56 protein-coding genes, 1 tRNA gene and 1 pseudogene (1 of these 58 cut by a window edge) are annotated in these 55,897 nt (G+C 69.5%); 35 read left to right on the top strand and 23 right to left on the bottom strand.

Annotated elements, in window-relative coordinates:
• Both ACWEKR_RS30695 and ACWEKR_RS30690 read left to right on the top strand, forming a co-directional pair.
• A protein-coding gene (locus ACWEKR_RS30695) for an N-acyl-D-amino-acid deacylase family protein (protein WP_452357420.1) crosses the window boundary here: on the top strand, positions 1-684 show its 3' end. The gene continues 1,068 nt to the left of window position 1, outside the view; the window shows 684 of its 1,752 coding nt (coding positions 1,069-1,752); the start codon falls outside the window, past its left edge; it ends in the stop codon at positions 682-684.
• Positions 685-769: 85 nt separating this feature from the next.
• Positions 770-1,624 (top strand): alpha/beta fold hydrolase, encoded by an 855-nt coding sequence (locus tag ACWEKR_RS30690; RefSeq protein ID WP_452357419.1) that lies wholly within the window; start codon positions 770-772, stop codon positions 1,622-1,624.
• 7 nt (positions 1,625-1,631) lie between these two features.
• On the opposite strand, the gene ACWEKR_RS30685 is transcribed toward ACWEKR_RS30690, so the two are convergent.
• The gene (locus ACWEKR_RS30685; protein WP_452357418.1) at positions 1,632-1,916 is read right to left on the bottom strand and encodes a hypothetical protein; all 285 of its coding nucleotides are present in this window, start codon (positions 1,914-1,916) and stop codon (positions 1,632-1,634) included.
• A gap of 201 nt (positions 1,917-2,117) precedes the next feature.
• Here ACWEKR_RS30685 and ACWEKR_RS30680 point away from each other — a divergent pair, with 201 nt between their 5' ends.
• Positions 2,118-3,149, top strand: a complete 1,032-nt coding sequence (locus tag ACWEKR_RS30680) for a DoxX family protein (protein ID WP_452357417.1) — start codon at positions 2,118-2,120, stop codon at positions 3,147-3,149.
• Between the two features lie 104 nt (positions 3,150-3,253).
• On the opposite strand, the gene ACWEKR_RS30675 is transcribed toward ACWEKR_RS30680, so the two are convergent.
• A complete protein-coding gene (locus ACWEKR_RS30675) occupies positions 3,254-3,643 on the bottom strand; it encodes an STAS domain-containing protein (protein ID WP_452357416.1) in 390 nt (129 codons plus the stop codon).
• Between the two features lie 125 nt (positions 3,644-3,768).
• Positions 3,769-4,599 carry a mycofactocin-coupled SDR family oxidoreductase gene (locus ACWEKR_RS30670; RefSeq protein WP_195086568.1) on the bottom strand — a complete coding sequence of 277 codons (831 nt, stop codon included), beginning with the start codon at positions 4,597-4,599 and terminating at the stop codon, positions 3,769-3,771.
• A 454-nt stretch (positions 4,600-5,053) separates the two neighbouring features.
• On the opposite strand from ACWEKR_RS30670, the gene ACWEKR_RS30665 reads away from it, so the two are divergent.
• The 3 genes from ACWEKR_RS30665 to ACWEKR_RS30655 all read left to right on the top strand — a co-directional run bounded on the left by ACWEKR_RS30665 (position 5,054) and on the right by ACWEKR_RS30655 (position 7,086).
• Positions 5,054-5,257 carry a hypothetical protein gene (locus ACWEKR_RS30665; protein WP_159848000.1) on the top strand — a complete coding sequence of 68 codons (204 nt, stop codon included), beginning with the start codon at positions 5,054-5,056 and terminating at the stop codon, positions 5,255-5,257.
• Between the two features lie 105 nt (positions 5,258-5,362).
• The gene (locus tag ACWEKR_RS30660) at positions 5,363-6,019 is read left to right on the top strand and encodes a class I SAM-dependent methyltransferase (protein WP_452357415.1); all 657 of its coding nucleotides are present in this window, start codon (positions 5,363-5,365) and stop codon (positions 6,017-6,019) included.
• Positions 6,020-6,216: 197 nt separating this feature from the next.
• Positions 6,217-7,086, top strand: coding sequence for an AfsR/SARP family transcriptional regulator (locus ACWEKR_RS30655; protein WP_452357414.1), 870 nt, complete (start codon positions 6,217-6,219; stop codon positions 7,084-7,086).
• A gap of 62 nt (positions 7,087-7,148) precedes the next feature.
• Here the strand turns inward: ACWEKR_RS30655 and ACWEKR_RS30650 are convergent, their stop codons facing one another.
• The gene (locus ACWEKR_RS30650; protein ID WP_452357413.1) at positions 7,149-8,498 is read right to left on the bottom strand and encodes an acetyl-CoA carboxylase biotin carboxylase subunit; all 1,350 of its coding nucleotides are present in this window, start codon (positions 8,496-8,498) and stop codon (positions 7,149-7,151) included.
• An 11-nt stretch (positions 8,499-8,509) separates the two neighbouring features.
• Positions 8,510-10,198 carry an acetyl-CoA carboxylase carboxyl transferase subunit alpha gene (gene accA / locus ACWEKR_RS30645; protein WP_452357461.1) on the bottom strand — a complete coding sequence of 563 codons (1,689 nt, stop codon included), beginning with the start codon at positions 10,196-10,198 and terminating at the stop codon, positions 8,510-8,512.
• Positions 10,199-10,396: 198 nt separating this feature from the next.
• Between accA and ACWEKR_RS30640 the strand changes: the two genes are divergently transcribed.
• The 7 genes from ACWEKR_RS30640 (at position 10,397) to ACWEKR_RS30610 (ending at position 17,244) form a co-directional block, all read left to right on the top strand.
• Positions 10,397-11,665 (top strand): beta-ketoacyl-[acyl-carrier-protein] synthase family protein, encoded by a 1,269-nt coding sequence (locus tag ACWEKR_RS30640; RefSeq protein WP_452357412.1) that lies wholly within the window; start codon positions 10,397-10,399, stop codon positions 11,663-11,665.
• Positions 11,662-12,900 (top strand): ketosynthase chain-length factor, encoded by a 1,239-nt coding sequence (locus ACWEKR_RS30635; protein WP_452357411.1) that lies wholly within the window; start codon positions 11,662-11,664, stop codon positions 12,898-12,900. The genes ACWEKR_RS30640 and ACWEKR_RS30635 overlap by 4 nt, the downstream gene beginning before the upstream one ends.
• Positions 12,897-13,151, top strand: coding sequence for an acyl carrier protein (locus tag ACWEKR_RS30630; RefSeq protein ID WP_228829894.1), 255 nt, complete (start codon positions 12,897-12,899; stop codon positions 13,149-13,151). Before ACWEKR_RS30635 ends, ACWEKR_RS30630 begins: the two co-directional genes overlap by 4 nt.
• A gap of 220 nt (positions 13,152-13,371) precedes the next feature.
• A complete protein-coding gene (locus ACWEKR_RS30625) occupies positions 13,372-14,310 on the top strand; it encodes an aromatase/cyclase (RefSeq protein ID WP_452357410.1) in 939 nt (312 codons plus the stop codon).
• Positions 14,307-15,233 carry an MBL fold metallo-hydrolase gene (locus tag ACWEKR_RS30620; protein ID WP_452357409.1) on the top strand — a complete coding sequence of 309 codons (927 nt, stop codon included), beginning with the start codon at positions 14,307-14,309 and terminating at the stop codon, positions 15,231-15,233. The genes ACWEKR_RS30625 and ACWEKR_RS30620 overlap by 4 nt, the downstream gene beginning before the upstream one ends.
• Positions 15,221-16,480 (top strand): FAD-dependent oxidoreductase, encoded by a 1,260-nt coding sequence (locus tag ACWEKR_RS30615; protein ID WP_452357408.1) that lies wholly within the window; start codon positions 15,221-15,223, stop codon positions 16,478-16,480. The genes ACWEKR_RS30620 and ACWEKR_RS30615 overlap by 13 nt, the downstream gene beginning before the upstream one ends.
• A gap of 2 nt (positions 16,481-16,482) precedes the next feature.
• Entirely contained in the window at positions 16,483-17,244 is a 762-nt protein-coding gene (locus tag ACWEKR_RS30610) for an alpha/beta fold hydrolase (protein ID WP_452357407.1), read from the top strand.
• Positions 17,245-17,266: 22 nt separating this feature from the next.
• On the opposite strand, the gene ACWEKR_RS30605 is transcribed toward ACWEKR_RS30610, so the two are convergent.
• Entirely contained in the window at positions 17,267-17,641 is a 375-nt protein-coding gene (locus ACWEKR_RS30605; protein WP_452357406.1) for a winged helix-turn-helix transcriptional regulator, read from the bottom strand.
• Positions 17,642-17,744: 103 nt separating this feature from the next.
• On the opposite strand from ACWEKR_RS30605, the gene ACWEKR_RS30600 reads away from it, so the two are divergent.
• Positions 17,745-18,239, top strand: a complete 495-nt coding sequence (locus ACWEKR_RS30600) for a luciferase domain-containing protein (protein WP_452357405.1) — start codon at positions 17,745-17,747, stop codon at positions 18,237-18,239.
• Positions 18,240-18,256: 17 nt separating this feature from the next.
• Entirely contained in the window at positions 18,257-18,691 is a 435-nt protein-coding gene (locus tag ACWEKR_RS30595; protein ID WP_452357404.1) for a lipocalin-like domain-containing protein, read from the top strand.
• On the opposite strand, the gene ACWEKR_RS30590 is transcribed toward ACWEKR_RS30595, so the two are convergent.
• Both ACWEKR_RS30590 and ACWEKR_RS30585 read right to left on the bottom strand, forming a co-directional pair.
• Positions 18,652-19,137, bottom strand: a complete 486-nt coding sequence (locus ACWEKR_RS30590) for an acetyl-CoA carboxylase biotin carboxyl carrier protein (protein ID WP_452357403.1) — start codon at positions 19,135-19,137, stop codon at positions 18,652-18,654. The genes ACWEKR_RS30595 and ACWEKR_RS30590 overlap by 40 nt on opposite strands.
• Before the next feature lie 15 nt (positions 19,138-19,152).
• Positions 19,153-19,935, bottom strand: a complete 783-nt coding sequence (locus ACWEKR_RS30585) for an SDR family NAD(P)-dependent oxidoreductase (protein WP_452357402.1) — start codon at positions 19,933-19,935, stop codon at positions 19,153-19,155.
• A gap of 173 nt (positions 19,936-20,108) precedes the next feature.
• On the opposite strand from ACWEKR_RS30585, the gene ACWEKR_RS30580 reads away from it, so the two are divergent.
• From ACWEKR_RS30580 to ACWEKR_RS30565, 4 genes and pseudogenes are all read left to right on the top strand, one after another.
• Entirely contained in the window at positions 20,109-20,528 is a 420-nt protein-coding gene (locus ACWEKR_RS30580; protein WP_195086602.1) for a nuclear transport factor 2 family protein, read from the top strand.
• A gap of 103 nt (positions 20,529-20,631) precedes the next feature.
• Positions 20,632-20,814: a hypothetical protein gene (locus ACWEKR_RS30575; protein ID WP_452357401.1), complete on the top strand. Its 183-nt coding sequence runs from the start codon at positions 20,632-20,634 to the stop codon at positions 20,812-20,814.
• A 414-nt stretch (positions 20,815-21,228) separates the two neighbouring features.
• Positions 21,229-21,793: pseudogene (locus tag ACWEKR_RS30570) on the top strand (response regulator transcription factor).
• Positions 21,790-23,328 carry a sensor histidine kinase gene (locus tag ACWEKR_RS30565; protein WP_452357400.1) on the top strand — a complete coding sequence of 513 codons (1,539 nt, stop codon included), beginning with the start codon at positions 21,790-21,792 and terminating at the stop codon, positions 23,326-23,328. The pseudogene ACWEKR_RS30570 and the gene ACWEKR_RS30565 overlap by 4 nt, the downstream one beginning before the upstream one ends.
• Positions 23,329-23,753: 425 nt before the next feature.
• Here ACWEKR_RS30565 and ACWEKR_RS30560 read toward each other — a convergent pair whose 3' ends face one another.
• Both ACWEKR_RS30560 and ACWEKR_RS30555 read right to left on the bottom strand, forming a co-directional pair.
• Positions 23,754-24,554 (bottom strand): PIG-L deacetylase family protein, encoded by an 801-nt coding sequence (locus tag ACWEKR_RS30560; protein WP_452357399.1) that lies wholly within the window; start codon positions 24,552-24,554, stop codon positions 23,754-23,756.
• Positions 24,555-24,576: 22 nt separating this feature from the next.
• Positions 24,577-24,972 carry a hypothetical protein gene (locus tag ACWEKR_RS30555; RefSeq protein ID WP_452357398.1) on the bottom strand — a complete coding sequence of 132 codons (396 nt, stop codon included), beginning with the start codon at positions 24,970-24,972 and terminating at the stop codon, positions 24,577-24,579.
• 367 nt (positions 24,973-25,339) lie between these two features.
• Between ACWEKR_RS30555 and galE the strand changes: the two genes are divergently transcribed.
• Together galE and ACWEKR_RS30545 are read left to right on the top strand one after the other, a co-directional pair.
• Positions 25,340-26,317, top strand: coding sequence for a UDP-glucose 4-epimerase GalE (gene galE, locus ACWEKR_RS30550; protein WP_452357397.1), 978 nt, complete (start codon positions 25,340-25,342; stop codon positions 26,315-26,317).
• Positions 26,318-26,656: 339 nt separating this feature from the next.
• The gene (locus ACWEKR_RS30545; RefSeq protein WP_452357396.1) at positions 26,657-27,250 is read left to right on the top strand and encodes a hypothetical protein; all 594 of its coding nucleotides are present in this window, start codon (positions 26,657-26,659) and stop codon (positions 27,248-27,250) included.
• Between the two features lie 9 nt (positions 27,251-27,259).
• On the opposite strand, the gene ACWEKR_RS30540 is transcribed toward ACWEKR_RS30545, so the two are convergent.
• Both ACWEKR_RS30540 and ACWEKR_RS30535 read right to left on the bottom strand, forming a co-directional pair.
• Complete coding sequence (locus tag ACWEKR_RS30540; RefSeq protein WP_452357395.1) at positions 27,260-28,585, bottom strand: cryptochrome/photolyase family protein; 1,326 nt, start codon at positions 28,583-28,585, stop codon at positions 27,260-27,262.
• 125 nt (positions 28,586-28,710) lie between these two features.
• On the bottom strand, positions 28,711-29,334 hold the full coding sequence (locus tag ACWEKR_RS30535) for a lipocalin family protein (protein WP_452357394.1): 624 nt from the start codon (positions 29,332-29,334) through the stop codon (positions 28,711-28,713).
• 524 nt (positions 29,335-29,858) lie between these two features.
• Between ACWEKR_RS30535 and ACWEKR_RS30530 the strand changes: the two genes are divergently transcribed.
• Positions 29,859-30,704, top strand: a complete 846-nt coding sequence (locus ACWEKR_RS30530; protein WP_452357393.1) for a MerR family transcriptional regulator — start codon at positions 29,859-29,861, stop codon at positions 30,702-30,704.
• Positions 30,705-31,369: 665 nt separating this feature from the next.
• Here the strand turns inward: ACWEKR_RS30530 and ACWEKR_RS30525 are convergent.
• On the bottom strand, positions 31,370-32,719 hold the full coding sequence (locus ACWEKR_RS30525) for a TIGR01777 family oxidoreductase (protein WP_452357392.1): 1,350 nt from the start codon (positions 32,717-32,719) through the stop codon (positions 31,370-31,372).
• A 296-nt stretch (positions 32,720-33,015) separates the two neighbouring features.
• On the opposite strand from ACWEKR_RS30525, the gene ACWEKR_RS30520 reads away from it, so the two are divergent.
• On the top strand, positions 33,016-33,822 hold the full coding sequence (locus tag ACWEKR_RS30520; protein ID WP_452357391.1) for a nuclear transport factor 2 family protein: 807 nt from the start codon (positions 33,016-33,018) through the stop codon (positions 33,820-33,822).
• A gap of 182 nt (positions 33,823-34,004) precedes the next feature.
• Here the strand turns inward: ACWEKR_RS30520 and ACWEKR_RS30515 are convergent, their stop codons facing one another.
• Positions 34,005-34,931, bottom strand: coding sequence for a sterol desaturase family protein (locus tag ACWEKR_RS30515; protein WP_452357390.1), 927 nt, complete (start codon positions 34,929-34,931; stop codon positions 34,005-34,007).
• 223 nt (positions 34,932-35,154) lie between these two features.
• On the opposite strand from ACWEKR_RS30515, the gene ACWEKR_RS30510 reads away from it, so the two are divergent.
• A complete protein-coding gene (locus ACWEKR_RS30510) occupies positions 35,155-36,312 on the top strand; it encodes a sensor histidine kinase (RefSeq protein WP_452357389.1) in 1,158 nt (385 codons plus the stop codon).
• On the top strand, positions 36,309-36,980 hold the full coding sequence (locus tag ACWEKR_RS30505) for a response regulator (protein WP_452357388.1): 672 nt from the start codon (positions 36,309-36,311) through the stop codon (positions 36,978-36,980). The genes ACWEKR_RS30510 and ACWEKR_RS30505 overlap by 4 nt, the downstream gene beginning before the upstream one ends.
• Before the next feature lie 65 nt (positions 36,981-37,045).
• Here ACWEKR_RS30505 and ACWEKR_RS30500 read toward each other — a convergent pair whose 3' ends face one another.
• A complete protein-coding gene (locus ACWEKR_RS30500) occupies positions 37,046-37,852 on the bottom strand; it encodes a VOC family protein (RefSeq protein WP_195086634.1) in 807 nt (268 codons plus the stop codon).
• 635 nt (positions 37,853-38,487) lie between these two features.
• On the opposite strand from ACWEKR_RS30500, the gene ACWEKR_RS30495 reads away from it, so the two are divergent.
• Genes ACWEKR_RS30495 through ACWEKR_RS30480 form a run of 4 tightly spaced genes read left to right on the top strand, consistent with a single transcriptional unit; the run spans position 38,488 to position 40,242 of the window.
• Positions 38,488-38,913: an SH3-like domain-containing protein gene (locus ACWEKR_RS30495; protein WP_159848087.1), complete on the top strand. Its 426-nt coding sequence runs from the start codon at positions 38,488-38,490 to the stop codon at positions 38,911-38,913.
• Complete coding sequence (locus ACWEKR_RS30490; RefSeq protein ID WP_195086638.1) at positions 38,910-39,209, top strand: SH3-like domain-containing protein; 300 nt, start codon at positions 38,910-38,912, stop codon at positions 39,207-39,209. The genes ACWEKR_RS30495 and ACWEKR_RS30490 overlap by 4 nt, the downstream gene beginning before the upstream one ends.
• The gene (gene scnC, locus ACWEKR_RS30485) at positions 39,206-39,916 is read left to right on the top strand and encodes a thiocyanate hydrolase subunit gamma (protein ID WP_452357387.1); all 711 of its coding nucleotides are present in this window, start codon (positions 39,206-39,208) and stop codon (positions 39,914-39,916) included. The genes ACWEKR_RS30490 and scnC overlap by 4 nt, the downstream gene beginning before the upstream one ends.
• Complete coding sequence (locus ACWEKR_RS30480; protein ID WP_452357386.1) at positions 39,913-40,242, top strand: ScnB; 330 nt, start codon at positions 39,913-39,915, stop codon at positions 40,240-40,242. The genes scnC and ACWEKR_RS30480 overlap by 4 nt, the downstream gene beginning before the upstream one ends.
• Before the next feature lie 123 nt (positions 40,243-40,365).
• On the opposite strand, the gene ACWEKR_RS30475 is transcribed toward ACWEKR_RS30480, so the two are convergent.
• Positions 40,366-40,439: transfer RNA gene (locus tag ACWEKR_RS30475), tRNA-Met, on the bottom strand.
• A 521-nt stretch (positions 40,440-40,960) separates the two neighbouring features.
• On the opposite strand from ACWEKR_RS30475, the gene ACWEKR_RS30470 reads away from it, so the two are divergent.
• Positions 40,961-41,506: a transglycosylase family protein gene (locus ACWEKR_RS30470; protein ID WP_195086642.1), complete on the top strand. Its 546-nt coding sequence runs from the start codon at positions 40,961-40,963 to the stop codon at positions 41,504-41,506.
• 89 nt (positions 41,507-41,595) lie between these two features.
• On the opposite strand, the gene ACWEKR_RS30465 is transcribed toward ACWEKR_RS30470, so the two are convergent.
• Positions 41,596-44,595 (bottom strand): UPF0182 family protein, encoded by a 3,000-nt coding sequence (locus ACWEKR_RS30465; protein ID WP_452357385.1) that lies wholly within the window; start codon positions 44,593-44,595, stop codon positions 41,596-41,598.
• A gap of 210 nt (positions 44,596-44,805) precedes the next feature.
• Between ACWEKR_RS30465 and ACWEKR_RS30460 the strand changes: the two genes are divergently transcribed.
• Entirely contained in the window at positions 44,806-45,387 is a 582-nt protein-coding gene (locus ACWEKR_RS30460) for a PPA1309 family protein (protein WP_195086646.1), read from the top strand.
• 49 nt (positions 45,388-45,436) lie between these two features.
• Here ACWEKR_RS30460 and ACWEKR_RS30455 read toward each other — a convergent pair whose 3' ends face one another.
• Positions 45,437-46,462 carry a YlbL family protein gene (locus ACWEKR_RS30455; protein WP_452357384.1) on the bottom strand — a complete coding sequence of 342 codons (1,026 nt, stop codon included), beginning with the start codon at positions 46,460-46,462 and terminating at the stop codon, positions 45,437-45,439.
• 127 nt (positions 46,463-46,589) lie between these two features.
• Here ACWEKR_RS30455 and ACWEKR_RS30450 point away from each other — a divergent pair, with 127 nt between their 5' ends.
• The 3 genes from ACWEKR_RS30450 to ACWEKR_RS30440 all read left to right on the top strand — a co-directional run bounded on the left by ACWEKR_RS30450 (position 46,590) and on the right by ACWEKR_RS30440 (position 50,356).
• Positions 46,590-48,002, top strand: a complete 1,413-nt coding sequence (locus tag ACWEKR_RS30450) for a zinc-dependent metalloprotease (RefSeq protein WP_452357383.1) — start codon at positions 46,590-46,592, stop codon at positions 48,000-48,002.
• Between the two features lie 86 nt (positions 48,003-48,088).
• Positions 48,089-48,964, top strand: a complete 876-nt coding sequence (locus tag ACWEKR_RS30445) for a hypothetical protein (RefSeq protein ID WP_452357382.1) — start codon at positions 48,089-48,091, stop codon at positions 48,962-48,964.
• A 48-nt stretch (positions 48,965-49,012) separates the two neighbouring features.
• Positions 49,013-50,356, top strand: coding sequence for an ABC1 kinase family protein (locus tag ACWEKR_RS30440; protein WP_452357381.1), 1,344 nt, complete (start codon positions 49,013-49,015; stop codon positions 50,354-50,356).
• A gap of 251 nt (positions 50,357-50,607) precedes the next feature.
• Here the strand turns inward: ACWEKR_RS30440 and ACWEKR_RS30435 are convergent, their stop codons facing one another.
• The 5 genes from ACWEKR_RS30435 to ACWEKR_RS30415 all read right to left on the bottom strand — a co-directional run bounded on the left by ACWEKR_RS30435 (position 50,608) and on the right by ACWEKR_RS30415 (position 55,367).
• Positions 50,608-50,931, bottom strand: coding sequence for a WhiB family transcriptional regulator (locus ACWEKR_RS30435; RefSeq protein ID WP_159848116.1), 324 nt, complete (start codon positions 50,929-50,931; stop codon positions 50,608-50,610).
• A gap of 589 nt (positions 50,932-51,520) precedes the next feature.
• Entirely contained in the window at positions 51,521-53,668 is a 2,148-nt protein-coding gene (locus ACWEKR_RS30430) for an ATP-dependent DNA helicase UvrD2 (protein ID WP_452357460.1), read from the bottom strand.
• A 233-nt stretch (positions 53,669-53,901) separates the two neighbouring features.
• The gene (locus tag ACWEKR_RS30425) at positions 53,902-54,366 is read right to left on the bottom strand and encodes a MarR family winged helix-turn-helix transcriptional regulator (protein ID WP_452357380.1); all 465 of its coding nucleotides are present in this window, start codon (positions 54,364-54,366) and stop codon (positions 53,902-53,904) included.
• A gap of 9 nt (positions 54,367-54,375) precedes the next feature.
• A complete protein-coding gene (locus ACWEKR_RS30420) occupies positions 54,376-54,786 on the bottom strand; it encodes an EVE domain-containing protein (RefSeq protein ID WP_452357459.1) in 411 nt (136 codons plus the stop codon).
• Positions 54,787-54,944: 158 nt separating this feature from the next.
• Positions 54,945-55,367: an SRPBCC family protein gene (locus tag ACWEKR_RS30415; protein WP_452357379.1), complete on the bottom strand. Its 423-nt coding sequence runs from the start codon at positions 55,365-55,367 to the stop codon at positions 54,945-54,947.
• A 120-nt stretch (positions 55,368-55,487) separates the two neighbouring features.
• Here ACWEKR_RS30415 and ACWEKR_RS30410 point away from each other — a divergent pair, with 120 nt between their 5' ends.
• Complete coding sequence (locus ACWEKR_RS30410) at positions 55,488-55,718, top strand: mycoredoxin (protein ID WP_157115098.1); 231 nt, start codon at positions 55,488-55,490, stop codon at positions 55,716-55,718.
• Positions 55,719-55,897: the final 179 nt, after the last annotated feature.

Here is a 55,897-nt window from a genome sequence, read left to right as displayed (position 1 = left end):
GCGGACTACGACAAGAAATTCGGTCCACGGGTCTGGCACCGCGACTTCTTCGACGCGCAGATCGTCGAATGCCCCGACCCGTCGGTCATCGGCAAGACCTTCGGCCGAGTGGGCCTGGACCGCGGCGGCGCGCATCCCGTGGATGCCTTCCTCGATCTCGTGGTGGAGCACGGCACCAAGGTCCGATGGCGGACAACGATTTCCAATCATCGACCCGCGGTCCTCGATCGGCTCGCCGCCGACCCCGGCGTGCAGCTGGGCTTCTCCGACGCGGGGGCGCACCTGCGCAACATGGCGTTCTACAACTTCGGGCTCCGCTTCTTGCGCCGGGTGCGCGACGCCGCGGATGCCGGTCGTCCGTTCCTCTCGGTGGAACAGGCGGTACACCGGCTCACCGGCGAACTCGCGGACTGGTACGGCCTGGACGCCGGGCACCTGCGGGTGGGCGACCGAGCCGATGCCGTGGTCCTGGATCCGGCTGGCCTGGACGACTCGCTCGACGCGTATCACGAATCCCCGCTCGCCCCGTTCGACAACCTACCGCGCATGGTGAATCGCAACGACGAGGCGGTCACCGCGGTGTTCGTCGGCGGGGTGCCGGTCTTCGGCGACGGCGCTCCCGCCCCAGCGCTCGGCGCCCGCCGGACCGGCCGGTTCCTGCGCGCGGCGACCGCGGTCCGCTGATCCGATCGGCCCTGCCCGGACGAAACGGCCACGTAGAATCGCGGAATGTCGTCGGCTCGCTCGCCGACGGCGCGTAGGAGTCGGCGTGGACGTTTTCGAACATCAGGGCAGGGCCGTGGTCTTCGACCGGACCGGCAGCGGTTCCCCGGTCGTGTTCCTGCACAATGCCGGCACGCAACGCCGCATCTGGGACGACCAGGTCGCCGCGTTACGGAACGACCACGAGGTCTTCGCGCTCGATCTCCCCGGCTACGGGCAATCCGACCGGCCCGCGACGGGCTACCGCCTCACCGATTACGTCGACATGCTCACCGCGTTCCTGGACGCCCACCGCCTCACCGACGTGGTGCTGATCGGCAACTGCCTCGGCAGCGCCACCTCGCTGAGCTACGCCATGGGCAACGCACAGCGGGTGCGCGCGCTCGTGCTGCTCAATCCGCTCACCTCGGACACCGTGAGCTCCGGACAGTCCGCGGGGCTGGCCTGGCTGGACGCGCGGCTGCCACTGGCGCCACTGGCCAGCCGGATCACGCTGCCGAGCGCGATCGTCTCGCTGATCGTCGGCAATCAGCTCGGCCCCCGCGGACGTGCCCGCAACAACCAGCACGAGCCGCGCGTGCGGGCGCACTGGACCGATCGGGGCAGGCTGCTGGCCTTGCACGGCCTGGTGCAGGATTTCCCGTCCTACCGCACGCTGGACACGTTCGATCCGCCCGAAGGATTCCCGCCGATCTGCACCATCTGGGGGCGGCGCAATCGCATCCTGTCGGCGAAGGCGAGCCGCCGGCTCAACCGCAGGCTGCGCCCGCACACCGCGGTGGAACTCCCGGACTGCGGTCATCTTCCGATGGTGGAGGCCCCGGAGCAGGTCACGTCGATCATCATCGACTTTCTCGCCGCCGCGGACGTGCTCGTACCGAAGCAGTCCGGCGGCCACTGAACCGCGCTCACAGCGGAGCCGCGGTCGGGCAGAGCTCGGCGAAACTCGCCGAGCGCACGCCGCAGCCTGCGCATTCGAACACCACGCCGATATCGAGCATCCAGTGGATGCGGGTATGGCAGGTTTCGCACAGGAAATCCACGCCCGCCGGGTAGCAGCAGGATCGTTTCCGGATGAACCATTCCGCACGATGACGGCAGGGCACGGAATCGAAGCGGAACGTGCAGGTGGGCGCGGCGGGCAACTCGGCGACGACGGCATCGAAAGCCGTTGTGGCCGTACGGGTGTTCACAGCAGATACCTTCCGGCGGGGCAGGGTGGCAGGCGAGAGCGCAGGCCCGTTGCGGGCCGCGGTGCCTTCCCCCTGGATCGATCTTTCTCGATTAGCTGTTACCCGGATGAGGTGGCCTTCACACGGCGGCGGACGGGCTTGTTTGGTCACGAATCGCGCGGGAATCCGAAACATGACGACATCAAGGGAAGGGGTTCTGTCATGTTGTTGCGCCGACTCGCCCGGCCACTACTGGCCACCGCGTTCGTGGTAGACGGGGTCGATACGCTGCGGCGCCCGGATGAGCGGGTCAAGGCCGCGAACGCGCTGCTGGAACGGGGGCATCGGCAGCTCCCCGAAGAAATCGCCACGAAGTTGCCATCGAATCCCACGACCGTCGTGCAGGTCAATGCCCTCGCCCAGGTGAGCGGCGGCGTCCTGCTGGCCCTGGGTAAGGCGCCGCGCCTGGCCGCCCTGGTGCTCGCGGCGACCGTCGTGCCCGCGGCCGTCACCGAGCAGGACTTCTGGAACGAGCAGGACCCCGCCCGCAAGTCGGCGAAGCGGAACGCGTTCCTCAAGGATCTCGGGCTGCTCGGCGGCCTGATGATCGCCGCGGCCGACACCGAGGGCAAGCCGTCGCTGGGCTGGCGCGGCCGCCGGGCCGCACGCGACGCCGCCGCCGCGGTCACCGCCGCGCTTCCGTTCGGCGCCGCCTCGGACACCAATACCGGCGCGGCGTTGCGCAAGCACGCGCACGAGGCCGCCGAGCGAGCGCGGGCGCTCGGAGCGGTGGCCGCGAGCAAAGGCTCCGAACTCGCCGAATCGGCCCAGCGTCACGGCCCGGGGTGGGCCGAGGCAGCCAAGGAACACGGCGGCGACCTCGCCGAGACCGCCAAGGCACACGGGTCGGAGTGGGCCGAGATCGCCAAGGAACGCGGCAGCGACTGGGCCGAGATCGCCAAAGAGCGCGGCACCGACTGGGCGGAGATCGCGAAGGAACGCGGCGCGGAGTGGGCCGAGATCGCCAAAGAGCGCGGCACCGAATGGGCGGAGCTCGCCAAAGAACGAGGTGTCCATCTCGCGGATCTGGCCAAGCAGCGCGGGACAGAGTGGGCGGAGATCGCCAAAGAGCGCGGACCGGAGATCGCCGACGCCGCGCGGGAACGCGGCGCGCACACCGCGCAGGTAGCCCGCGAACGTGGAGCACAAACGGCGCACGCGGCCCGCGAGGCGATCGAGTCGCGTCGGCACTGACCCTCCGGACGCCGCCTCGCTCCAGTCCGGCGGCGAACCCGGGCGCTACGGCGGTCAGTCCGGCCGCCGTAGCGCATCGCCGCTCTTGGCGGCACGCCCGCCGGTCAGGCGGTCTCGTCGTAGCCGTGTCCTAGGACCACGAGGGCGGCGTCGAGCGAGGCCACCCGTTGGAACCGGTCGGCGAGGCCGGTGACGTCGATGGCGCGGTCCACCGGGCGCTTGGTGGTGATCAACATCATCCGGCGGCGTGCGCGCGTGGCTTCGGTCTGCGCCTCGACCAGTACGCTCAGCCCCGCCGCGGCGAGGAAGGTGACCGGGGACAGGTCGAGCACGAGCGTGGCCGCGCGGCGCAGGTGGGCGCACGAGAGTTCGGCACGGAAGCGGGGCGCGGTCGCGACATCGATATCGCCCGCGACCATCAGCATGGTGACGTCGCGCCGCGGGCGGCACACCGAAAATTGCAGCGGGACAGCCCATTCGGCGTGACGTGACATGCGCTGACTCCTGGCCGGCAGCTGGCAGTGCACAGACGTGGTGTTTCCAGTGAAGCACGGTGCCGCAGGTCTGTACAGGCACCGACCGCGTTCGGGCACCGCGCTTTCCGGCCGGACGCCCGGCTCTAGGACGTACTGGCGCTCCCGCCGCAGGAGATGGTGACAGCCTCCCCGTTGAAATGGCGGCCGTGCTCGGAGACCAGCAACAACACCGCCTCGGCCACCTCGGCGGGCTGGATCAGGTCGCCGTTCGGCGGGCCGGATTCGATGATCGCCATCCAGTCCTCCTTGGTCGGATTCTCCTTGTCCGGCACCATGAGCCGCCAAGTCGCCGGATTCTGGATCATGTCCGTGTCCACGCCGGACGGCAGCAGGGCGTTCACGGTGATGCCGTACTCGGCCACCTCCAGCGACAGCGACTTCACCAAGCCGAGCACGCCCCATTTGCTCGCGGCGTAATGCGCCGCGTTGCGCACGCCCATCTTCGCCACGATGGACGAGGTGGCCACCACACGACCCCAGCGCCGTTCGATCATGTGCGGCACGACCGCGCGGAAACTGTGGAAGACGCCGGTAAGGTTGGTGTCGATCATGTCCCGCCACAGCTGCTCGTCCATCTCGGCGACGGGCGAGTTGGACGCGATGCCCGCGTTGGCGACGAGGATGTCGATGCGGTCGAACTCCTCGAGCGCGCGCTCGGCGACCGCCCGCATCTGTTCCAGGCTGCGCACGTCGGCCTGGACGGCGACGCAGCGGCGGCCGGTCCGCTCGACCAAGTCGGCGGTCTCGGCCAGGTCGTCGGGAGTGCTCAGCTCGTAGGGAAGGCCGGGCAGGGGTGCGGCGATATCGCACACCACGATGTCCGCACCCGCGTTCGCCAGCGCCACGGCATGCGCGCGCCCCTGTCCGCGGGCGCCCCCGGTGATCACGGCTACCCGGTCGTCGAGGTTTCCCATGACTGGCCTCTCCTCGGTCGCTGCTCCGGCCGCCACCCATCGTGTCATGCGCGGCCGAGCTGAGCTCGCGATTTTCTGCCGGACCGGGCCGTCGGGGCGATTTCCCAGAGCTGGGGACGGACCAGCGGTGATGCTTCCCGGCGCGCACAGCGGCGGGCCGCGGGGCGCAGAGTCGACCGGCGCCGACGGGGCGTTTTGCCGAATTCCACAGGGACAGTGGAACAATGAGTGCGGTCTCGGCGGCGGATCGGGCACGGACACGGCACGGACGAACCGACCCGACTGCGGCACGGAGGCCACCTGTAACCATTCCGACCCGGTCCAGCGACCAATTGTGCGCGATGTACGCTGCGCCCCGGAACGATCCTGCCCGTGCCCACGCGTCGTTCCGGGTGCGGACGGCGCATCGACAATGGTTTCTGGGGGCCCGATGACCGATTGTGAGTACCTTCCCGTGAATCTCGACCGACAGCTCGACGCCGAACCGACCGAGCACGACAGCACCGTGGCCGACCGGCTCACCAGCCCGCGGCTGCGCAGGCTGCTACACACGGCCATCGGCCTCTCCGAGGATTCCGTCGATCTGCTGACGACCATGACCACGCGCCTGCGCGCCGCCGAGGGCATGATCCTGCGCGACCCGCTCGACGACTGCTGACCCGCGCGCGGCCGGGTAAGGGCCGCGCGTGACGAGCACCGACTCCGGTTGCCGGATCGGCAACGATATTTGCCGATTCGGCCGATCCGATGGAGGGTGGGACACATGAGCGCCACACACCATCACGCCGACCGGACGACGCCAACGACGGTCGAATACTGGGAGTCCTTCTACCAGGAGCGCGAGCAGGTCTGGTCGGGGCGGCCGAACTTCCTGCTGGTGCGCGAGATCGACGCGGTCGCCCCGGGCCGGGCGCTGGACCTGGGCTGCGCCGAGGGCGCCGACGCGATCTGGCTGGCCGAGCGCGGCTGGCAGGTCACCGCGGTGGACGTCTCGGAGACGGCCCTGGCTCGCGCCAGGGCGCACGCCGCACGACAGGAATTTCCCGGCGCAATCGATTGGCAGCGGCACGATCTCGATCACACCTTCCCGGCCGGACGGTTCGACCTCGTCTCGGCGCAGTATCTGCACTCGCCGCTCGCCCAGAACGGTGAACGGACGCGAATCCTGCGCCGGGCCGCCGAGGCGGTGGCGCCCGGCGGGCTGTTGCTGATCGTCGGGCATGCGGAATGGCCGGCCTGGGTCGCGGAACCGCCCGCCGACGTGCACTTTCCGACCACCGCACAGGTACGTGCCGACCTCGCGCTCGACCCGGCCGAATGGCGGGTGGAAGTCGAGGAGGTCGTCGAGCGCGAGCACCCGAGCCCCGAAGGACAACCGAGCACGCGAAAAGACAACATCCTACGAATTCGTCGGGACTGATCGGGCGCAAATAACGGGCGAATCTCCTTGCACTGGAGGGGAATTCGGATAACCACCGCATGGAATTAACTCCGATATTACTCAGGATTCATGGTGGCGATACCGATTTCTCGCTACTGTGGACGGTGCCTACAACGCGGTGGGAACCGAGAATCTCACGTCGGTCGGGGGGATAGTCGCCCGTAGGAGAGCTCCCAGTGAAGTATCCAGTTTGCGCTCGCGTATTAGGTCCGTTGACGCTTGCTCTGAACAATCACAACGCTACGCCGACTGCACAGAAGCAGCGGCAGTTGCTGGCATTACTGTTGGTCCGGCACGACACCGTTGTTCCGGTAACGACCCTCATCGAAGAACTGTGGAACGACGATCCGCCGCGCAGCGCGGTGACCGTCGTGCAAACCTATGTACTCGGAATTCGCAAGAAGATAGCGGAGCGACTGGGGGTGGGGCAGGCCGAGGTGGCCGAACGCTTTCTGCGCACGCGCAGCAAAGGCTATTCCTTCGACGTCAAGGACTGCGTGTTCGATCTCCGCGACTACCGATCCATGTCCGAGGCCGCCCGGTGCGCCGCCAAGACCGGCGACGACCAGCGGGCGGTGGATCTGTTCAGCGCCGCGGAGGCGCTGTGGAGCGGTCCGGCTCTGGTCGACGTGGAGGGCGGCATTCCGCTCGCCGCCGAGATCTCGCATCTGGACCACCTGCGGCTGACCAACATCGAACTGCGCGTCGAGGCGGAGTTGCGGCTGGGCAGGCACCGCGAGGTGTGTCCCGATCTCGCGCGGCTGACCATGCAGCACCCGCTGCACGAGCGGCTGCAGGCGTACTACATGTTCGCCTTGTGCCGGTCGGGCCAGCGCGCCCGCGCCTTGACCTCCTACCAGCGGTTCAGCAAGTCCATGCAGGCCGAATTGGGACTCGACCCGTGCCAGAAGCTGCAGAAACTGCACCGGGACATCTTGGCCGCCTCCGACGTCTCGGTGAGCGCGATGCTCAACAGCCGCCACGCCGGTTACCTGATCGGGTGGCACTCCCCCGAATTCAGCGCGGCGACCGCCGAGCCCGCCTGACGCGGCCGTGACGTCGCCCGGCCTCCCACCGCGCGGGACGGCCGGGCGCACGTGCGGCGTGCTCACCTCCGTCCGAGGAGTTCGTCGACCAAGCCGGTGGTGTGCGTCGCGGCGCGCATGGCCGGGTGGTCGAGCACCTCGCACAGGAAATCCCGGGTGGTCGCGACGCGGGTGCCGGAGATCCGGAATTCCTCCAGCGCCCGCCGCATCCGCGCGAGCGCCCGGTCCCGGTCCGGCGCCCACACCACGAGTTTGGCCAACAGCGAATCATAGTGCGGAGGTATCGAATAACCGGCGTGCGCGTGGGTGTCGACGCGCACGAACGGCCCGCCGGGCGGGATGAACTCCGCCAGTATTCCCGGGGCAGGCGCGAATTCGGCGGCCGGGTCTTCGGCATTGATGCGGCATTCGATCGCAGCACCGTGCGGAACAATGTCGTCTTGCGTAATGCCGAGAGGTTGCCCCGCCGCAATACGGATCTGTTCGGCGATCAAATCCATGCCGGTCACCATTTCCGTGACCGGATGTTCTACTTGAATCCGGCAGTTCACCTCCATGAAATAGTAGTTACCGTCCCGGTCGACCAGGAATTCCACGGTTCCGGCGCCGACATAGCCGGCCTCCAGCACACCGTGCACGGCGGATGCGCCCATTCGCTCGGCGAGCCCTTCGGGCAGCAGCGGAGCCGGTGATTCCTCGATCAATTTCTGATGCCTGCGCTGCACGGAGCAGTCGCGTTCACCCAGGTGCACGCCCGTACCGTGTCCGTCGCACAGCACCTGGATCTCGACATGCCTGGCCGCGGCGAGATACTTCTCCAGGTACACCCGGCTGTCGCCGAACAGCATCCGCGCCGTCGCCCTGGTCTCCTGATAGGCGCGCGGGAAGGCCGCGCTCTCGTGCACCACCTGCATGCCGCGCCCGCCGCCGCCCGCGGCGGCCTTGATGATCACCGGGAAGCCGATCGAATCCGCGAGTGCGTGCGCCTCGTCGAGTTCGAGCGGATCGAGGCTGCCCGGCAGTAGCGGCAGTCCCGCCTTCGCCATCAGCGTGCGCGCCGACTGTTTGTCGCCAAGCTGGGCCATCACGTCGGCGGGCGGTCCGATCAACGTTATGCCCGCCGCTCGGCACGCGTCGGCGAAATCCGGTGACTCCGAGAGAAATCCGTATCCCGGATGGATCGCGTCCGCGCCGGTGAGCTCGGCGGCGGCCAGGATCGCCGCGGCGTTGAGGTAACTGCGCTTGGCCGCGGACGGGCCGATCTGCACCGCCTCGTCGGCGAAGCGGACCACCGCCGACTCCGCGTCGGCGACCGAGTGCACCGCGACGGTGCGCACGTCGAGCTCGCGACAGGTGCGTGCGACGCGCAGCGCGATTTCGCCACGGTTGGCGATCAGGATCTTTTCGAACATTCCGGCCCCCCTCACGCGACCGACCGGACCAGGACCTGCTGCCGCGCGCCGAAGCGCCGGAAACGGGCGCGGCGCTCCTCGGCCAGCTCCACGCCGCCGCGCTCGGCGAGCTCGGCGAGCGTCGCGGCCAGGGCGCGGCGCAGCTGCTCGGCCGCGGCCATCGGTGCGGCGCCCACGTCGTCGCCCGGCTCGGGCAGCACCGCGTCGACCACTCCGAGACGCAGCAGGTCCCGCGCGGTCAGCGCCAGCGCGGCGGCGGCCTCGGGCGCGGCGGCCGGGTCGTTCCAGACGATCGCCGCGCAGCCCTCCGGGCTGATCACCGAGTAGGTGCCGTTGGCGAACATGAGCACCCGGTTGGCTACGCCGAGTGCCAGAGCCCCGCCGCTGCCGCCCTCGCCGATCACCACGCTGATCACCGGCACCCGCAGCGCGGACATCAACCGGATGTTCTCCGCGATGACGATCGCCTGCCCTTGCTCTTCGGCGGTCGCGCCCGGGTACGCGCCGGGCGTGTCGATCAAGGTGACGATCGGCAACCCGAGCTTCTCGGCCAGCCGCATGAGCCGTGCCGCCTTGCGATAGCCGGCCGGGGTCGGCATGCCGAAGTTGCGTTCCATCAGTTCCTTCGGCTCGTGGCCCTTCTGATGGCCGATCACCATCACCGGGCGCCCGCCCAGCCACGCCGTCCCGCCCACCACCGCGGCGCAGTCGCCCGAGACACGGTCGCCGCGCAGTTCGCGGAACTCGTCGAAGGCGAGGGCGAAGTAGTCGAGCGCGGTCGGCCGCTGCGGAGAGCGGGCACGGCGCACCTGCGTCCAGGGATCGGTCGCGGGGATGCGGGCCGGATCGGTGATCGCGCCGGCGTCCGCGGGGACGAACGTCGCCGCGGGATCGATCGGGCCCGCGGCCCGCAGCAGCGCGCCGAGTGCCTGGCGCAGGCCCGCGCGGGGCACGATCATGTCGATGAGCCCGCGTTCCAGCAAGAATTCGGCGGTCTGGAACTTCGGCGGCAATTGCTGGCGAATGGTCTGCTCGATCACCCTGCGCCCGGCGAAGCCGAGGCGCGCGCCCGGCTCGGCGATCAGCACGTCGGCGAGGGTGGCGAAAGAGGCCGCCACCCCGCCGTAGGTGGGATCGGTGATCAGGCTGACGGTGAGAATGCCCGCCCGGTCCAGTTGCTCCAGGGCCGCGCTGGTCTTGGCCATCTGCATCAGCGACAGCGGGCCCTCCTGCATCCGCGCGCCGCCCGACGCGGTGACGACGATCAGCGGGAGACGCCGCGACAGGGCGGTCTCGGCGGCGGTGGTGATCATCTCGCCCACCGCGGTGCCGAGGCTGCCGCCCAGGAAACGGAAGTCCATGGCGGCGATCAGCACCGGCCTGCCCTCGATCGCGGCCTGCGCGCACAGCACCGCGTCGTGCATGCCGGTGCGGGCGCGGGCGGCCGCCAGCCGGTCCGGATAGGACTTGGTGTCGGTGAAGGTCAGCGGGTCGTCGTCGGTGGCGGCGATCGGCAGCGGCTCGAAGCGTCCGTCGTCGGCGAGCTGCTCGATGCGCTGCCGCGCGGTGATCGGGGTGTGCCTGCCGCACTCGCCACAGACACCGAGATCGCGGGCGAACCGCTTGCCGTACAGCGGGATCAGGCAGGCCGGGCAGAGCACCCAGTCGGCGGCGCCGTCCTGGCCGTGTGCTGACTTCATCACGCGTGTCTCCTGTGCTCGGGAACGGGTGATCGATCCGGACGGCGCCGGCCGGGCGATCACAGCGTCAGCCTGCGCCGCGCCGCTCGAGAACAGCTCGACCCGCTCGCTCGAGCGAGGTTCGAGGGCCGTCCCCGATGCTCGATCGCACCATCGAAGGGAGAACGCCATGAACACCAATGCATCCGGTGGTCCGCGATGAGCCGCCGCGTTGTCGTCACCGGGCTCGGCGTCCGCGCGCCGGGCGGGTCGGGCAAAGACGAGTTCTGGAAGCTGCTGTCCGAGGGCCGCACCGCGACGCGGCGGATCTCGTTCTTCGACGCCTCGCCCTACCGATCCCAGGTGGCCGGCGAGGCGGACTTCGATCCAGCGCGCGAGGGGCTGTCCCCGAGGGAGATTCGACGCATGGACCGGGCGGTGCAGTTCGCCGTGGTCTGCGCGCGCGAGGCGGTGGCCGACAGCGGAATCGACCTCGCGGCGGTCGATCCGCACCGGCTCGGCGTGAGCCTCGGCAGTGCGGTCGCGGCGGCCACCAGCCTGGAGCGCGAGTACTTGGTGCTGTCGGACTCCGGGAAGAACTGGCTGGTCGACGAGACCTATCTCTCCCCGCACATGTTCGACTACATGATCCCCAGCGTGATGCCCGCGGAAGTGGCGTGGAGCGTGGGCGCCGAGGGACCCGTGGCGATGGTCTCCAACGGCTGCACGTCGGGTCTGGACTCGGTGGGCCACGCGGTGCAGCTGATCCGCGAGGGTTCCGCCGACGTCATGGTGGCGGGGGCGTCGGACACGCCCATCACACCGATCGTGGTGGCCTGCTTCGACGCGATCAAGGCGACGACGCCGCGCAACGACGAGGCGGAGGTCGCCTCGCGGCCGTTCGACAACTCGCGCAACGGGTTCGTGCTCGCCGAGGGCGCCGCGATGTTCGTGCTGGAGGAGTACGCGAGCGCGCGCAAGCGCGGTGCGCACATCTACGCCGAGATCACCGGATACGCGACCCGGTGCAACGCCTATCACATGACGGGGCTCAAAGCGGACGGCCGTGAGATGGCCGAGGCGATCCGGGTGGCGCTCGACGAATCCAGGATCGACCCGACGGGCGTGGACTACATCAACGCGCACGGCTCCGGGACGAGGCAGAACGACCGGCACGAAACCGCCGCGGTGAAGCGCAGTCTCGGCGCGCACGCCTACGCCACGCCGATGAGTTCGATCAAGTCGATGGTGGGTCACTCGCTCGGCGCGATCGGCTCGGTCGAGATCGCCGCCTCGCTGCTGGCACTGGAATACCAGGTGGTGCCGCCGACGGCGAACCTGCACGAACCCGACCCCGAATGCGATCTGGACTACGTGCCGCTGGTCGCCCGCGACCACCGGATGGACACCGTGCTCACCGTGGGCAGCGGGTTCGGCGGCTTCCAGAGCGCGATGGTGCTGCGCAAGGCGGAGGCGGTGGCGGCATGATCCTCGTGACCGGAATGGGAGTGCTCGCGCCGAACGGTCTGGGCGTGGAGCGTTTCTGGGATGCCGTGCTGGCCGGACGCGGCGGGATCGCGCCGCTCACCCGGTTCGACGCCGCCCGCTCGGCGGCCCGCCTGGCCGGCCAGGTGACCGATTTCGACGCCGGTGAACACCTGCCGAGCCGGCTGCTGCCGCAGACGGACATCTCCACGCGGATGGCGCTGGTCGCCGCGCAGTGGGCGCTGGACGACGCCAAGGTCGACACCACCACGCTGACCGACTACGACATGGGCGTGGTGACCGGAAACGCCTCCGGCGGTTTCGAATTCACCCATCGGGAGTTCAACAAGCTGTGGTCGCTCGGCTCCGAGCACGTCAGTGTGTACGAGTCCTTCGCGTGGTTCTACGCGGTCAACACCGGCCAGATCTCCATCCGGCACGGCATGCGCGGTCCGAGCAGCGCCTTGGTCGCCGAGCAGGCGGGCGGATTGGACGCGATCGGCCACGCGCGGCGCACCGTGCGGCGCGGGACACCGCTGGTGGTGACCGGAGGCGTCGACTCGGCGCTGGACCCGTGGGGTTGGGCCTCGCATCTGTCCAGCGGCGGGGTGAGCACCGCGACCGACCCCGACCGCGCCTATCTGCCGTTCGACGCCGCCGCGGCGGGATACGTGCCGGGTGAGGGCGGTGCGATGCTGGTCGTCGAGGACGCCGCCGCCGCGCGGGCCCGCGGTGTGCCCAAGGTGCACGGCGAGATCGCCGGCTACGCCTCCACTTTCGACCCGCCGCCGAGTTCCGGCCGGCCCTCGGGCCTGCGCCGCGCCGCCGAACTGGCGCTGGCCGACGCCGGGATGACACCGGCTGACATCGATGTGGTGTTCGCCGACGCCTCCGGCATCCCCGACCGCGACCGCGACGAGGCCGCCGCCATCGAGGCGCTGTTCGGGCCCGGCGGGGTTCCGGTCACCGCGTCGAAACCGCTGACCGGACGGCTGTTCTCCGGCGCGGGCCCGCTCGACGTCGTCACCGCGCTGCTGGCGATGCGCGACTCGGTGCTCCCGCCGACCGCAGGCACCACCGCGCTCGCCGAGGACTACCGGATCGACCTGGTCCTCGGCGCCCCGCGCACCGCCACCGTGGGCGGCGCGCTCGTCCTGGCACGCGGGCGCTGGGGTTTCAACTCCGCGGTCGTCGTGCGCGCCGTATCCGACCGAGATCTGCCGAGGAGCGAATCATGACCATGACCATCACCGAACTACGCCGGATTCTCGTGGACTGCGCGGGCGGCGAGGACCTCGCCGAACTCGACGGCGACATCTCCGCCGTGGAATTCGAGGAGCTGGGCTATGACTCGCTCGCGCTCATCGAAACCGCCGCGCGCATCCAGCGCGACTTCGGCGTCACCATCCCGGAGGAACAGCTCGTCGAAGTGAAGACGCCGCAAGAGCTGGTCGACATCGTCAACACCCAACTGCAAGGTGCGGCATGAGCGGTCAGGGCCGGAGGCGGCAGCGCAGCGTGACCACGCAGGGCCCCGCTCATGCCGGAATCGGATACAGCATGAGCGGTCAGGGCCGGAGGCGGCAGCGCAGCGTGACCACGCAGGGCCCCGCTCATGCCGGAATCGGATACAGCATGAGCGGTCAGGGCCGCAGGCGGCAGCGCAGCGTAACCACGCAGGGCCCCGCTCATGCCGGAAAGGACAGAGCATGAGCGGCGAAGTGATGACCCATACGAAAGTGGTGCAAGCCGCGCCCGAGGTCGTCTACGACCTGGTCGCCGACGTGACCAGATGGCCGGTGATCTTCGAGCCGAGCGTGCTGGTGCGCCACCTGCACCGCGGGCCGGACGAGGAGCGCTTCCGGCTGTGGGCGACCGTCGGTGGCGCGGTGAAGAACTGGACGTCGCGGCGGGTGCTGGACGCCGGGCAGCGCCGCATCGTCTTCGAGCAGGAGCGCAGCCAGGCGCCGATCGCGTCGATGGGCGGCGCCTGGTCGTTCCGTGCGATCGGCCCGGCCGGCACCGAAGTCACCCTCGATCACCACTTCACGGTGGTGGACGGGGTCGATCCCGAGCAGGTCGCGGCAGCGGTGGACCGCAACAGCGAAACCGAGCTCGCCGCGCTGGCCCGCATCGCAGAACTCGGCCACGCGGTGGACGAGGTGATCCACACCTTCGCGGACACGGTGACGCTGAACTGCTCGGCCGCCGAGGCGTACGACTTCGTCTACCACAGCGAACGCTGGCCCGAGCAGGTACCGCACGTCGGCCGCATCGAACTCACCGAGGACGCCGAGGGCGTGCAGCTGATGGAGATGGACACGGTGACCGCGGGCGGGATTCCGCACACCACCAAGTCGATCCGGGTGTGCTTTCCGGGCGAGCGGATCGATTACAAGCAACTGGTGCCGCCCGCGATACTATTCGGCCACAGCGGTGGGTGGGAGTTCGCGGACGGACCCGACGGCGCGGCGGTGACCGCACGGCACACGGTCGCGATCAATCCCGCCGCCGCGCGCGAGATCCTCGGCCAGAACACCGATCTCGCCGACGCCCGCGCCTACTTGACCGACGCGCTGTCCAGCAACAGCCGCAACACGCTGCGGTGCGCCGAGCGCTACGCCGCCACGACGAAGTCGCCGACATGACCGCCACCGAGACGGCCGCGGCGCCACGCATTCAGGAGATCGCCGACGGCGTCTACGCCTACACGCACAGCCGCGGCGGCTGGTGCGTCAGCAACGCCGGGGTGCTGACCACGCCGGGCGGCGCGGTGGTCATCGACACGCTGGCGACCGAGGGACGCACCCGCGCCCTCGTCGAGTTCGTCGACGGACTCGGTACCGGACCGGCCCGCACCATCGTGAACACCCATCATCACGGCGACCACAATTTCGGCAATCACCTGTTCGGACCGGCCGCCGTCGTCGTCGGCCACGACCGGATCCGGCCCGAGATGATCGAGACCGGCCTGGCGCTGACCAAGCTGTGGCCGAACGTGGAATGGGGCGACGCGCGGGTCACGCTGCCGAACATCACGTTCAGCTACCACCTGACCCTGCACCGGGGCGAGCGCCGAGTGGAGCTCATCCACTTCGGGACCGCAGCGCACACCACCAACGACGTGGTGGCGTGGCTGCCCGAGGAACGCGTGCTGTTCGCCGGTGACCTGGTGATGGCGGGCGCGGCGCCGTTCTGCCTGATGGGTTCGGTCAGCGGTTCGATCACCGCGGTCCGGCGGCTGGCCGCGCTGGGCGCGGAGACGGTGGTCGCCGGGCACGGCCCGGTCACCGGGCCGGAGATCTTCGACCAGACGCTGCGGTACCTGCGCTGGGTGCAGGAGCTGGCCGCGGAGGGACGCACGCTCGGGCTGACACCGCTGGCGATCGCGCTGGAGGCCGACCACGGCGAATTCGCCGAGCTCGTCGACCAGGAGCGGCTGGTGGGCAATCTCTATCGCGCGGACGCGGAACTGTCCGGCGGCCCGCTCGGGGAGCCGTTGAATGTGCTGGCGATCTTCGACGAGATGGTGGTCTACAACGGCGGGCAGGTGCCGACATGCCTGGCGTGAGGACCGAATCGGTGCGGGTCTGCGTGATCGGCGGCGGCCCCGCCGGGCTGATGACGGGTCTGCTGCTGGCCCGCTCCGGCGTGGAGGTGCTCGTGCTGGAGAAGCACCCCGACTTTCTGCGGGATTTCCGCGGCGACACCGTGCACACCTCGACGCTGCTGGCGATGAAAGAACTCGGTCTGGCCGAGGAGTTCCTCGCGCTGCCGCACGTCGAACTGCCGCAACTGCCGATGGCGACCGCGACCGGTCCGGTGGTGTTCGCCGATTTCAGTGCCCTGCCGGGACCCTTCCCGTTCGTGGCGTTCATGCCGCAATGGGATGTGCTGAACTTCCTGGCCGAGGCGGGTCGCCGCTACCCAGGCTTCCGGCTGGTGCAGGAAGCCGAGGTCACCGAGCTGGTCCAGCGCGACGGCACGGTGACCGGCGTCCGCGCCACGACGGCGGGCGGACCGCTGGAGGTCACCGCCGACCTGGTGATCGCGGCCGACGGGCGGCATTCGATCGTGCGCCGGTCGGGGCTGCTCGAGGTCGCCGCCGGCGCGGCGCCGATGGACGTGCTCTGGTTCCGGGTCGGCAAGCCGGAGGGCGAACGGCTGCCCACCGTGCGCAGTGGGAAGGGGTTCTTCATCGTCTGCATCGACCGCGGCGACTACCTCCAGGTCGCGTACATGATCCCGAAGGGCGGCTTCGCGACGATCCGGGCTGCGGGGCCCGCACGGTTCCGCGCGGATCTGGCCGCCATCTATCCCGTGCTCGCGCCGTATCTGGAGAGGGAGATCCTGGACTGGGACGACGTGAAGCCGCTCGACGTCCGGGTGGACCGGCTGCGCCGCTGGTACCGGCCGGGGCTGGTGGCGATCGGGGACGCGGCGCACGCGATGTCCCCGGCGGGCGGGGTGGGGATCAATCTGGCGGTACAGGACGCGATAGCGACGGCCCGGCTGCTCGCGCCGATCCTCACCGCCGGCGCGACGCCGACCACGGCCCAGCTGCGCACCATCCAACGTCGCCGCGAATTCCCCATGCGCGTGGTGCAATTCGCGCAGTTGCGCCTGCTGGCCGACCTCTACCCCAGCGCGGGACGCCCCGGAACCGACAAACCGCTGCTGGTCCAGCTGCTCCGCCGTTTCCCGCGCCTGCCGCGCCTGGTCGCCCGGGTGATCGGCCTCGGCATCCGCCCCGAAACCGTGCCGCCCGCCGCGCCGAGCGAAACCGGCACGGCACTGACGAAACTCAGGGAGAACTGATCGTGTCGACCTACCTGCTCATCCACGGCGCCTTCCACGGCGGCTGGGTCTGGCAGCGGGTGACCCCGCTGCTGGAAGACGCGGGCCACCGCGTCCTGGCTCCTTCGCTGGTCGGCCTCGGCGACCGCGCGCATCTGCTGACCGCCGACGTGGGCCTCGACACCCACGTCCAGGACTTGATCGACCTGGTCACCGCCGAAGACCTGACCGACATCGTCCTGGTGGGCCACAGCTACGCGAGCATCGTCGTCACCGCTGTGGCCGACGCCGTGCCGCAGCGCGTCGCCGGGCTCGTCTATCTCGACACCTTCGTGCCGCGCGACGGTGAGGCGGTGGCCGACATCATGCCGGGCATGGTCGAGGCGTTCGCCGCCGCGGCGGCCGCCACCGGCGACGGCTGGCGGGTGCCGCCGCAAACCGAACCGACCGGCGACGGCGGACTGTACGGCGTCACCGAGGAACCCGATCTCAGCTGGCTGGCGTCCATGCAGACGCCGCAATCGCTGCAGACCTTCCAGCAGCCCCTGCGATTGAGGAATCCGGAAGCTCTGAACGCGATCCCGGTGACGCACGTGCACTGCAGCGAAGGCGGCGAGGCCTTCAAGGCGATGCGCGCGGCCATGCCGCGCACCCTGCCGCCCGCGGACCTGCCCGCCGACCGCCTCCATGTGCTCCCCACCGGGCACGACTGCATGATCACGATGCCGCGCGAACTGGCCGGATGCCTGCTCACGTCGGCGTCGCATCCGGCATCCGCCCGATGACCTCGGGTCCCGTCGCCCTGGATCAGCTCGCGCGCTCCCCCGCGTCGTAGGCGGCGCGGGCCGCGAGAACCTCGCCGAGGTGTTCGGCGGACCAGTCCACGATGCTGCCGAACACCGGCGTCAGCGTCCTGGCCAGCGCGGTCGCCTCGTATTCGACCCGGGGCGGCACCTCGGGGTGGTAGGTGCGCGCGACCAAGCCATCGCGTTCGAGCTGGCGCAGGCGCTGGGTGAGAACCTTGGGCGTCAGGCCGGGGATGCGCTGTTGCAGTTCGGTGAAGCGAAGCCGGCCGTCGTGGGTGAGCACCCAGAGCACCTGGGTGGACCAGCGGCCGAACACCAGGTCGATGACCGGTGTGATCGGACAGGGATCTACGGGCGTCTCCGGCACGGTGGTCATAGGTCCTCCCGGTGAGTCACTTTCCCCTTGGTTACTACTATACTTTGGAAAGTAATGTGTCTCCAGGGGTCGCTAGAACGCGAAATCCGAAGGGAGCACAGTCATGACGACGACAACACCGGACGGGCGCCTGGACCTGCCGCCTCGCTCCGGCGACCGGCCGCGCACCCGGGAACACAATCCGCACCAGCAGCTCAGCCAGACCGCGCCACCCGAGCTGCAAGAGGAACTGTGGTCGCGGATGACCACGCTCGACGGCGTCCTGCCCGGTCGCAGCGGGGTGTCTGTGCCCGACACCCGCGCCCTGCACCTACGGCCGACGATCGCCCATGGGCCCGCCGAGGCGTACCTCGTCGGCACCGAATTCGCCCACCTGCACGGGCGCGGCGACGGCAGTCTGCACATGTGCCTGCCGAAAGACGTTGTCGCCGAGGCGGTCCGGCAGGGCTGGGCGGAACCGCATCCGATGGCTCGGCAGGGATATCTGCCCGGGACGCTGGTAATGATCTACGGGCCGCGCGATCACGCGGAGCTGGACGTCGTCTGGCGACTGGTGCGGGTCAGTCACCGGTTCGCCCGGCAACCGGCTACAGCATGATCAGAGCGGCGGCCGCCATGAACGCAAGCGATCTCGTGGGTACCTGGGAACTGGTGTCCTACTACGACCTCGACGAGCGCAACGGCACCAGCCAGGGCCCGCTCGGCGACGCCCCGCGCGGCCTGCTGATCTACGGCGCGCACGGCTACATGTCGGTGAGCATGATGCGCACGGATGGCGCCGCGGGAGCCAACCCGTTCATGGGTTACGCGGGCACCTGGCGGTTGGCCGGCGCGCAGGTGGTGCACGCGATCAGCGTGTGCTCCAACCCGGCGTGGGCGCAGACCGAGCAGGTGCGGCGGATGTCGCTGGACGGAGACGTGCTGACGCTGATCGGCGCCGCACAGGTCGGCGGGCGGACGCAACGCCGGGTACTCACCTGGCGCCGCAGCCGCCCGCCCGAACCCAACGGTCATTCCGGGGAATACGAGAACAGCGGTTCATCGAACTGAACCGGCTCACCGTCCTCTTTGAGAATCCCGGTGATCACGCCCGCCTGGGCGGTCACCGGGATCATCAGCTTCATCGCCTCGACGATGCCGACCTGCTGCCCGGCGCTCACCCGGTCACCTACCTCCACGAACGGGTCCGCGCCCGGCTCGGGGCACCGATAGAACACGCCGACGCTGGGCGCGCGCACGACGGCGCCGAGCGGCGGAGCCTCCGCCGCGGCACCGGCTTCCCCCGCAACGGCCTCCACCGGAGCGGTCGCGACCGTGACCGGAGCGGCTGCCTGCCACTCGGCCTCGACGGTCACCTCCCCCACCTGGAAGCGCAACGCGCTCGGCTGCTGCGGGAACCCCGCGAGCAATTGCAGCGCACCGGTCTGGATCGCCTCCAGCACCCGGAGATAGTCCTCGTGCCCGGTGGCGGGGGCATTCTCCTCTACTGCGGTCATCGCCGTATCTCCTCGTCAGTAATTGCCCAGTCCGCCACAGACATTCAGCGCCTGTGCGGTGACCGCCCCGGCCCCGGGGCCGATCAGGTAGTCGACCATCGCCGCCACCTCGAACGGCTGCACGTAACGGCCGATGGGCACCCGCGCGCTGACCCTGGCGTGCACCTCGTCGGTGTCCACGCCCCAGAGCCCCGAATACACCTCACGGACCCGCTCGGCCATCGGCGTCTCCACGAATCCGGGGCAGACGGCGTTCACGGTGATCCCCGTCTTGGCCAGTTCGAGGCCGAGCGCCTTGGTGAAACCCACCACGCCGTGCTTGGACGCGGAGTACGGAGCGCCGTGCACCACGCCCTGTTTGCCGCCGGTGGAGGCGATGTTGACGATGCGGCCACTGCCGCGTTCCAGCATGCCGCCCGCGTTCAGCACCGCCTTCGTCATCAGGAACACGCTGTTGAGGTTGGTGTTGATCACGTCGAACCACAGGTCGTCGGGCACCTGCGCGGTGACGCCGCCGCCGCTGCGGCCCGCGTTGTTGATCAGGATGTCGATCGGGCCGTAGCGCCGTACACCCGCGTCGACGTAATCGCGCACCTGCGCGGCGTCGGCGACGTCGCAGACCGTGCCGTCCACCTCGTGACCGTCGTCCTGCAGGCTTTTCACCGTGTCGGTCACCCGCTGCTGATCACGAGCGCACAGGAACACCGTGATGCCCTGAGCCGCAAGGCTTTTGGTGATCTCCAGGCCCATTCCACTGGTCGCTCCGGTGACCAGCGCGACGCGCCGATTCTCCGCCATGACTCCTCCATCGGTCGAACTTCCGAACTCGCCGGCCTTCTCGACCACCAGGGTCGACCCGCGTCCTATAGATCCGGTCAACCGCCGGTCGCGGGCATCGGCTCGACCGAGGCTCTAGTGGCGTCGGTCAACCTGGCGTGCGATCGAGCCCCGCCGCGACCACAGGAGCAACCATGACCACCGTCGCCAGCCGCACCGAGTTGTACGCCGAGGTCCAGCAGTTCTACGCCGAGCAGATGCAGCGCTTGGACAGCCGCGACATTCCCGGTTACGCCGCGACTTTCACCGAAGACGCGGAGTTCGAGCACACCCCCGGCATCCCGCCCGCCCGCACCAGGGCTGGAATCATCGCCGACCTGGTCGAGTTCCACAAGCGTTTCGAGACCGACCCGATGCAGCGCAGGCACTGGTTCAACATGATCAACTTGCAACCGCAGGACGACGGGACCATCGTGTCCACCGCCTACTGCCTGGTGGTGAAGATCCGCCCGAACAGCAAGCCGGAGATCGCGCCGAGCTGCGTCGTGCACGACGTGCTCGTCCGCGCCGACGGCGCGTTGCTGACCCGCTCGCGGCGCGTCGTCCACGACTGAGCCGACCCCCGCACAGCGCACTCCCAGCTTTGCCCCAGGTTGCGGGCAGCCGGCCTTCCTAGCCTTCGAGAAAAGGTTCACACGAAAAGGAAGGCGAACATCCATGGCGTCGATTACGACCGTCCCGCCGGGCGTGGAGGCCGTCGCGAGATCCGTCGGCGCCCATCGCGCCCCGGCCTCCCGGCGATCCCAGGCGGATCGCGTGTTCTTCGGGCCGTCGTCCCAACCGCGGTGGGCGCGCCCGGCATTGCTCGCGCTGCTCGCCGCGACTGGCCCGATCAGCTGACCGATCCAGTCCGCGATATCGCCGCGTCCCGCGACGCGGCGATATCGCGTCCGCGGGTTCGAGGACCGCACGGCGTCACCGACCACGACCGCTCGGCAAGGCCGGTTGCAGAAACGTCGGCACACGGCCACTGTCCGGGCATCGCCTGCGATGCCGATACCGATCGACGCTCCGCTGTGGCCCGCCCTGACGTCGAGCACCGACGTCCGCCGGGGGATTGCCGTTCGGTCTGTGACCGAGCCGTTCAGACGGACCACTCCGCTCGGCCTGCGTAGCCGGTTGCGCATCATGGGTGGAAGCGGCAGCAGCAAGCCGCACTGCACGGGCCGCAGCACACGCGATGGTCGCCACGTTCACAGGAAACGTCCAGCTTGCTCGCAGATTGCTCAGGGCTCGCAGCGACACCATGGGTGCATGACCGGTACCGCACCTGAAGCCCGCGTCCTCATCGTGGACGACGAACCCATGATCATCGAGCTGCTCGCCGTCAGCCTGCGGTTCCAGGGCTTCGAGGTGGCTACCGCGCTCAGCGGAAGCGAGGCGCTGGACCGGGTGCGGGGCTTCCGGCCGGACGCGCTGATCGTGGACGTGATGATGCCCGGAGGTCATCGCGCGCCTGCGAGTCATCTTGCGTCGCAGCGGAAGACAGTCCGCCGAGGTGGGCGTCAACCGGATGACGGTCGGTGATCTGATGCTCGACGACGACAGCCACGAGGTGTGGAAGGCGGGTGTGCCGGTGTCGCTGTCGCCGACCGAGTTCACCCTGCTGCGGTACTTCATGGTCAACGCGGGCAAGGTGCTGAGCAAGCCGAAGATCCTCGACCACGTGTGGCGCTACGACTTCGGCGGCGACGCGGGCGTCGTCGAATCGTACGTGTCGTATCTGCGGCGCAAGGTCGACACCACCGAACCGAAACTGCTGCACACGCTGCGCGGCGTGGGGTACGTGCTGCGTGAACCCCAGGCGAGCCGGGCGTGAGCGTACGGGAGAAACTCGCGCGCCGGATCTCGGCGGTCCCACTGCGGGTGGGGCTGGTGATCGTACTGCTGCTGCTGACGACCGCGGCGCTGTTCGCGTCGGGCGCGGCGGTGACCTCGGCGCTGAGCCGGTCGCTGACCCAACGCACCGACGAGCAGCTCTACGACGCGGCCCGGTCCTGGGCACAGCCGCGGCCGATGCGTCAGGTGACGACCGGGGACGGCCGCACGCAATGGATTCCGGCCGATTTTCCGGCCGCGCCCATACCGCGGTCGCCGGGCGAGCAGCCGCGCCGGTTCTTCGAACTGCGCACAGGAGCCGACGGGCAGGTGTATCAAGACCTACCCGGCGCCAACAGCGCGGCCGGAACCCCGGAGCTCGACGGCGCGAACGCGCACACCCCGCGCACGGTGGATTCCTCGGACGGTTCCTCGGTGCGCTGGCGCGTTCTGACGACGACCAACCAGTACGGTTCCACCACCGTCGGCCTGCCGCTGACCGACAACCAGGAGACGGTCTCGCGGCTGATCTTCTTCGAGATCGGCACCGGAGCAGCGGCGCTGCTGGCCCTTGGCGCCGTCGGCTACCTGGTGATCCGGCGCAGTCTGCGACCGCTGCGCGAGGTGGAGCAGACCGCCGCGGCGATCGCGGGCGGCGACCTGCACCGCCGGGTTCCGGTGCGCGGCGTCGACACCGAGGTCGACCATCTGGCGCGGTCGCTGAACGAGATGCTCGCGCAGATCCAGCACGGCGTCGCGGCGACCGAGGCCTCGGAGGAGGCGGCTCGCCGCTCGGAGGCGCGGATGCGCCGCTTCGTCGCCGATGCCAGCCACGAGCTGCGCACGCCGTTGACCACCATCCGCGGGTTCGCCGAGCTGTACCGGCAGGGCGCCAGCACCGACGCGGGCATGGTGGTGGGCCGGATCGAGGCCGAGGCCGAGCGGATGGGCCTGCTGGTCGAAGACCTACTGCTGCTGGCGCGACTTGACGAGAAGCGTCCGCTGGAGCGCAGACCCGTCGACCTGCTCGCGCTCGCCGGTGACGCCGTGCACAACGCCCGGGCCATCGCCGCCCGCCAGAAACCCGCACCCGACGCGCCGGACCGGCCGATCACGCTGGTAATGGGCGACGGCTCGGGCACCATGGACGTCGTCGGCGACGAGGCCCGCCTGCGCCAGGTGCTGGGCAATCTGCTCGGCAACGCCCTCACCCACACCCCGCGCGAAGCGGCGATCAGCGTGCGACTCACACCCGCGCCCGATCGCGTCCGCATCGATGTGATCGACGCGGGACCGGGCCTGTCACCCGAGGCCGCCGCCCGGGTGTTCGAACGCTTCTATCGCGCGGATGCCTCCCGCACCCGGACCAGCGGCGGTACCGGCCTCGGCCTGTCCATCGTCCAAGCGCTGGTCACCGCCCACGGCGGACGGGTGTCGGTGGACAGCGAACCCGGCGGTGGGGCGACCTTCACCGTGGTGTTGCCGCGCGAGCCCGCCGATCCGCAGACCCGGGTCGACCGAACGCCATCCGGGTAGCCGGTATATCCGGGCCGCCTTCCGCCGCCGGGCCTTACGGCATCGCGATCGCGCCGAGTACGCCCGGCAGACCCGGTCGTGCTGTCGGCGTTCTACGGCAACCGCGATCGCGTCATGATGCTCAGGGGCGGGCATCCCACGGCGAGCCCACATCGGCGGAGAAGGCGTTTCGAGGAGACCCGCAACGCGGACCTCCGATTACGGACGACAACGTCGCGCCCGGTCGGCTGTTCCGCGCGAACCGGTACGGAGACCGTCGGCCCGGCCATACCGGCGTGCGGCACCACCCGGCTGGAGCCGCCCGTGTGGCACTTCGTCGCTGGGCCTCGGCGGCGACACGGCGCGGAGCGTCTGTGCCGAGTGAACTCTCCATGCGAGGAGAACGGGTCGCGACACGACCATCGCCGACCCAGCGGCGGAACCGCTCAACGGGACGCGGGCCGGAAGATGTCGTCGAGCGGGACCGCCGGTCCGGAAGTGGCGCCTTCTTCGGCATACCATTCCCAGCGCATCACCCGGGCGAGAAGCGGGGTGGGCATGCGCAGGAGCAGCTTCGCGATAGTGGCGAAGCGGCTGGAGCCCTCGATGATCGAGCGGTGTGCCGCCAGTGCGGTCTTCCGTCGCGCGGCCTGTGCGCCGACGTCGATGCGGTGCGTGATCGCCGAGCGTGGGCTGTACAGCGAGTCGAGGACCGACGGGTCGTAGTTCAGGGGGACCCGCAACCGCCGCGACAGATCGATCAGGCGCGTATAGCCCTCGCGCGGCAGGGTCGCAGCCAGAACGCGTGACACGCCGGCGAGTTCGGCCGCGCGCTTGCCCACTTCGTGCACGCGGACGTGGTCGCGGTGCCCGTACCCGCCGTTGCGGTCGTAGCTGAGCAGAATCTCGGCGCGCTCCGTACGCAGGATCGCGGCCAATCTCCGCGCCGCCTCCTCCGGGTCCGCACGGGCGAACCGCATCCGGTCCGGCGGGTCGGCGTACAGCACCGCGCCGTGCCCGCTGTCGGCGTAACCGAGGTGCACCACCCGGTGCACGCCGAGCGCGGCGGCGCTCGCCTCCAGCTCGCTGAGCCGCAACGGTTTGCGGCCGTCCAGGTCGGCCATATGGCCGTCGGTGGCCACCGCGATCACGGTCCGATGCCCGGCGGCCGACAGCTCGGCCAGCGTCCCGCCGGTCAGCAGCGTCTCGTCGTCGGGGTGGGCGTGGAATGCCACAACGGTCGCCATCGCACCAGTGTGCCAAAGACTTTCACCACAGGTCCGCGGCCAGGCGAGTCGCGCCGACGAGCATGTAGCTGCCGGTCAGAGCGACCAGCGCGATGGCGGTCGGCCGCGGAACGTCACTGCGCAGGATCCGCACCCCGCCGTGTGCGGTGTCCAGGATGTCCACCAGCAACGCCAGGCGCTGCCAGCGCGGCAGCTCCTCGGCCGGCGCGGTCAGGTATCCGAGGCCGAGCGCGATCGCCCGCGCGCCGAAGATCCGGGTCATGTACTCGAGTTCGGGTGTGGGGCGCACACCCAACCTTTTGCTCAACGTTCGCGGGGCCAGGACGGCGGCCGACCCCAGCGCGACCCGTCCGAGCGCCAGGCCGCGCAGCGCACCGGCCAGGGGGGAGCGGGTGTGCCGCATATTGTTCGTCGCCATGCCCCGAGCCTCGCCCACAACGCCGCTCAGGTCGATTACCTGCGAGGTAATCGACCTGACAGCGGTGGGCCCGGGAAACCGGGCGGGAGAGACTCAGGGCAGCGGAATCCACTGGCCGGTCCCCTCGGGCCCTCGGCCGAACCTCGACCGCGGGAAACGATCCTCGACGCGAGATCTCGAGCCAGGCCGATATCCCGCTGGGAAACTCCTGGCGACCGAATCGGTGTGCGCAGCGGAGGCACAGCGCCGATGAAGGCGCGGGCAAGGTCCGGATGCGAGAGTGGTCGAGACAAGACCTCGGCCGTCGGCGCGCTCGCGGCGGACCGGCCAGAGGTCCTCCGCGACCCACCACCAGGGAAGGACATCCGTGAAGCTTCTCGTCACCGGCGGCGCCGGCTACATCGGCAGCGTCGTCGCGCACCAACTCGTCGACGCGGGCCATGAGGTAGAGATTCTCGACGACCTGTCCACCGGTTTCCCGGCGAACCTCCCGCCGCGCGCGGTGTTCCACCAACTCTCGATCCATCGGGTCGCCGACGTGCTCACGCCCGGCTCCGGCTTCGACGGCGTGCTGCACTTCGCCGCCAAGATCGAAGTCGCCGAATCGGTCGCGAACCCGGAGAAGTACTGGTGCGACAACATCGAAGGCTCCCTCGCACTGCTGCGCGCCATTCGCGCCGCTGGCACCCCGCGACTGATCTTCTCCAGCACCGGATCGATGTACACCGGCGACGGAAGCACACCCTTCGACGAGAACGCCGAAGTGCGTCCGGCCAACCCGTACGCGGCGAGCAAGGCTACCGTGGACATGATGATCGCGGGCGAGTGCGGCGCGAGCGATCTCGGCGCCGCGTCGCTGCGTTACTTCAACGCCTCCGGCGCCGTCGTAGCGCACGGCGCGCGGCTGGGCGAACGTCACGACCCGGAGTCGCACCTGATTCCGATCCTGCTGCAAGCCGCTGCCGGGCAGCGCGCTTCGTTCACCCTCTACGGCACCGACTATCAGACTCCGGACGGCACCTGCATCCGGGACTACGTGCATGTGGCCGACCTCGCCGCCGCGCACCTGCTGGCGCTGGAAGCCATCCGCCCCGGCGAATACGAGGTGTACAACCTCGGCAACGGCAGCGGTTACTCCAACCGGCAGGTGCTCGATACCGTGCGGGAAGTCACCGGACGTGACTTCCCGGTGCACTACGGCCCGCGCAGGCCAGGCGATCCGGCCGTCTGCGTGGCCGCGAGCGGCAAGGCGGGCAGCAGACTCGGCTGGAAGCCGCAGCGCCCGGACTTGGCCGACATCGTCTCCGACGCATGGGAATTCCACCGGTCGGTGTCCGGCGACTGATCGACCGAGGAACGATTCGCCGTATTCGGTGATCTCCGGGCGCCCTTGGCCGGGACGCCCGGATTCACGAGTCGATCAGAGAATGAGCAGAATCAGCGCCTTCTGCAGCGTGTCCACGATGCGGCCGATGGTGATCGCGATTTCGACGGTGCCCATGACAGGCCCCTTTCCTCGGGCGTGGCAGATCCTCGACATATCAATTCAAGCGCGCCCGAGGGGGATTCGGAAGCTCGCGCTCGGGTGGATCCACGAGGTTTCATCCGCGGCGCCGCGCTCTTCGAATCATCTGTGTCGCGGCGCCGGCCGCGGCTGTGGAATCACCCACCGACAGGAGTACTTGTGGCGTCGTCGCAACCGTTGATCGGGGAGGACTCGCACGACTGTTTCCGGTCTGCGGCGGGCACGGTCGGGCAAGCCGCGGCGATATTCGGCATGCTGCCCCGGGATTCCGCCGACCCGGCGGCGGTGCACGCGCGGCTCGCTGCGCTCGCCGAGCGCAGCGACGAATTCGGGTGCGAACTGCACGGCGCGCCGGAGGCGGCGGGCCGGTGCGCGCTCGGCCCGGCGTTGCACAGCGTCGTCGCCCACCTGCGGACGGCGGCCGAGCGCGCGAGCCTGCACCACACGACGGCGCTCGTGGACGAACTCACCGAGGTGATCGCCATCGTCGAAGAATGCGGGCAGCATACGGCCCGGTCGCTGACCGCCCCGCTGAATTTCCGCGAAGCGCAGCGGTATCGAGCCGAGATCCAGCGATTGGCGGAGGACGCCGACGACGCTTTCCGCCGCCTGTTCGCGCGGTGGTACTTCGACACCGAGGACTTCATGGCGGTCGCCGGGATGCGTGATCTCGGCGACGAATTGGAGAACGTGGTGCAGGCCTTCGAGTCGGTCGCCGACGCAGTGCTCGTCAGGGACCGGCGACTCGGGTGAGCCGCCCCGCTACATCCCGGCGAAGTCGATGATCGGCGCCGGATAGTCCGCCGGATCGACGTGTTCACGCCACGGCCGGTGGATACGTCCACCGGGCAGGTGCGCCAGCTCGGGAACCCAACGCCGGACGTACTCGCCGTCCGGGTCGTAACGCTGCGCTTGACGCAGCGGGTTGAGCACCCGATTCGGCCTGGTGTCGGTCCCCGTACCCGCCACCCACTGCCAGTTCAGCTGGTTGTTCGCCAGGTCGCCGTCCACCAGCCAGCGCAAGAAGTGTTCCGCCCCCACCCGCCAGTCGACGCGCAGCGACTTGGTCAGGAAGCTTGCCGTGATCAGCCGCGCCCGGTTGTGCATCCACCCCTCCGCGCGCAGTTGCCGCATCCCGGCGTCCACGATCGGATGCCCCGTGCGACCTTCGCGCCAGGCGTCGACGGCCTGCTCGTCGTCGCGTCGGCGAACCGAGCGGGGGCGGTAGTCCGACCAGGCCGCCGACGGGCGGGCGGCCAGCAACTGGTGGTGGAAGTCGCGCCAGGCCAGCTGACGGGCGAACGCGTGCCCGCCGGCGGTGGACATGTCGACCCGGTGCACCAGCTCCACCGGCGACACGCAGCCGAAGTGCAGATACGGCGACAGCCGCGAGGTGTCGTCGGCGGCGAGGTCGTCGTTGTCGCGCGCGTAGTGCTCGACCGGCCCGGACAGCCAATCACGCACGATCTTTCGCCCGGTCGTCTCACCGCCGACGGCAAGCTGCGGCGACGTCGGTCCCGGGCACAGCTCGTCCGCGTCCGGCAGCGGCAGGCTCGGCACCCGCGGCACCGTGAGGCTGCTCGGTTTGCCCAGCGGCTTGCGCAGCGGCGCGTCGGACCAGCGCCGGAAATACGGGCTGAAGACCGCGAAATGGTCACGCCCCGTCGCGGGCAGCAGCGTGGCCGGATCGGCGGCGGTGACGGTGGCGGGATGGGTGTACAGCAGGCAGTCGCGCCGCGCGAGAAGCTCCCGCAGCGCCCGTTCGCGCCTGCGGCTGTAGCCGCTGACATCGGCGGCGACATGGATGCTTTCGGCGTGCACCGCAGCGGCCACGCGGTCGACCTCCGCGGCCACGTCACCGCGGCGCAGGACCAGGCCACCGCCGAGGGCGCGCAGTTCGTCGTCGAGTTCGGCGAGGGCGGCGACGAGGAACCGCGCACGGTTCGGCGCGGCGAAGCGGCCGGCGAGGACAGCGTCGTCGAGCACGAACAACGGCACCACCGCGGCGCCTTCCCGGTGTGCGGCGGTCAGCACGGGGTTGTCCCGCACCCGCAGGTCGCGGGTGAACAGCGCGATCGTGACGGTCATCGCGAGGCTCCTTGTCGGACGAGCGCGGTCGTGCTCGGCGCCCGTGAGGGTCGCGCCGGCGCGGCGTCGGGCGGCTCAGCCCCACCGCCGCCGACGCGGCCCTCACGAGCTCCGAACATGCCGGATCACGCCGCGCACAGCGGGACGATGCGCGAGTCACCGCCGGTCGTCGGCGAGGTCAGGTACAGGCACGGGTTCTGGCCCGCGGAGACGATCGCCGCGCGCACCTGCTGCCAGGCTTCCGCGTCCAGTGACGCGGCGCGTGCCAGGACGAATCCGGATATCCGGCTCGGGTCGGTGACGACCGCCCACGAATAGTCCGGGCCGAGCGCCGTGACGATGTAGTTGGTCGGCCCCTCCAGACGATCCTGGGTCGGCACGCCGGGGAAGCTCACGTGCAACTGCGCACCGGTCTCCCGGTCGTTGACCGTCGCGGTCCCGTTGATCTCGTTCTGCGTGCCGGTCCATGTGGTGCAGGTGTTGCGCACCGCGATGTTGCCCGCCGCATCGAGGGCGTAGTTCGCCTGGGTATCTCGCGCGCAGGCGAGGTTGAAGTACTGCGGGACGGCGGCGAGCTGACGCCACGTCCCCAGGTACCGCTCCAGCTCCAGGCGCGGCACCGGCGCGGGCCCCGCGAGCGGGTTCGGAACCGCGGAGGCGCCACCCGCCGCCAGAGCGGTCGCCGACAGCGCCGACACCACCCCGGCGAGCAGGCGGGTGGACGTACGCAGCAGATTGCGACGGTGCACGCTAACTCCTCGGAAATCGGCGATGCTGACCACACTAGCATAGAACGATGCACAATTGATGCAACTCTACTCTTTCCGGAGGAACGATGCCGCGGAGGACGGCGCCGAGCATCGAGGGCCGGGGCGCCTGCTGGACACGGGTTCGCAGCCACTCGGGGAACCTGTCCGCGCGTCCGGGCGCACGAATCGCGGCACGGCCACACCATCACGCTCTTCGAAACCCGCACCGATGAGCCCACAGCCGCGAGAAGCCGTGGCGGTGGGTGCAGGTCCTGACCGCCGCACCGCGAGATGCCGCCCGGCCGGCTGATCGCTCACTGCCAGGGCAGCGGGGCGGACCGCCGCCGCTGGTCACCCCTCCCGGACGGCGGCGGCCGACGTGCACGCGTCCGGGCTCATACCGCCCGGTCGACCCGCCCGAACGACCCCGGCGCGAAGCCGACGGTGACGTGCTGCCACCGCACGGACCCACCGATCAGCCGGGTGGAGCGGATCCCGTCGGCGGCGGCGGGCAGAATGGGGCGATGCCCGCCGGTCCCGTCCCCGTGTCCGACGCGGCCGGATACACGGTGCGCGCGGTCGCCGAGCGTCTCGGTATCCCGACCGCGACGCTGCGCAGCTGGAACCGCCGCTACGACATCGGCCCCCCGCAGCACCGCCCAGGTCAGCACCGCCTGTACACCCAGGCCGACATCGCCATGCTCGAACGAATGCTGGCGCTGATCCGCGCGGGCGCGAGCCCGGCGGGCGCGGCGGCGGCGGTGCGCGGGCCCGCGCCCACGCTCGGCCGCCGGGAAGCGCTGCTGGCCGCGGCCTTCGCGCTGGACACCACCGCGGTGTCGAACCAGATCGAAGCGCACGTCCGCGCGTTCGGCGTGGTGGACACCTGGAATCTGCTGTGCCGCCCCGCTTTCGCCGACATCGTCGATCGGCAGCTCGGCGGCGAGGGATGCATCGATGTGGAGCACTTGCTTTCCTGGTGCGTCATCTCGGTGCTGCACCGGACGAACCCGCCGTCGGTCCCGGACGGCGCGGCGCCGGTGGTGCTCGCCTGCACCAGCGGGGAGACGCATTCACTGCCGCTGGAGGTGCTGCGCGCGGCACTCGCCGAACGCGGCGCCGGAGCCCGGATGCTGGGCGCCGACGTGCCCGCCGCAGCGCTCGCCGACACCCTAGCCCGGTTCGACCGCCCCGCCGCCGTCCTGCTGTGGTCGCAGCAGGAGTCCACGGCGTTGACCTCCGCGGTGCGCGCGTGCCTCGGCGCGGGCGCTCGCGTGCTGGTCGGCGGCCCGGGATGGGAGGCGGTCTTCCTCCCCGAGGGCGTGGAACGCGTCGAGAGCCTGGTCGACGCCGCCGACCGGCTCGCCTGATCCGCGTGCTCCCGCCGAACCGATTCATCGACGGACACCACGCAATCCTGCATCGGCCCTGGCTTCTCCCGGCGACCGCCGGCTCGGATCATTCCCCGAACCCAGCGGAGGTACCTGGCGAAACCCCTCTCCCGCACGCGCTGCCCGCGCGCGCAGCACTCGGCCGCCAAGGCCCCTGCCCAACGATCATCGATGCAGCATCGATGCGACCTGGAATCCGACATCGGCGCGTCAGCAACCACAGAGGAGAGGGACCTCGCGCGGAGGCACCCCACACCGGTCACCGGCGGAGCGCTCCACACACACCTCGCCCGCACCGCCGGCAACCACAGTGGCGATCGGACCAGCGTGCCGACGCGCCCCACTGGGCACCCGGGTGAGCGCTCCACACACCTCGCCCGCACCCTCAGCGGTCGTACGACGCACCGATCAGTCGCCCGACTCGGTTGCGCTCCACTCATCCGGCGCAAGCCGTCTGTTGCTCACACCCGATTCAACAGCCACTGCTCATGTCGGGAGACTCTTCCGAGACCCAGCCGCAAGGTGGACAGCGCAGTCGGATTGCTGCGACGCGGGCACGAACTGCCGGATGGCGTCGATCGATCTAGTACACCCGCCAGATCGAGAACATCCATTCCGTCAGGAGCCCGGCGCCATCCCCGACCTCAGTCCGCGAGCCTGCCGAGCAGATGTCGCAGCGCCGGTTCCAGGGCCGGGGCCCGGAAGTGGTGCCCGGCCTCTGCCAGCCGCGCGGGGATGACGCGCTGGCTCGCGGACGCCACTTCACGATTGCCTTCGCGGCCCAGTAGCAGAGCGGGACCGAACCCGGGCACCGGGAACAGGGCGGGCCGGTGCAGCACACGCGCGAGGATTTTGGTGTACTCCGCGTTCCGCACGGGTTGCGGGGCAACAGCATTGACCGCACCGGACAGTTCCGCGTCCCAGAGCGCCCGGTGATAGATGTCGATCAGGTCATCGATCCCGATCCACGACAGCCATTGCCTGCCGTTGCCGATGCGCCCGCCGAGCCCGGCGGTGAACAGCGGACGCAACAGCTGCAGGGTGCCGCCGCGCGGGGACTGCACGATGCCGGTACGCACGCGCACCACCCGCACACCGGCTTCGGCGGCGGGAGCCGTCGCGTCCTCCCACTCCTCGACCACGTCGGCAAGGAAACCCGCCCCGCGCACCGATCGCTCGGTCAGCGCCTCGTCGCCGCGATCGGCGCCGTAGTAACCGATCGCGGAGGCACTCACGAAGACCGGCACCGCCGCGCGGGCCGCGACCTCGGCGAGTTTCCGAGTCGGACCGATCCGGCTGCCCGCGATCGCACGCTTGTGCCCCTCGGTGAACCGGCCCGCGATGGAGGCCCCCGCCAGATGCACCACGGCGTCCACACCGTCCAGCAGGTCCGGCGCGGGGTCGGCGGTGTCCCACAACCTTTCGTCGGCGGCGCGCGGCGTGTGCCGGACCAGCCGAACGACGCGGTGCCCGCCGGTGGACAGGAACGCGGTCAGCGCCGAACCGACCAGGCCGGACGCTCCCGTCATCGCGATGGTCCTGGACACGAAGCCCTCCTCGACCGCCCGCGCATGCGCCGCGAGATCGTCGGCGAGCTGTCGGTGACGGTAGGCGAACATGGGGCGCAGCACGGTGGCGGGAACCGGCGCGTCCACCCGGTCCACCACCCGCGTACGCGTCTCGTCGACGACCTCGAAATCGTGGGTGTGCCGCCAGGGCAGCAGTCCGGCCGGCAGCGAGCCGATTCCGTCGACGGTGACCGCGTCCACGAACCGGCGCGGCGGGTCGTACTCACCCGGGTCGTGTCGCGCCACCCAGCGCAGGCCACCGGGCAGTCCGAGCACGGCCTGCCCGTCGCAGAGCGAGTCCGATTCGGCGCGCGGCGACACGGGCTGCCATGGCGGCGCCAGGCGGGTCAGCGCGCCGGGGCGACCGTGCCAGGCGAACACCTCGGACCGGGGTAGATCGATAACGCTCGCGTACTCGATACCCATGACCCGACTCTAGCCCGAAACCGACCCCATGCAGCGTTCCTGCATCGTTACATGGCACGCGGTTTTCGAAAATCCAGGTATCCGCCGACTACTAGCACGTCCGATGCAAACCGATGACTCGATCGATGGGCAATCGACGGGGATCCCGGATGGACAGCGGGAAGAACCAGCCGCGGTCCATCGAGTTCCCTTCGTCCTACGGATGCGACCGGCGGGACACCGGAACGCGACGCCCAAATTAGAACTTGTTCTACCATGTGTCCAGTCCGGCTCGCGTCTACGGAGGTTGTGTCATCATGCCGCTGGATCCCTCGGCCGCAGCGCTGCTGACGGCCGTCGAGGCGTCACCGCGCGCGGTCGCGGCGCACGACAAGTCCGCGTGGGTGGGCCTGTTCGCCCCGGGGGCGGAGGTCAACGACCCGGTGGGGTCCCGCCCGCACGTGGGGCGCACCGCCATAGCGCGGTTCTACGACACCTTCATCGGGCCGAACACCATCGCGTTCCGGGTCGATCGCGATCTGGTCCATCCGCCGACGGTGCTGCGCGATCTGACCGTCGTCACCACGATGTCGACCGGCGCCACCGTTCTCGTCCCCATGCACCTGCGCTATCGGCTGGTCGAGCAGGACGGCGTATGGAAGATCGCCTCACTCGCCGCGCATTGGGAACTGGCGGGCATGATCTGGCAACTGCTGCGCACCGGTCTGCCCGGGCTCGCCGCGGCGCTGAAGCTGGGGCCGCAACTGCTCGTCAACCAGGGCGTCGGCGGGGCGCTGGGCATGATGCAGGCGCTCGGTGGCGTGGGACGTCGCGGAAAACGCACCACGACAGGGCTTTTCGCCGCCGCTGCGAGCACCGATCTGAGCCGGGTGCGCGAGCTGCTCGGATCTCGGGCCGAGATCGAATTGCCCGCGGGCACGCCGGTGTCGGTGGAGGAGTTCACCAATCGGGTACGCAACATGCGCTGGAGCAAGGTGATCGCCGCCGGCCACACCGTCACGGCGAGTGTCCGGCTCGGCGCGGTAAGCGGAGTCGCGGTCGTGGAGTTCGCGACCAGCGGGGAAGGCATCGCGCGCGTGACGTTCTATCTCGACGGCGACTGACCCGGGCGGATCGCCCCCCCCGGGGGTCGCCGCGGGCGGCCGATGCCTGCCCTCGTGATCGCCTACTCGGACCGTCGCGGTTGCGCGCCTCGGAGTACGCGCGCCGGTAGCCGGATGCACCGCAGCACCCGGCTACCGGAACTGAAGGCAAGCTCAGCTCGGTGAACGGGCTCCGCACCCGGTCACGACGCGAGCTGTCCGGCGTGTTCCCTGGCCCGGTCGGACACCGGATCTTCGACCGGCGCGGACACCGGCACGGCATGCTCGGTCCAGCCGGGCGGGCCGAAGATGTATCCGAGCCGCCCCCGCCAGGTGCTCGCGCCGCGCACGTCGCGGATCAGCGCCGCCAACTCGTGATAGTTGATCTTCAGCGGGTTGTCGGTGCCGATGTTCTTGGTGAGGCCGTAGCGGACCGGTTCGGATTCGGCGGCGAAGCTGCCGAACAGACGGTCCCAGATGATGAAGATGCCGCCGTAGTTCTTGTCGATGTAGGGCTGGTTCGACCCGTGGTGGACACGGTGGTGCGAGGGCGTGTTGAACAGGAACTCGATCGGACGCGGAAGCGTCTGGACGCGCTGAGTGTGGATCGGGAACTGATACAGCAGCCCGATGCCCTGCAACAAGAAGATCATCCAAGCGGGGAAACCCAGCAGCGCCGCGGGCACCCACGCCAGCCCGCGCAGGATGTTCGGGATCGGGTGCAGCCAGGAGAGGCGAAGCGCGGTGGAGAGGTTGAAGTGCTCACTGGAGTGGTGCACGTTGTGCGCAGTCCACATCAGGCGGACCCGATGGTCGGCGCGGTGCGCCCAGTAGTAGCACAGATCCGTGACGATCAAGCCGAGCACCCAGACCCACCAGGATCGCGGCGACAGGTGCAGCGGCGTGATCGCGGCGGCCACGACTACGGCCGAGAACGGCACCAGATGCTGCATCAGCGGCTTGACCAGCCTGCCCACCGTGAACGTCGTCACGTTGGAAGCGGTGTCGCGGACCGATCCGCCGTTGCCGGACCGGTCGGGATCGCGCCGGTAGGCGATCCACTCCACCAGCATGAGCACCGCGAACGCCGGAATGGCGTAGGTCAGCAACTCGAACTCCACACGACCCATGGGTTCTCCTTCTTCCTCTGGCCTCCACCTTGGACGCTACGTGCCCGGGCCTCGGGAAACATCGCGCCGACGAGGGACTTCGGGTCCCCCGCGCGGGGGACGCGAGCGCGCAGGCGCGCGGGCAGAGTTGCCGTTCGTGCGGCGTCTCCGGTCGGCCGGATGATTAGGATCGCCCCGGGGCCCGGCACCGGAACCGGACGGAGGCGGTGACGAACTGTTGGACGTGAGCAGATCACTGGCCCGCCAGTCGGTGGTGGTCGCGGTGGTGGCGGCCGTCATCGACGCGGTGGTGCTGGGTCTGTGCGGCGTCTTCGCGGTGGCGCCGTGGCAGACGGTCGCCGCTGTCACGGCCATCGTCGCCGCCGATCTCGCCCTGGCCGCCCCACCCCGGACGGCGGGGGTGGTCGCGGTGGTGCAAGTGCTCGTGCGACTGCTGGCCGCGCTGCTGCTGTATCGGCACGGGTTCCCGGTGCGGTTCGCCGACGTGGGGTTCCTGGTGGCCGGATATCGCGCGGGCGCGTGGCTGGCCGGACCGAGTTCCGTGCTGACCATGTTGTCGCTGTGCGCAGGAGTCGCCGGGGCGCACCTGGTCACCGACAGCGCCGCGGCCCAGGACTGGCGGCTGTTGCTGGCCGCGACCGTCTCCGCGGGCTGCGTCCCGTGGCTCGTCGGCCGCTACACCGCGGCGCGGGGCGCCTACATCGCCGATCTGGAGCAGCGGGCCCGATTGCGGCAGCAGGAGCACCGGACCGCGTTGGAGCGCGCGGTCACCGAGGAACGGGCGGCCATCGCCCGCGACCTGCACGACGTGATCTCCCATCACGTCAGCGCGATCGGCATTCACGCCGGTGCGGCGCGGCTGGCTCTGGGCGGAACGGCGAACGCGGCCGCCGCCCGATCGCTGTCGGCGGTGGAATCCAGCAGCAGGGCCGCGATGGTCGATCTGCGCCGCCAGCTCGACTTGTTGCACGGGCGGGAGGACGAGGGGCAGCGTCAGCCGGGGCTGGCCGACATCGACGGGCTGATCGAGCACGTCCGCGCGGCCGGGCTGCGGGTCGAGACGAGCGTGCGCGGCGACGCCGTCACACTGCCGGACTCGTTGAATCTCACCCTGTACCGCATCGTGCAGGAGATGCTGACCAACGCGTTGCGCCACGGCGACGGCACGCACGCCCGCCTGGACGTGGAGTACCTGCCGAAGCGAGTGGTGCTGCGCGCAACGAACCCCCTCCCCCGTGAACCGGTCACCGCCGACCCCTCGATCCAGCGCGGCCTGCACGGAATTCGTCGCCGCGCCGAGCTGTTCGACGGCGCACTGGACTACGGCCGCGACGCCACGCACTGGCACACCACGGTGTCCGTGCCGATCGGAGGATCGTGAACCCGCCCATCCGCGTCCTGATCGCCGACGACCACAGCATGTTCCGCTCCGGCCTGCGCGCCGTCGTGGACAGCCAGCCGGACCTGGATTGCGTCGCCGAGGTGAGCGACGGCCGGGCCGCGATCACCGAGACCGCCCGGCTGCGACCGGATGTCGCGATCCTCGACGTCCGCATGCCGAAACTCGACGGCTTGGCCGCCACCGCCGCGATCGTCGCCGCCGGCGGCACGCACGTCCTGGTGCTCACGACCTATGACAGCGACGCCAACCTGTATCGCGCCTTACAGGCGGGCGCCAGCGGGTTCCTGCTGAAGAGCCTGCCGCCCGAAGAACTCGTCACGGCGATCCGGATCGCGGCCCGCGGCGACGCGCTGATCGACCCGTCGATGACCCGCCGCCTGGTCTCCCGCTTCGCGAGCACACTCGCGCCCCCGCGCACCCCGCCGGAAGTCCAGCAGCTCACCGCCCGCGAACTGGAGGTACTGCTCCTGCTGGCCGACGCGCGCAGCAACGCCGAGATCGCCGCGCAGCTGGGTGTCGGCGAGGAGACGGTCAAGACGCACGTCTCCCGCATCCTCGCCAAACTCGGCGTTCGCGATCGCATCCACGCCGTCGTCTACGCCCATCAGCACGGCCTGGTCTCGCCGGAATCGGCGCGCTCCGACTGACCCGCCATCCCGCTCACGTGGCGGCGACAACCGAGCGCGGTGGCCCGGTTGTCGCCGCGCACGGCTCACCCGCCGGTCGGCGGTTCCCCGACCGTCGTCGTCGGATCGATGATGCCGAAGACCTCACCCTGCGGTCCCTGGACGATGCCCATGCGGCCGAAGGGGCTGTCGTCGGGTCCCGACATGACGGTGGCGCCGAGATCACGCGCCCTGGCGAGCGCGTCGTCGGTGTTGTCGACCTGGAACCAGGCCAGCCAATACGACGGGTTGTCGCCCGGCATCTTCGTCGAGTCGTTCACGCCGCCGACGGCGTCGCCGTCCTGCGTCAGGCTGAACGTGGAGTACACGAAGTGCTCGCCGTCGCCGATCTCGGTGTAGTGCCAGCCGAACACGTCGGCGTAGAACTGCTGCGCCTGCTTGTAGTCGCTGGTGTGCAGCTCGTTCCAGCAGTAGGCGCCGTGCTCGTTGTAGATGCCCGCGCCCGCGTGGGCCTTGGCCTCCCAGATCCCGAAGACCGCGCCGGTGGGATCGGCGCCGACGACCATGCGGCCGACGTCGAGCACGTCGAACGGTTGCATCATCAGCGAGCCGCCCGCGGCGGCGACCTTCTGCGCGACGGCGTCGGCGCTGTCGGCGGCGAAGTAGGTGGTCCACACCGACGGCATCGGCATGCCTTCCGGTTTGGGTCCGATGCCCGCGGCCGCGCGGCCGTTGCGCATCGCCATCAGATATCCCCCAGCCTCGGGCGGGCTGTCCTCGATCTGCCAGCCGAAGAGAGCGCCGTAGAATTCGCGGGCGCGCCCCGGGTCGTCGACCTGGCAGTCGACCCAGCACGGCGTTCCCTGCGGCCAGCTTCCGTCATGAGTGGGCATTGCGGGTGCCTCCTGACACGGGTTGCCGATGTGCGGGCCGAGACAGCCGGCACACGGCTAGTCAACCATCAGCATTCCGTTGGAGTGAGTCGATTCGGCCGGAGCGCCGTGTCGCGCTCACAAGCCTGGAACCCAGGTGAAAAACCCCCTACACAGATCAGTCCCCGGTAGTCTCGTCGAAACCGTGAGTCTCAGTCGTCGCTGAGTGCTCCGGTGTTTCGGCTGGCTTGCCGGGGGCCTAGCCGGATCCTGGGTCGGTTGTCTTCACTGCCTGCCGACGTCTCAGCTGACAGTGCGCTCACCTACCGGTGTTCCGGTGTAATGACTAGTCTCCTCCACATTTCCGGCTAGTCAAGAGCCTGATCCGAGACGACGCGCGCGGTCACCCCCACGCTCCAGGCATCCTTCAGCAAATCGATCTTGACGTGTACTCTTGGCTCTCGAACCATGCGATTGTGACTGGGGTCACACCCCCTGCCTGACTGCATTCGCCTGCCCGATGGCCGGGCCGGCCGTCCCGTTGGAGTCCCCATGGCGCTCGCTCCCACTCCCGCATCGACGAGTGGCGGCGCGTGCGCAGATACCCGCCGTGAACGCCGCGCCGGGGACACCGGATCCGTCACTTCGGAGACATCATGAGCGCACCGAACCGATTCGACGAGCTGCAGCATCGCGTCGCGGACCTCGCACCGGTCTTCCGCGAGCCGCTGGACTCGCCCTACGAGATCTCCAACGAATTGTTCGCCGCCCTCCGGCACGTGCTGCACGACGTGGGCGGACAGCCGGACATCCCGGTCGATTACCGGGAGAAGGAGGAAGAGCCCTGGGAGATGCGCACTTACGTCACCTGCGAATGCCTCGGCTGGCGCGGCGTGTGGAACTCCGAAGAACGCAGGCGAGCGGAGAACGACCTGGGCGCGACGTTGTACTTCGGTCTCCCCTACTACGCGCGCTGGGCGACCGTCGCGGCGAAGACCTTGATCGCCAAGGGGCTGATCACCCCCGATGAGCTGTCGGCCAAGCTGGACGAAGTACGCGCCCGGATGGAGGCGCGCGCATGAGCAGGAAGTACCGAATCGGCGATCGGGTGCGGGTCCGCGACGCCACGTCGATGTTCCACACCCGCACCCAGGCCTACACCCGGGGACACACCGGCGTCGTCGTCGAGCACCGCCCGGAGTGGATCATCCCGGAGGACGAGGCGTGGGGACGCGAGGACGGTCGCGTCGAACCGTTCTATGTCGTGCGATTCCGCCAGAAGGATTTGTGGCCTACATACACCGGCTTCGACGTCGACACCCTGGAGACGGAGGTCTCCGAGCGCTGGCTCGAGCCCGCGGAGGAGGATGCCCAGTGAGCCGGACCCACGATCACGACGCGCACGCGCCGATCCGGACGAGCGAGGAGATCAGCGAGTTCGAAGTGCTCGAGACGGCGGTCCGGGAACTCGCCATCGAGAAGGGTCTCTTCTCGCAGGAAGACCACCGCCGGTTCAGCGAGTGGGCCGAATCGGTCGGGCCGCACGGCGGATCGAAACTCGTGGCCAAGGCATGGACCGACCCCGAGTTCAAGGCGCGCCTGCTCGCCGACGGGACCGAGACGTGCAAGGAGGTCGGCATCGACTGGCGCGATCCGACCGGATCCGGGACGCCGAGCGACTACACCTACTTCTACGTACTGGAGAACACGCCGCAGGTGCACAACGTCATCGTGTGCACGCTGTGCTCGTGCTATCCGCGCCCCGTGCTGGGTATGTCCCCGGATTGGTATCGCACGCCCAACTACCGTCGCCGCCTCGTGCGCAGGCCCCGCGAGGTACTCGCCGAATTCGGCTTGCATTTCCCGCCCGACGTGGAGGTCCGGGTGCACGACTCGAACCAGAAGTCCCGGTTCATGGTGCTGCCGATGCGTCCCGAGGGCACCGAGGGCTGGTCCGAGGAGCAGCTGGCCGCCATCGTCACCCGGGACACCATGATCGGCGTGGCGCTGCCCCAGGTCGACTGGACCGCGCAGCAGCCACCGAACCGAGTCGAGTCCGCAACGAGGAAGGAGGGGCGCCGGTGACAAGTGGTCCGTACGAAGTCCTGCTGAGCGCCTTGGATCCCGCGGCGCGCCGGGAGAGTGCGCTGCCCGAGCTCGATCGCGCGCCCGACCCGTGGGAGTCGAGCATGCAGGCCACCTGCGAATGCCTCTCCTGGCGCGGGGCCTTGGACAACCTGGAACGTCGTCACGCCGAGGACGCGCTGGGCGAGACGATCTATCACGAATTCCCGGTACGCAGTCGCTCGGTGGTCGTCACCGCGCACACGCTGATGGAACGGGGCGTGATCACGCCGGAGGAACTCCGCGCCCGCATGGACGCCGTACGGGAGCGCCTGCACAGGCCATAGCTTCCCCCGGGACCGTCCGCCGGTCGGAGCCGCGCGTCGGCCGACGCCTTGATAGGCAAACAACTGGAGCATCGACCCGAACGAAACGGCCCGGAACCTGGTGGTTCCGGGCCGCTTCGCTAGTAGCGGGGACAGGATTTGAACCTGCGACCTCTGGGTTATGAGCCCAGCGAGCTACCGAGCTGCTCCACCCCGCGTCGGTGAACACAACATTACACACGCGTTCGCGCAGACTGCAAATCGCCTGCTCAGGCGCGGTTTCGAGAAGGTGAACAGGCCACCGAACGCCGAACACGAGCCAGCGCCGACTTCTCGGAAACACTCAACCACCACAAGCGCATTCCTACGCCGCGGCCGCAAGATTTGCCACCGTTCAACCACTTCAAACGTGATCTACTTCACTATATCGCAGTGATCTCACCCACATAACGATGCGATAACGCACTGGTGCCCGAGCGTGTTGATGGCGTTTCCCACCTGGAAAAACGGGGATATTCGGGTTATTCGCTTCATGCAATTCCGGCGTTATCCAGATGTGATCTGCTGAGATTTCTTCGTTACCGTCACTCCACGGCCCGGATCATCCGAGACGGGCTCGAACTCGAACCGCCGAACACCGGTGACCCTGTCCCGCGGTTCGAGGATCCCCGACGACCTGGGGACAGGGACACGGCAGTGATTCGTCGCCGTGCCGGCGGGCGCAGGGAGGGAAACGACCATGACTGAGAACCGGAAGATCAGCACCCGCGCCCTCGGCTTCGCCGCCATCACCGGCGCACTTGTTGCCGTCCCGTTCGCATTCTCCACCGCTTCCGCCTCCGCGGCGACCCACGACTGGGACGGCGTCGCGCAGTGCGAGAGCGGTGGCAACTGGGGGATCAACACCGGAAACGGCTACTACGGCGGCCTGCAGTTCTCGCAGAGCACCTGGGCGGCCAACGGCGGCAAGGGCTCGGCCCACACCGCGAGCAAGGAAGAGCAGATCCGCGTGGCGGAGAACGTGCTCGCCACCCAGGGCCCCGGCGCCTGGCCGTCCTGCGGCAAGTACCTGCGCGCGGGCACCTCCTCGCCCGAGCCGCTCGTCGAGGCGGAGGAGCTCCCCGCCGTGCCCGAACCCGCCCAGCCCGCCGTGAGCGCCGCGCAGTCGGTGATCGAGCAGGCCGAGTCCGCCGCGTCCGAGCTCGCCGAGCAGTACGGCGTGCAGGACCAGCTCCAGCAGATCCTCAGCCGCAACAGCGCGCTGATCGACTCGCTCGGTCGCTGACGTCTCCCGCGTCACGAACCCGAAGAACGCCGCCATCGTCACGATGGCGGCGTTCTTCGTCCGAGTGCCTCTCCGACCGGCGTCGCCGGTCAGCGACCCGCGTCCTGATACGCCTTGACGGCGGCTTCCAGCTCGTCCAGCGCCCGGCCGAAGTCCTGGAAGTTCCCGCTGCGCATGGCGTTTCGCACGTTCTCGATCTTGCGATCGAGCTCGGCCGCCGCGGCGTCCTTGGCCGAGGACGATCCCGGCGCGGGCGGCGGCACCGACGCGGTCGGCGGGGTCGCTGCGGCGCCGGTCCCGTTGTTGCCGTCGGCGGGCGCCGGAGCGGTCCCCGGCTTCGGCCTGGTCCCCGAGTCACCGCCGAACGGCGTCGCCAACGTGCCCGCGCCCGGGATGACCTGGTTCAGCGCGTCGGTCAAGGTCGAGGCGTAGCCCACCTTGACATTCCCCGCCTCGTCCCGATAGCTCACCAGCACCCGCAGCAGCTGCGGGAAAGTCGCCGTGTTCGGCCCGGTGTTGCGCTCGTTGTAGAACGGTTCCACATAGAGAATGCCACCGTCGGCGACCGGCAAGGTCAGCAAATTGCCATATTTGATCTTGTTCGAATTCGACAGCAACGTTTTCTCGCGGGACACCTCCGGCGACGTCGTCATCCGGTTCTGCGTCTGCTGCGGACCCAATGTCTGTGTGTCCGTGGGCAACCGGAGAATCGTGAATTTGCCGTATCCGTCCGGGTCGGAACGCACCGAGATATAGGCGGCGAGATAAGGCCGGTTGTAGCCGGTCATCGCGCTGGTCAGATTGAACGTCGGCTTGTTCGTTTTCGGGTCGCCGAGCAGCACGTAATACGGCGGCTGGTTGGCGGTGGTGCCGCCCTCGGTGGTCGGATCCGCGGGCACCGACCAGAAGGCGTTGTTGGTGAAGAACTCCCGGGGATCGTCCACGTGATACTTCGACAACATCTCGCGCTGCACCTTGAACAGATCCTCGGGGTAGCGGAAGTGCGCCCGCAGTTCCGGCGAGATCTCGCTCTCCGGCTTCACCGCGCCCGGGAACACCCCGCGCCAGGCCTTCAGCACCGGGTCCGACGAGTCCACCTCGTAGAGCGTGACGCTGCCGTCATAGGCGTCGACCGTCGCTTTCACCGAGTTACGGATGTAGCTGACCTCCTTGCGCGGCAGCAACCGCCCGGTCTTCTTGTCGATGCTGTCCTCCAGCGCCCCCTCCAGCGAGGTGGTCTGCGCGTACGGGTAATTGTCCAGCGTGGTGTAGGCGTCCACGATCCAGACGATCCGTCCGCCGACGACCGCGGGATAGGCGTTCCCGTCGGTGGTCAGCCAGGGCGCGACCTTCTGCACCCGTTCGCGCGGACTGCGGTTGAAGATGATCTTCGAGTCCTCGCCGATGGCGGAGGAGAACAGGATGTTGCGCTCGGCGTACTTGGCCGCGAAGGCGAGGCGGTTGAACCAGTTGCCGATCGGCACGCCGCCCTCACCGGTGTAGGTGTACTGCGCGACGTCCGAGTCGTACTCGCGCGGACGCTGGCCGTCCGTCGCGCCGACGATCGCGTAGTCCGGGTTGGCCTGCGAGATCAGCTCCCCGAAGTACACCCGCGGCTGGTCCACCTTGATCCGCTGCTTGTCCGCGGGCGTGAACAGATCGCTCACCATGAAGATCGGGTAGCCGCCGTCGCCGCTGCCGCCCGCGGCGTTGGGATCGTCCGACGGCGGCTTGTTCACCCGGTTGGCGGGGGCGGCGACGAAGCCGTTGCCGTGGGTGTACACGGTGTGCCGGTTGATCCAGTCGGTCTGGTTGCCGCTCAGCGCAGCGGGCGAGAGCTCCCGGGCGGCGACGATGTAGTCCTGCACGTCGCCGTCGAGGTTGTAACGGTCGATGTCCAGCGACTCCGGGAAGCCGTAGAAGTTCTTCAGCTGGCGCAGCTGCGTGAAGGTGGGCGAGAGAATGTTCGGGTCGAGCAGCCTGGCGTTGCCGATGGTCGCGGCGTCCACCGGGACCTCGAGCGGGCTCTTGCTGCTCTCGCCCTTGTAGTCCTTGTAGTCGATTCGGTCGTTGGTGATGCCGAACGCCTGCCTGGTGGCGGCGATGTTGCGTTCGATGTACTCGCTCTCCTTGTCCGCGGCGTTGGGACGCACGGAGAACTGTTCGACCACCAGCGGCCACACCGCGCCGACCAGGATCGAGGACAGCACCAGCAGCGCGGCGGCCATCGCGGGCACGCGCAGATCGCGCAGCACGATGCCGGCGAAGAAGGCCAGCGCGCAGATCACCGCGATGGACAGCAGGATGAGCTTGGCGGGCAGCACCGCGTTGATGTCGGTGAACGAACCGCCGGTGAAGGTGGGTTCCTTGCGGCTGCTGGAGAGCAGTTCGTATCGGTCGAACCAGTACGCGATCGCCTTGAGCAGCACGAAGGTTCCGGCCAGCAGCGCCAGCTGGATCCGCGCGGCCCGGGTGAGCGTGCCCTCGCGGCCGGTCAGGCGCAGTCCGCCGAAGACGTAGTGGGTGACCAGGCTGGCGAAGAACGCGATGACCACCGCGACGAACAGCCAGTTCAGCACCATGCGGTAGAAGGGCAGGTCGAAGGCGTAGAACCCGACGTCGAGGCCGAACTCCGGGTCCTTCTCACCGAACGTTCCGCCGTTGAGGAACAGCTGCACCGTCACCCAGTTCGACTGCGCCACCAGACCCGACAGCAGGCCGAGCAGCACCGGGATGCCGACGCCGAACAGCCGCAGCCTGCTCATCACCGTGGTGCGGTAGCGCGCGATGGGATCGTTCGGGCCCGCCACCGGTACGAACACCGGCCTGGAGCGGTAGGCCAGCAGCAACGCCAGCCAGACCACCAGCCCGACGAAGGCCGCCACGACCAGGAACAACAGCACCCGGGTGCGCAACACCGTGAGGTACACGTTGCGGAAGCCGACCTCGCCGAACCATAGCCAATTCGTGTAGGCGTCCGTCAGCCGCGGCCCGAGCAGCAGCAACGCCGCGAGGACGATGGCCGCCACCAGCAGCACACGGCTGCGTCGGGACAGCGAAGGTAAGCCGGTGGGGGGCCGCATGCCCACGATGCCACTCTCCAAGGTCCGGCGACGCTCGCACCGATACGCCCGGCCGATGCGCCGCAGTCCGATGTTGCGGGTGGTCCTTCCGGACCGTCCCGGCCCACTCTACGGAAATCGGACACCATGCAGCTGGCAGGGTTGCGCTTGCCGCGCCGGGGAACCGATCGTCCGGGTTTCCGGCAGCTCCGGTCGGCGGTTTGATTGGATGTTCGCGTGACCCCAGACCTGCACGCCGAACTCGTCCTTGCCCGATCCGTCCGGGAGGTGGCGGAATTCGTCGACGCCGAGGGGTGGGGCCGTCCCCCGCAGATGTTCGCCCTGGTGCCGACCGCGGATCTGGTCGCGGCGCAGCCGGAACTGGAGGACCAGCTCGACGAGGGCGACGAGCTGACGCCGGTCGCCCAGGAGGCTTTCCCGGACGACATCACCGGCGGCTCGATCGCCTTGGACGAATTCCTGGCCACCACCAGCTGGCCGCCCGCGGTCCGGGGTTGCGTGCTGGTGCAGGAGATCGTGGTGCTGCCGCCGGACGCCGAATCGACACTCGACGACGCGCTCGCCCCGCTGCTGGCCGACCATGACGCGGCCGACGCGGCCGCGCGCGCCGCCGCCGAAGCGCATCCGGAGCGCCGGGAGGCCCGGTTGTTCGCCGCGGTGCTGCGCGACGGCGCGTCGCTGTGCCTGCTGCAACTGCGCCCTGAGGACGACGCCGACGATTTCGGCGATCTCGACCTGCGCACCTACCCCAACCTGGCGCCGAATCTGGTGGAGGCGCTGCGCCATACGCTCGAGTAGGCGCTCCCCGGTTCCTTCCGGCGCGGGTCACCGAGCTCGCTGCGCCGCATCACCCGCAGCTGACCGGCTCCTTGCCCGCGCTGATCTCGTTGAGCGACTGCACCGCGCCGGTGAGGTTCTCGACGCGCACCAGCCGCAGGCCGTCCGGGGTCCGCTGCTTGGCTTCGTTGCAGTTGGCGGCGGGGACCAGGAAGGTCTCCGCGCCGGCCTCCCGCGCGGCCATCATCTTGTACTGGATGCCGCCGATCGGGCCGACCTTGCCGTCCTGATCGATGGTCCCGGTGCCCGCCACGAATTTGCCGCTGTCCAGCTCGCCGGGGGTCAGTTTGTCGATCACGGCCAGGCTGAACATCAGGCCCGCCGAGGGGCCGCCGATGTCGGCCAGGTTGAAGGCCACCCGCAGCGGCGGGCGGGCGCCCTCGCCCGGTGTCACGCCGAGGTAGCCCTTGGCCGGGTCGTCGGGACGGGCGCCGAGGACGATCGTCGCGGTCTGATCGGCGTTGTCGCGCCGGTACACCACGGTCACCGTGCTACCGGGCGCCTGGCCCCCGACTGCGGTGACGACGTCCTTGGGCGTCGCCACCGGCGCGCCGTTGATGCTGACCAGTTCGTCACCGGCACGCAGCGCCTCACGGGCGGGCCCGTCGTCGGCCACCTTGCGCAGCAGCACGACCGTGGGCAAGTTCAGATAGTGCAGGGCGGCGACCTCGGCGTTGCCTTCGGAATCCTTGAAGTCCTCCTGGTTGGACTTGTCGATCTCCTCGCGGGACACGCCCGGCGGGTAGACCTCCGAGCGCGGCACCAAGCCGTGCTTGCCGCTGGCCCAGAAGCCGAATGCTTCGAAGATGCTCAGGCCGTCCCGCACCGACACCGTGGTCATGTTGAGATGGCCCGTGGTCGGATCGACCTCGGTGCCCCGGACGTCGACGACTTCCTTGCCGTCCACTTGGCCGAGGGTGTTGAAGGTGGGCCCGGGACCGAGTGCGACGAACGGCACAGTCAGCACACTGCCGGCGACACCGAGCACGAGCACCGGGATCAGAGCGGCGACCAGGGTGAGGATCCGACGATTCACCCGGACCACAGTAATGACAACCGGCGGCGCGAGGCGCCGGAGGCGGTCATTTCACCCGGGCGCGCCGCCGCCGGTTTCGCGCCGCGCGAACACGGGGACGCTGTGCTACGCGCGTAACGTAAAGGGCATGAACGACCTCCCCTTCGGATTCTCGAACCGCGACGACGACGATCGCAAGCGCGGTGACGAGCCGAGCGGTCCCGGCCCGAACGATCCGTTCGGGTTCGGTATCGGTGGGTCCGGCGCGGGCGGATTCGACCCGGCGCAGCTCGGACAGATGCTGACCTCGCTCGGCCAGATGCTCAGCGGCATGGGTCAGCCGGGCTCCGCGCAGGCCGGGCCGGTGAACTACGACGTCGCCAAGCGGCTGGCCCGCCAGCAACTCGGCTCGGCCGTCGCCCCGGTGACTTCGGGCGCCGCGAGCGCCGTGGCCGACGCCGCGCACCTCGCCGAACTCTGGCTCGACAGTGCGACCACCCTCCCCGCGGGCGCGGGCAAGACCGTGGCGTGGACCGCGAACGACTGGATCGAGCAGACGCTGTCCACCTGGCAGCGCCTGTGCGACCCGGTCGCCGAGCAGATCTCGGGGATGTGGAGCGCGGCGCTGCCGGAGGAGGCCAGGCAGTTCGCCGCGCCGATGGTCGGCATGCTGGGCCAGATGGGCGGTCTGGCGTTCGGTTCACAGCTCGGCCAGGCGCTCGGTCAGCTCGCCAAAGAGGTGCTGACCTCCACCGACATCGGCCTCCCGCTCGGGCCCACCGGCACCGCGGCGCTGCTGCCCGCGGCGATCTCGGAATTCAGTGCGGGGCTGGAACAGCCGGAGAGCGAGATCCTGGTGTTCCTCGCCGCGCGGGAAGCCGCCCACCAGCGCCTGTTCGCCCACGTGCCGTGGCTGCGCCAGCAGGTGCTCGGCGCGGTCGAGGACTACGCGCGCGGGATCCGGATGGACTTCTCCGCGATGGAGCAGGCCGCGCAGGGCATCGACCCGATGTCGCTGACCGATCCCGCGAAGCTCGAGGAGATCCTCGCGCAGGGCACCTTCGAGCCGCAGACCACACCCGAGCAGAAGCAGGCGCTGGAACGCCTGGAAACGCTGCTCGCGCTCATCGAGGGCTGGGTGCAGGTAGTGGTGGCCGACGCCGTCGGCGACCGGTTGCCCGGCGCGGGCGCGCTGGCCGAGACGCTGCGCAGGCGGCGGGCCACCGGCGGCCCCGCGGAGCAGACCTTTGCGACGCTGGTCGGCCTGGAATTGCGTCCACGCAAGCTGCGCGAGGCCGCCGCGTTGTGGCGCAGGCTCACCAGCGACGCGGGCATGACCGCGCGCGACCGGGTGTGGGCGCACCCCGACCTGTTGCCGGATTCCGACGATCTGGACTCGCCCGCGGGCTTCATCGACTCGGTGATCGGCGGCGGCGCGACCGTGTTCGACGATCCGCTCGCGCAACTCGCCGAGACCGAGGCGCGCGAGCGGGCCGCGCGCGAGCGCAAGGACGACGACGGCGGGCCCGACGTGGGGGAAGAGGGCGAGGCGTCGTCCTGATCCATCACTGTGGATGAAGCGAAACCCTGTGGATAACCAAGGGTTTCGGTACGAGCTGGCCCCTACGCGGTCCGCATACTGATGACATGACAACGATGTGTCGCGGTCCGCGATTGCGGCCGAGGGTGACCGTGCTGGTCCGCCCGAGCGGTGTCGTGCAGCTCGGGTGCGATCCGGAAACCGCGGTGGTGCTCGATCCGGAAGGGATGGACGCCGAGACCGTCGTCACGTTCCTGCGCCTGCTCGACGGTCTGCGCACCAAGCCGCAGATCATCTGGCGGGCCGGAGAATGCGGGATCGAGGCCGAACGCGCTGTGGCATTGCTCACGCTGGTCGACGAAGCCGGCCTGCTGGATCATCCGGAGGATCGGACCGCGCACGTGCGGGCGGTGCGGGTGCACGGGCTGGGTCCGCTGTCGGACGCGGTGTCGGCCGGGTTGCGCGCACTGGGCGTGCGGCCGAGCCGTTCTCGCGACTACCCCTCCGGCACGGCGGCGGTACGGTCCTGGGGAGCGGACCTCGTGGTGCTCGCCGACACACTGATGCCCGACCCACGGCTGGTGAGCGATCTGGTGCTGCACCGGATCCCGCACCTGCCATTGCGCATCCGAGACAACAAGGGCGTCATCGGGCCTTTGGTGCTCCCCGGCGTCACCAGCTGCCTGCGCTGCGCGGATCTGATCCGCGCGCAGAACGACGCCGAATGGCCGCACCTGGCGGCACAGCTGCTGGGCCGCGTCGGACACGCCTCCCCCGCCGGGATCGCTGCCACCACGGCGGTCGCTCTGAGCGAGTTGGAGGCGATCATCGACTGCTCGCCACGACGCGCTCCGGCCACGCTGGACGCCACGCTGGAACTGGATCTGGATTCCCACGTCCTCGATCGGCGCGGTTGGGACCGCCATCCCGCATGCGCGTGTGTGCACGTTTCCGCAGGGCACAGCCTCGGAAGCCGACCGTGATCAAGATTGCGATGGCCGATCGGCCGGTCCGTCCGCCATGATGGGTACGTGTCTGAGATCGTGCGCCGTCGCTCGTCCCGCAACGCCAAGTTGGCCAAGATTCCGCTCGGCATCGCCGGGCGGGCGGCCGTGGGGTTCGGCAAGAAGCTCGCCGGAGGCGACAAGTCCGAGATCAACGCGCAGCTCAATCAGAAGGCCGCCGAGCAGTTGTTCACGGTGCTGGGTGAGCTGAAGGGCGGCGCGATGAAGTTCGGGCAGGCACTCAGCGTGATGGAGGCCGCGGTACCGGAAGAGTTCGGCGAGCACTACCGGGAGGCACTCACCAAACTGCAGGCCGCCGCGCCGCCGATGCCGGCCGCCACCGTCCACCGGGTACTCGACCAGCAGCTCGGCACCCAGTGGCGTACCCGTTTCCGCGAGTTCGACGACAGCCCGGCCGCGTCGGCCAGCATCGGGCAGGTGCACCGGGCGGTGTGGTCGGACGGGCGCACCGTCGCGGTGAAGGTGCAGTACCCCGGCGCCGACGAGGCGCTGCGCGCGGACCTCAAGACCCTGTCCCGGATGTCCGGTCTGGTCGCGTCCGTGATCCCCGGGGCGGACGTCAAGCCGATCCTCGCCGAGATCACCGAACGCACCGAGGAAGAGCTGGACTACCGCAACGAAGCGGCCCATCAGCGCGCCTTTGCGAAGGGCTTCGACGGGCACGGCGAGATCGTGGTGCCGAAGGTGGTGGCCAGCGCGCCGAAGGTGATCGTCACCGAATGGCTGGACGGTGTCGCCGTCTCCTCGATCATCAAGCAGGGCGCGGAGGATCCGGCGGGCACCCGCGCGCTGCGCAACCGTGTCGCGGGACTGATGGGCCGGTTCCACTTCTCGTCCCCCGAGGTCGTCGGACTCCTGCACGCCGACCCACACCCGGGCAATTTCATGATGCTGCCCGACGGCAAACTGGCGGTGATCGATTTCGGCGCCTGCGCGCCGATGCCCGACGGCTTTCCCCCGGTGCTGGGCCGGATGCTGGCCCTCGCGGTCGAGGAGCGCTTCGCCGAACTCACCGAATTGCTGTACGACCACGGTTGGGTGATCCCCGGCCGGGTGGTCACCCACCAGGAGATCGCCGACTACCTGCGTCCGTTCACCGACCCGATCCGAACCGACTCGTTCCACTTCACCCGCAGGTGGATGCAGCGGGTGGCGGGCAAGGCTTCGGAGTTGTCCAGCCCGGAAATGAAAACCGCACGGGCCCTGCAACTTCCGGCCGAATACGTGATGATCTTCCGCGTGCTCGGCGGCTCCGTAGGCATCCTGGCGCAGCTCGACGCCGAGCTGCCGTTCATGCAACTCGTCCGCACCTGGATGCCCGGCTTCCGCGAGGAGCGCACGGCCTCCTGAGTTCCGTCATTCCCGGGGCAAATCGCTGCTCGAGTCACGGCGCAGGGTCCCTTTTGCTTGTTACTGCCGACGCTGCGAGATAGCCGCCCGGCCCGCGGCCCCGCCATGACGGATTCCTCGGAACCACGCAGAGCAGCCGCCCACCCGGCGACGGTGGGCGGCTGGTCTGCTTTCTCGTTCGTTGGCTCGGCCCGTGCCGGGACCGACCGAATCGAGCACATCGACCGGAGGGAGGGAAATCACTCCCCGGCTCATGCCGGGACCGCGACCTTGCGCGGACGACCACGGGGACGCTTGCGGGCGATCACGACACCCTGGTCGAAGATCTCCCCACCCCAAACACCCCATGGCTCACGACGATCCATGGCGGCGCTCAGGCAGCCCTTGCGGATCGGGCAGGTCGCGCACAGCGCCTTGGCCTGCTCCAACTGGACCGGGCTTTCGGCGAACCAGAGGTCCGGATCTCCAGCACGGCAGGGCAGGACCTTGGCAATCTCCTGGGTCCGAGTAGTCGACGCCACGGTTCGGCATGTCACGTCAGTAGTGGCCTGGGGCCAACCCTGTGCGGTGAACACGTCGTTCTCCTTCAGCTCGTTTGCAGCGGTTCGTTTGTTTGCGGCGAAACCGGTGCCGGTCGGCTGAAGGGCCGGAGAATACTGGCCACGGTTTCGCTGTCGTGCGATCCGTGGCCAGGAGGTCGGGGAGGAGTTCCCTACCTAGGTCGACATCTGTGTCGAGTCCTGTTCACGGTCGCTGGGTGTGCGGTGCGGAGGCGTGCTGCCCGCGGATCCGCCGGCTCGAAGCCGGCTTCATCCGCGAAGACATCGACTGCTGCCTCGGCAGCCGTCGGGTGCCAGCCCGCGCTGGGCTTGCCCTGAATGGGGGTACGGACAGAGGTGTGCATCGCAGCGGAATTCACTTGCGAGACGCATGTGCCGAACGCACCGATTCCGGACAGACCGATCCCCTGCAAGGCGAGGATCCCCCGGGAGGCCGCCATGGGCGCATAGACCGCAACGCCACTGGCGCCGAAGTTCATGATGTTGTCCACTGCTCTGCCTCCCTCCTGTACTCGTTGTGTGTCGGTAACTGTGCGCGCCGAGATGCCCTCCCGGTGCGTGGAATCCACCATAGGCAAGATCGTCGAGCGCGACAACCTATTTTCTACCTGCGGTTTTGTGATGTGGATCGAAGCCGGGACGCGACGATGGCCAGTACGTCGGCGCCGAACTGGTCGATCTTCTTCGCGCCGATGCCCGCGATCGCGGCCAAGGCGGCGTCGTCGGCGGGCAGTTGTTCGGCGATCGCGGTGAGCGTGGTGTCGGTGAACACCACGAATTCGCGGACCCGCAGCGCCTCCGCCTTCTCCGCACGCCAATCACGCAGTGCCGAGAGCAGTTCGGCGTCCAGCTCGGCCGGGCAGCGACGGCAGCGGCCGAGCATGGTCGCGTACGTGCCGATCAGCGGTTTCGCGCAGACGCGGCAGGTCGGGCGGACGCTGTTCGCGGCCTTCGGGGGGGCCGCGATTCGCGACGCGGGCGAATCGTCCGGGACGAGGCCGGTGAGGAACCGGGAGCGACGCCGGGTGCGCCTACCGCCTTCGTTCCTGGCCAGCGCCCAGGACAGCCGCAGATGTTCGCGCGCCCTGGTGACTCCTACGTAGAGCAGCCGCCGTTCCTCCTCCAGCGCCGCCGCGTCGGCGACCGAGCCGTCGTCGGCGAGGACGTGCGCGATCGGCATGGTGCCGTCGGAGAGGCCGACGAGGAATACCGCGTCCCACTCCAGGCCCTTGGCGGCGTGCAGCGAGGCCAGCGTGACCCCTTGCACGGTGGGTGGGTGCCTGGCCTCGGCGCGGGCAGCGAGCTCGCGCAGCAGTCCGGTCAGGTCGAGCCGGTCGTCGTGGCCGACCAGTTCTTCGGTCAGCCGCACCAGGGCCACCAGCGAGGCCCAGCGTTCGCGCGCCTGGGCGCCTGCGGGCTCGGTGGCGGTGAGACCGACCGGGGCGAGCACCGCGCGGACCAGGGTGACCAGGGCACTGCCGCTGCGCGACTGGTCGGGCAGATCATCGCGGGACGCGGCCTGCCGCAACGCCTGCACGGCCTGCCGCACTTCGGCACGCGCGAAGAACCCCTCGCCGCCGCGCACCTGGTAGGGGATGCCGCGTTCGGTGAGCGCCTGCTCGTAGCTCTCCGACTGCGCGTTGATCCGATAGAGCACGGCGATCTCGGCGGCCGGTGTGCCCGCTTGGATGAGCCGGCCGATCGCCTCCGCCACCGCCGCGGCCTCCGCGGGCACGTCGTCGTACTCGGCGAAAACCGGCTCCGGTCCATCGGCTCGCCGGCCGATCAATTGCAGCCTGGTACCCGCGATGCGCCCGCGCGCCGCTCCGATCACCCGGTTGGCCAGCGATACCACCTGCGGGGTCGAGCGATAGTCGCGTTCCAGGCGGACCACCGTGGCCTCGGGGAAGCGACGGGAGAAGTCGAGCAGGTAGCTCGGCGTGGCGCCGGCGAACGAATAGATGGTCTGGTTGGCGTCGCCGACGACGGTCAGGTCGTCGCGGTCGCCGAGCCACGCGTCGAGCACGCGCTGTTGCAGCGGCGTGACGTCCTGGTACTCGTCGACGACGAAGCTGCGATAGCGGCCGCGGAACTCGTCGGCCACGGCCGGGTAGTCCTCCAGGGCGGCCGCCGTATGCAGCAGCAGGTCGTCGAAATCCAGCAGCAACCCGTCCGGCGTCGCCTTGAGCTTCTCGTAACCCGCGTAGACATCGGCGACACGCAACGCCTCATAGGGCGTCTCGCGCCGCTGCTTCGCGACCGCCGCCACGTAATCCTCCGGCGCGATGAGCGAGCCCTTCGCCCATTCGATCTCGCTCAGCAGGTCGCGGACGCTGTCGGTGGCCGTGGACAGCCCGGCCCGGTGCGCCGCCTGCGCCACGATCGGGAACTTGGCATCGATCAGCCGCCACGGCACGTCACCGACGATCTGCGGCCAGAAATACTTGAGCTGCCGCAACGCCGCCGCGTGGAAGGTCCGTGCCTGCACCTGGGCCGCTTCGCCGCCGAAGCCCAAGGCCCGCAGCCGGGTGCGCAACTCCCCCGCCGCCCGCGCGGTGAACGTCACCGCGAGTACCTGGTCGGCCTTGACCTGCCCCTGGGCGATCAGATGCGCGATGCGATAAGTGATGGTCCTGGTCTTGCCGGTACCCGCGCCCGCGAGCACGCACACCGGACCACGCGGGGCGCGCACGGCGGCGGCCTGCTCGGGATCGAGGTCTGCGAGGTCGAGAGCGGGCACGCGATCCATCATGACAGCGCCCACCGACAGCGCCGAGGCCGCCTTCGCGATCTCGCGATCGGCTCGCCGCCGTATCGCCTCTACCTGCTCGACCTGCGGCGTAGGCCCTTGAAAGGGGGCAGGGACGGCGTCTTCCACCGGAATTATCACCGAGCCGAGCACGCGCTCGCCCGCCGCGCCATTGCTCGGCATGCGAGGTCGGTCGTGGGCGAGGGAGCACGAACGGTCGAAACTTCGCGGACGATTCAGCGGTCGCGCAGCAACCGCAGGGACCGCACGAAGGCACTCGTCCGGTCGTCGAGCGGCGCGAAGAACTCCGCGTCGCACGCCTCCACCGCGACGATGGCCCGGTTGACCAGCGCGACGCCGGTTTCGGTGGCGACCAGGGCCTTGGCCCGGCGATCGCTCGGATGGTCGCGGCGTTCGACCAAACCCTTCTGCGCCAGCGCGCGCAGCACCTGAGAGGTCATCATCGGGTCGGTGGCGGCGTAGTCGGCCAGGTCACGTTGCCGCACCGGATCCGCGCGGCCCGCCGCGAGATAGGTGAGCGAAGCCAGCAGTACGAATTGCACGTGGGTCAGGCCGAAAGGGGCGAGCGCCGCCCGCTGCGCGGCCTGCCAGCGATTGGTCACCTGCCACATCAACAGACCGGGGCTTTCCTCGGCCGTGTGGAACCTGGAGCGCAGCTTTCCGTCCCCCGCCTCGTGCATCGGCCTCCCTCACTCGTCCGTCATCGCCCGCGCGATCAGCACGTAGTCGTGCGGGCTGAGTTCTATCAGGCCACGGCGCAGGCTCATCCCCCAGTTCGGCGCGCTGGTGAATTCCAGGTCCTCGCGCAGCGCCTCGATCGGAGTCTCACGCGCCCCGGCTCGGTAGCTCACCGCACGCCGCCAGGGCTGGAAGCAGCCGCCGTCCTGCGGGGCGGCCTGCCAGGCCGGACGGTCATCGATGGTGCCGATCGCGGTGAAAGAGCGCACCGGAGATCCCGCGCGCATGCCCTCCCGTGGCGAGTAATAGACCAATCCGTCGCCGGGCCGCATGCGTTCCACCGCCGCACGCTTGCCATGGTTGGCCTGCGCGATGCCCAACTCGACACCGCGCCGGACATGCTCCCTGGACACGACCGCCAGCCAATATCTCGTGTTCGGTCCGGAACAACCGCCGGCGGCGGCCGGACGACCTCTCCGCTCCCGAGCCCCCGCCTCGGGGTGACCGGCCCTGCTCCGCCGCGCCTCGCCGACGCGGGAACCCGCACCGGTGACGGGGGTGTCCTTCCCTCGCCCGCCGTTCACGCCGCGACCCCCTCGGCGACGGCGACGAGCGCGTCGAGATCGGGTTGCACGGATCCGGCCAGGCCCGCGCCCAGGATCCTGGCCCACAGCCATCGCAGTGGTCCGTCGATCGAGACGGTCACCGTGATCGTGGTGCCGCCCTCGGCAACGGTGACCTCGTGAGCGAAGGTGAGCCGCGCGCCGAGCAAACGGGAGACGTCGACGAACTCGCGGTCGGTGAGACGGGTGACGACGAACCGGATGTTCGGACCGCCCTTCGGCCGCAACGTCCCGGTGGCGCCCTCGGCGAACGGCCCGTCCAGGCGCACCCACTCGGTATCGGTGTTCCATTCCGGCCAGGTGGCCATGTCCGCCCAGCGAGCGAAGAAGGCGCTCGGCGGCGCATCGGAGGTGGCGTGCGCGGTCGCGATGATCGTCATGCATTTAGTATGCGCGCATAGTAAATGCCGTGCAAGACCCTCCGAAAAGGTTCGAGTTGGAACAGTGAACGGCTCTCCGGCGTTGCAGTGTCCGTGACTGACGCGAACCCCACCCTGACGATGTACTCGACCACCTGGTGCGGCTACTGCCGCAGGCTCAAGAAGCAGCTGGACGAGGCGGGCATCACCTACGTCGAGATCGACATCGAGGACGACCCGGCGTCGGCCGAATTCGTCGGCAGCGTGAACGGGGGCAACCACGTCGTGCCCACCGTGAAGTTCGCCGACGGCTCCACCGCGACGAATCCGTCGCTGGCGACCGTCAAGCAGGTCCTCGCCGGACTGTCCTGATCAGCCGACGCGCGCGGGTCGCATCGCCCGCGCGCGGATGCGCTAGTGCCTCGTCAAGCAACCTTCGGTAGGTAATCAGGTTGCCGGATCTTGGAGTTGACGGCGAAGTCGCGTTTGGGTCGGGCGTGCTGGTTGTACCAGCGGATGTAGGCGCCGATCGCGGCGTCCTGTTCGTCATG

The organism is Nocardia sp. NPDC004573, from assembly GCF_053602135.1.
The sequence above is the reverse complement of the archived record's forward strand: the minus strand, read 5'-3'. Positions and strand labels throughout refer to the sequence as shown.

Coding starts and splice junctions, on each gene's coding strand:
- ACWEKR_RS30445 (WP_452357382.1), top strand. CDS start 48,089: ATGACAACGATGTGTCGCGGTCCGCGATTGCGGCCGAGGGTGACCGTG.
- ACWEKR_RS30580 (WP_195086602.1), top strand. CDS start 20,109: ATGACCACCGTCGCCAGCCGCACCGAGTTGTACGCCGAGGTCCAGCAG.
- ACWEKR_RS30600 (WP_452357405.1), top strand. CDS start 17,745: ATGACGACGACAACACCGGACGGGCGCCTGGACCTGCCGCCTCGCTCC.
- ACWEKR_RS30495 (WP_159848087.1), top strand. CDS start 38,488: ATGAGCGCACCGAACCGATTCGACGAGCTGCAGCATCGCGTCGCGGAC.
- ACWEKR_RS30560 (WP_452357399.1), bottom strand. CDS start 24,554: ATGGCGACCGTTGTGGCATTCCACGCCCACCCCGACGACGAGACGCTG.
- ACWEKR_RS30640 (WP_452357412.1), top strand. CDS start 10,397: ATGAGCCGCCGCGTTGTCGTCACCGGGCTCGGCGTCCGCGCGCCGGGC.
- ACWEKR_RS30470 (WP_195086642.1), top strand. CDS start 40,961: ATGACTGAGAACCGGAAGATCAGCACCCGCGCCCTCGGCTTCGCCGCC.
- ACWEKR_RS30415 (WP_452357379.1), bottom strand. CDS start 55,367: ATGACGATCATCGCGACCGCGCACGCCACCTCCGATGCGCCGCCGAGC.
- ACWEKR_RS30650 (WP_452357413.1), bottom strand. CDS start 8,498: ATGTTCGAAAAGATCCTGATCGCCAACCGTGGCGAAATCGCGCTGCGC.
- ACWEKR_RS30555 (WP_452357398.1), bottom strand. CDS start 24,972: ATGGCGACGAACAATATGCGGCACACCCGCTCCCCCCTGGCCGGTGCG.
- ACWEKR_RS30675 (WP_452357416.1), bottom strand. CDS start 3,643: ATGTCACGTCACGCCGAATGGGCTGTCCCGCTGCAATTTTCGGTGTGC.
- ACWEKR_RS30595 (WP_452357404.1), top strand. CDS start 18,257: ATGAACGCAAGCGATCTCGTGGGTACCTGGGAACTGGTGTCCTACTAC.
- accA (WP_452357461.1), bottom strand. CDS start 10,198: ATGAAGTCAGCACACGGCCAGGACGGCGCCGCCGACTGGGTGCTCTGC.
- ACWEKR_RS30620 (WP_452357409.1), top strand. CDS start 14,307: ATGACCGCCACCGAGACGGCCGCGGCGCCACGCATTCAGGAGATCGCC.
- ACWEKR_RS30590 (WP_452357403.1), bottom strand. CDS start 19,137: ATGACCGCAGTAGAGGAGAATGCCCCCGCCACCGGGCACGAGGACTAT.
- ACWEKR_RS30635 (WP_452357411.1), top strand. CDS start 11,662: ATGATCCTCGTGACCGGAATGGGAGTGCTCGCGCCGAACGGTCTGGGC.
- ACWEKR_RS30410 (WP_157115098.1), top strand. CDS start 55,488: ATGTACTCGACCACCTGGTGCGGCTACTGCCGCAGGCTCAAGAAGCAG.
- ACWEKR_RS30500 (WP_195086634.1), bottom strand. CDS start 37,852: ATGCCCACTCATGACGGAAGCTGGCCGCAGGGAACGCCGTGCTGGGTC.
- ACWEKR_RS30530 (WP_452357393.1), top strand. CDS start 29,859: ATGCCCGCCGGTCCCGTCCCCGTGTCCGACGCGGCCGGATACACGGTG.
- ACWEKR_RS30605 (WP_452357406.1), bottom strand. CDS start 17,641: ATGACCACCGTGCCGGAGACGCCCGTAGATCCCTGTCCGATCACACCG.
- ACWEKR_RS30660 (WP_452357415.1), top strand. CDS start 5,363: ATGAGCGCCACACACCATCACGCCGACCGGACGACGCCAACGACGGTC.
- ACWEKR_RS30680 (WP_452357417.1), top strand. CDS start 2,118: ATGTTGTTGCGCCGACTCGCCCGGCCACTACTGGCCACCGCGTTCGTG.
- ACWEKR_RS30540 (WP_452357395.1), bottom strand. CDS start 28,585: ATGACCGTCACGATCGCGCTGTTCACCCGCGACCTGCGGGTGCGGGAC.
- ACWEKR_RS30425 (WP_452357380.1), bottom strand. CDS start 54,366: ATGCACGAGGCGGGGGACGGAAAGCTGCGCTCCAGGTTCCACACGGCC.
- ACWEKR_RS30585 (WP_452357402.1), bottom strand. CDS start 19,935: ATGGCGGAGAATCGGCGCGTCGCGCTGGTCACCGGAGCGACCAGTGGA.
- ACWEKR_RS30515 (WP_452357390.1), bottom strand. CDS start 34,931: ATGGGTCGTGTGGAGTTCGAGTTGCTGACCTACGCCATTCCGGCGTTC.
- ACWEKR_RS30670 (WP_195086568.1), bottom strand. CDS start 4,599: ATGGGAAACCTCGACGACCGGGTAGCCGTGATCACCGGGGGCGCCCGC.
- ACWEKR_RS30615 (WP_452357408.1), top strand. CDS start 15,221: ATGCCTGGCGTGAGGACCGAATCGGTGCGGGTCTGCGTGATCGGCGGC.
- ACWEKR_RS30625 (WP_452357410.1), top strand. CDS start 13,372: ATGAGCGGCGAAGTGATGACCCATACGAAAGTGGTGCAAGCCGCGCCC.
- ACWEKR_RS30490 (WP_195086638.1), top strand. CDS start 38,910: ATGAGCAGGAAGTACCGAATCGGCGATCGGGTGCGGGTCCGCGACGCC.
- ACWEKR_RS30630 (WP_228829894.1), top strand. CDS start 12,897: ATGACCATGACCATCACCGAACTACGCCGGATTCTCGTGGACTGCGCG.
- ACWEKR_RS30520 (WP_452357391.1), top strand. CDS start 33,016: ATGCCGCTGGATCCCTCGGCCGCAGCGCTGCTGACGGCCGTCGAGGCG.
- ACWEKR_RS30525 (WP_452357392.1), bottom strand. CDS start 32,719: ATGGGTATCGAGTACGCGAGCGTTATCGATCTACCCCGGTCCGAGGTG.
- ACWEKR_RS30575 (WP_452357401.1), top strand. CDS start 20,632: ATGGCGTCGATTACGACCGTCCCGCCGGGCGTGGAGGCCGTCGCGAGA.
- ACWEKR_RS30430 (WP_452357460.1), bottom strand. CDS start 53,668: ATGATGGATCGCGTGCCCGCTCTCGACCTCGCAGACCTCGATCCCGAG.
- ACWEKR_RS30450 (WP_452357383.1), top strand. CDS start 46,590: ATGAACGACCTCCCCTTCGGATTCTCGAACCGCGACGACGACGATCGC.